Here is a 57,671-nt window from a genome sequence, read left to right as displayed (position 1 = left end):
TCACAATGGTGAAATCAATACCATTCGTGGCAACCGCGACTGGGCACAAGCCAGAACCTATAAATTCCGTACACCACTGATCCCGGATTTAAAGGAAGCCGCACCTTTTGTAAATATGGAAGGTTCCGACTCATCTTCGCTGGATAACATGCTGGAGTTGTTTTTGGCCGGTGGTATGGATTTATTCCGCGCGATGCGATTACTGGTGCCGCCAGCTTACCAAAATGACAAAACCATGGACGAGGACTTACGCGCCTTCTATGAGTTTAACTCTATGCACATGGAGCCCTGGGATGGTCCGGCAGGTATCGTATTAACCAATGGTCGTCACGTGGCCTGTAACCTGGATCGCAATGGTTTGCGTCCGGCCCGATACGTGATCACTAAAGATGGTTTAATTACCCTGGCTTCCGAAGTAGGTATCTGGGATTACGAGCCTTCAGATGTGGTTGAAAAAGGCCGTGTTGGACCGGGTGAAATGCTGGCGGTAGATACCCGCACCGGCAAAATCTGGCGCAGCACCGAAATTGACGAAGATCTGAAAGGTCGTCACCCTTATAAAGAATGGATTGAGAGTCATATTCGTCGATTAAAGCCCATCGAAGAGTACGAACAAACCTTAGTGGGGCAACGCACCTACAATGACGACGAGCTGAATATCTATCACAAGCTGTTTAACTATTCATATGAGGAGTTACACCAGGTTGTCAAAGTACTGGCCAGTGATGGTCAGGAAGCCGTTGGCTCTATGGGTGATGATACGCCAATGGCGGTAATGTCATCTAAGCCACGAATTATGTATGACTACTTCCGTCAGCAATTTGCCCAGGTGACCAACCCGCCTATCGATCCGTTGCGGGAAAATCACGTTATGTCTTTGGCCACCTGTATTGGTCGCGAAAAAGACGTATTCAGTGAAACCTCAGGCTATGCTGACCGGGTACTGTTCTCTTCACCAATTTTGACCTATACCGATTTGGTGCAGTTAAGAGAATACGACCCAGAGCATTATTATTCTGAAGTTATCGACCTGAACTACAAGCCAGAAGAAGGTTTAAAACGCGCTATAGAGCGTATTTGTGATGAAACCGAATACCTGGTTAAAACCAAAAAAGCGGTATTTGTGGTTCTGTCTGATCGCAACATCAAAAAAGATCGTTTGCCAATTCCCGCCGCGATGGCCGTTGGTGCGGTACAGCGTCGCCTGGTGGATAAATCGCTGCGTTGTGACGCCAATATCGTAGTAGAAACTGGCTCAGCCCGCGATCCACATCACTTTGCGGTGTTGTTGGGATTAGGTGCCACGGCTATCTATCCATTCCTTGCCTATGAAACCATTGAGCAAATGGTGGAAAAAGGTGAAATTGAGCTGTCTCACATGCAGGCCTTCATGAACTTCCGCAAGGGGATCAACAAAGGTCTGTTCAAGATTATGTCCAAAATGGGTATCTCCACGGTAGCCAGTTATCGCAGCTCAAAACTGTTTGAATTAGTGGGCGTTGCCGACGAAGTCATGGAAATCTGCTTCCGCGGTGTGCCTTCGCGCATTCAGGGTGCGGGGTTCAGCGACTTTGAGCAAGACCTGATGAATCTGGGTCGTATCGCCTGGCTGAAACGCAAACAATTGAGTCACGGTGGCTTGCTGAAATACGTGCATGGCGGTGAATACCACGCTTACAACCCGGACGTAGTGACCAGCTTACAAAAAGCGGTGAAATCCGGCGATTATGCCGATTATCAGGTATTTGCGGATCTGGTGAATCAACGCTCTCCGGCCCACTTCAGAGACTTATTGAAACTGAATACCGGCAAAGAGCCTATTTCCATTGATGAAGTAGAACCAGCAGAAAGTCTCTATCCTCGCTTTGACAGTGCAGCAATGTCTATAGGGGCACTCAGCCCGGAAGCTCACGAAGCGCTGGCGATAGCTATGAACACCCTTGGCGGCCAATCCAACTCAGGTGAAGGCGGTGAAGATCCAAAACGCTTTGGCAACTCGCGCAACTCCAAGATTAAGCAGGTGGCTTCAGGTCGATTTGGGGTGACCCCTCATTACCTGGTGAATGCTGATGTTATTCAGATCAAGGTGGCTCAGGGCGCAAAACCCGGTGAAGGCGGTCAGTTGCCCGGCGACAAGGTGAACAAGTACATTGCGCAACTGCGTTTCTCAGTGCCAGGTGTAACATTGATATCGCCTCCGCCGCATCATGACATCTATTCTATTGAAGATTTAGCACAGCTGATCTTTGACTTAAAACAGGTCAATCCCAAAGCACTGATCTCAGTAAAACTGGTATCAGAGCCAGGTGTTGGCACCATCGCAACCGGCGTTGCTAAAGCCTACGCTGACCTGATCACAGTATCCGGATATGACGGTGGCACCGGTGCCAGCCCGATAACCTCAGTAAAATATGCAGGTTGTCCATGGGAGTTAGGCCTGGCTGAAACTCAGCAGGCGCTGGTAGAAAACGGCTTGCGCCACAAAGTTCGGGTACAAACCGACGGCGGTTTGAAAACCGGTCTGGACGTTGTAAAAGCCGCAATTCTGGGCGCAGAAAGCTTCGGTTTTGGTACCGGACCTATGGTGGCGCTGGGTTGTAAATACCTGCGTATTTGTCACTTAAACAACTGTGCCACAGGTGTTGCTACTCAGGACGAAAAACTGCGCAGCGAATACTTCATTGGTTTGCCAGAAATGGTGATGAACTACTTTAAGTTTATCGCACAGGAAGTCAGAGAAATTCTGGCCAGTTTAGGTGTTCAGAAACTGGACGACCTGATTGGTCGCACAGAATACTTGCAGGTTCTGGATGGTATCAATGCCAAACAGCGCAAACTGGATCTGAATCCCATGTTAGCCAAGGCTGAGGCAGGTTCGCACACCCGCCTGTTCTGCTCTGAAGTAACAAACAAGCCACTGGATAACGGTGATATGAACCTGGCGATTCTGGCCCGTGCCGAATCTGCGGTGCAAAACAAGTCAGGTATTCAGTTGAACTTTAACATTCGCAATACCGATCGCTCTGTGGGTGCTTCATTGTCTGGCTTTATTGCCCGTCACTATGGCAACCAGGGCATGGCCGATTACCCGGTCAATATCAGCTTTAAAGGCACAGCCGGTCAAAGCTTTGGGGTTTGGAATGCCGGCGGTCTGGAAATGCGCCTGGAAGGCGATGCCAACGACTATGTAGGCAAAGGGATGACTGGCGGTAAGCTGGTGATTTACCCGCCTGCAGGCGTGGAATACGACACCCACAACAGTGCCATTATCGGTAATACCTGTCTGTATGGGGCTACCGGCGGCAAATTATTCGCGGCTGGACGTGCCGGTGAGCGTTTTGGAGTGCGTAACTCCGGTGCGATTGCAGTGGTAGAAGGCACAGGAGATAACGCTTGTGAATATATGACCGGTGGTATCGTCGCCATTTTAGGCAAGATTGGGGTGAACTTCGGCGCGGGTATGACAGGTGGCTTTGCTTATATTCTGGATGAGCAAGGGGACCTGGAAAACCGGGTTAACCAGGAACTGGTAGAGATTCTGGATATCGGAGACAAAATTATTCTGTCAGAGCATCTTCGTGGCCTGGTGGACCAACACTATGAGGAAACCGGCAGCGAACACGCACTGAAAATCCTCACCAACTTCGCGGACTATTTAGATCAGTTCAAGCTGATCAAGCCCAAGACCAGTGATGTTAAAAACCTGCTTGGCCATATCAGTCGCTCTACTAATGAGCTAAGAGTGCAGGCGCAGTAACGGAGTAAATTATGGCTAAGAATGTTTATCAATTTGTTGATGTAGAACGTATCGACCCGCCGAAAAAGCCGGTGCATGTGCGCCGCGCTGACTTTGGCGAGATTTATCATCCACTGTCAGCTTCCCAAACCGAGGGGCAAGCTGATCGTTGTCTGGACTGTGGTAACCCATACTGTGAGTGGAAATGCCCGGTACACAACTTTATCCCACAATGGCTAAAACTGGCCAACGAGGGTCGAATTCTGGAAGCCGCTGAGCTGTCCCATAAGACCAACAGCTTACCGGAAGTGTGTGGCCGCGTGTGCCCGCAAGACCGATTGTGTGAAGGGGCCTGTACCCTGAACGATGACTTTGGTGCGGTTACCATAGGCAGTATCGAAAAATACATCACCGACACCGCCTTTAAAATGGGCTGGCGTCCGGATATGTCGGATGTGGTGCAAACCGGTAAAAAGGTGGCCATCGTAGGTGCTGGTCCTGCTGGCCTTGCCTGTGCCGACATCCTGGTGCGCAACGGCGTTAAACCCGTGGTTTTCGATAAATACCCGGAAATTGGCGGCTTGCTGACCTTCGGTATTCCTTCTTTCAAACTGGAAAAAGAAGTGGTGCAATTGCGCCGCGAAATCTTTACCGAAATGGGAGTAGAGTTTGTGCTTAACACCGAAGTGGGTAAAGACGTGCAATTCCAGGACCTGATCGATAAGTACGACGCGGTATTTCTGGGCATGGGTACATACAAGTATATGAAAGGCGGTTTCGACAACGAAGCGGCGCCTGGCGTATACGACGCACTGCCCTTTCTGATCGCCAATACCAATCGCCTGATGAAGCTGGAAAAAGATCCCGCTGATTACATCAGTATGCAAGGTAAAAAAGTCGTCGTACTGGGCGGTGGTGATACCGCGATGGACTGCGTGCGAACTTCGGTACGTCAGGGCGCTGAAAGCGTTATTTGTGCTTACCGTCGTGATGAGGCCAACATGCCAGGTTCACGCCGAGAGGTTACCAATGCCCGTGAAGAGGGTGTTGATTTTCGCTTTAATCTGCAGCCATTAGATATCGCAGTGGACGAAACTGGCAAAGCCGTCGGTGTAAAACTGGTGAAAACTCAATTAGGTGCGCCAGATGCAGCCGGACGTCGTCGCCCGGAACCTGTGGAAGGCTCAGAACATATTCTGGAAGCCGACGCCGTTATCGTCGCTTTCGGCTTTCAGCCCAGCCCCGCCAGTTGGTTTGCCGATTACGGTATCATTCTGGACGAGAAAGGTCGGGTACGCGCCCCATCACAAGGCAAGTACGCCTATCAAACCAGCAACCCAAAAATCTTTGCTGGCGGCGATATGGTACGCGGCTCAGATTTGGTGGTTACCGCCATTGATGAAGGCCGCAAAGCCGCAGAGGGAATTCTGGATTACCTGAATATCTAATCCTCTCGCAGTCACAAATTAAAAAGGCCAGCATCGCTGCAAGCTGATAGGGATACGTGGTGCAGAGTTAAAACACCACGTATCCAAAACTTCAAAGCCTACATGAAAATGTAGGCTTTTTACGTAATAAAGTTTCTCTTTCAACAACAGGTATCGGGAACATAACCAATATCTTTTTTTAACTTATCCAAGACATTTGGGAAGAATAAAGCTTCCATCCCCCAAACCACCTGTAGAGTTTGTATGAGGTACCGCCTGAAGCAAGGCTTGCTATATATATACTTCCTTCAATTTCAGAGAACAGCATGTATTTGTTGAGCTTGCCAAAGCTTACTTGAACACCACCACTTTTGATTTCACCTAAATCGTTATATTCAAGTGGACTATTGCTGTCGAAAAACCTTAAATCTAAGCCTTTTTCATCAGCGTAATTTGAAAGTTCACTTATGACATCGAGTGGTAAAGTACCATCAATTTCACCTGAAAATGGCTCAGAGTATATATCTTTAGAAACATAGATAATCTTCGGATTTAATTCACCGCCATATGTGTCATCTTTCCCAATTAGATCGCTAAATGCTACAACATAGATTTCAGAATCTTTGCCTTGGGACATTAAAACAGCAGAGCTTAAAGTTAATGTAATAGTTGACACTAAGGCACAATGACGGAAAAACTTCGACTTTATTATTCGATTAACTTTATCTATATCTAGAAAGTGTAGAGCGTATAAATTTACGACAGGAGTAGTTAATACCATTGCCGGAAGAAGTAATTTAAAGATCCCTTTTACATTACCGTCAAAAAACATCAGATATACAAAAGTAAATAGAAAAAATACGTTTAGAATCGCAGCTAGTTTTCTTATCAATTTAAATCCTTTTGGTTCAACAACCAACTAGTTATATTTATCGAAGTAATCATATCAGGACAGCCATTACAACGATAACAATTATCCGTGACCTAATTGCCAGTCAGCTCCAGGCCCACTTCCTTGCCCGCATCGGCACCATGGATCTAATTACCCATTCTCAATCAGGCTGATATTCGCTAAAGTGGTGTGTTAAAGCGACAAAAATAACAACCCTATGCTGAAAGCCCCATGCTGACCCCCTCACTGTTATTAATTGCCTCACTGCTGTATCTGCTGGTGTTGTTTGGCATTGCCTTTTGGGGTGATAAAGCCAGTCGCTGGCAAAAGATAAAGCCGACGATCTACAGCCTGGGCCTCGGTGTTTATTGCACATCTTGGTCTTTTTACGGGGTGCCCGGCCAGACGGCTGAAACCGGATGGTGGATCACTCCCACCTACACCGGTGCGATTCTGGTGTACTTGCTGGCCTGGCCATTGGTACTTAAAGTCGCCCGCATTTGCCGGGATAATAATCTCACTTCTATGGCGGATTTTATCGCCACCCGATATGGCCGTTCGATGCGCATATCGGCTCTGATCAGTTTGGTGTGCGTAATTGCCATAGTGCCCTACATCAGCCTGCAAATCCGAGCCGTGGCCAACAGTGTTAACATCGTCACCGGCAATAGCGGTGCGGGTGGCAACAGTGCTTTGTTTTTTACGCTGTTGCTGGCGGCCTTTGCCATTTTGTTTGGTACCCGCAGAGTGCGAACCTCAGAACACAATCCCGGGCTGATGCTGGCCATCGCGTTTGAATCCATTATTAAATTACTGACCTTTTTGGCGGTTGGCATTTTTGTGGTTTGGTTTATGTTCGATGGCGTAGCCGATCTCACCGCACAAAGTCAGCACCTGAGTTACACCAGTGACGAACCAGCTAGTTGGTACACCTATGTCAGCCAGACCTTTATTGGGGTACTGATGATGTTCTGCCTGCCTCGCCAGTTTCACGTTTGTTTTATCGAACAAACCAGCGAAAAAGAAATGTTGCCGTCTCGCTGGCTGTTTCCTTTGTACATGTTGGCACTGAATGTATTTGCCCTGCCTATCGCTTCAGCGGGTTTACTTTGGTTTCAGGACGGTCAGGTGGCTCCCGACAACATAATGTTGCTATTGCCCATGGCCGCCGACAGTCAATTAATGACTCTGATTTCCTTTTTAGGCGGATTTGCCGCAGCCACCAGCATGGTGATCGTCAGCGCAATCGTACTGAGCATCATGGTGTCCAACGATTTGATCACCCCCTGGCTGGTAAGCCGAACCCAACAATCCCAGGTGGCTGAGCGCCTGAGTCCAAAGAAGTTAATCCTGTTTCGGCGTCTTACCATCATCATCGTTTTGCTATCCGCCTGGCTTTACTATCAGATCACCAGAGACTACGGGCTACTGGCCAATACCGGCTTGATGGCGATGACCTTAGTGGCCCAATGTGCTCCAGCCTTGTTATTAGGCCTATTCTGGCGCAACGCCAATGAAAAGGCAGCCCTGTGCAGCATCCTGGTGGGTGCCGCCCTGTGGAGCTATACCTTGTTGCTACCCACACTTCTGTATTCCAGTGCCTCCGACAGTGCGATTTTACAGCACGGATTTATGGGCATCAGCGCGCTGGTGCCAACCGCCATGTTTGGCCTGCAACTAGACTTTATCAGTCACGGCTTGTTGATCAGTTTGGGCGGCAACTTACTCACCTTTTTTTGGTTATGCTGGCGTCGAAGACCTCTGGTGGCAGAGCAATTACAGGCCTCTTTATTTATCAATAACCAGGTACGTAGCGATAACCAAAAGCGGGGCTACGACAATTTAACTCTGGCCAGCGTACAGAGCTTGTTGTCGCGCTTTTTAGAAGCTGACCGGGTAGCCGAGTTTTTTCACAGCCATTACGGCGGTACAGCGCCTGACTGGAACAGCATGGCCCCGAAAGCGTTGCTGGATAAGTTAGAACAGGAGCTGTCGGCCATTATTGGCGGCGCATCTGCCCGTTTGGTTTTGGAATCCGCCAGTGGCAGCAACAATGTCGCGCTAAGTGAAGTGGTAGAACTGGTGGATGAAGCCAGTGAAGTGTACAAGTTTAATCGCGCTTTGTTGCAATCCACCATTCAGAATATCGACCAGGGCATATCTGTGGTGGATAAAGAGCTGCGCATCGTGGCCTGGAACAGGGCCTACATCGATATGTTTAACTATCCCGATGGCGAAATTTACGTGGGCCGTCCTGTGGAAGAGGTTATCCGACTGAATGCCCAACGAGGCTTATTCGGCCATATCGATAAAATCCAGATAGACGAAGAAGTGGCAAAACGGGTTGATTATCTGCGCTCCGGAAAACCCTATAGTTTTCGCCGGGTGCATCCCAGCAACAAAGTGCTGGAAATGAAGGGCAATCCGCTACCGGGCGGCGGCTTTGTCACCACCTACACCGACATCACTGAATTTGTGGAAAACCAAAAGGCGCTGGAAGAGCTGAATGTCCACCTGGAAAACCGGGTACAACAGCGTACCCAGGATCTGGAAGCCATGAACCAGCGGCTGGAGGATGCAAGACAACTGGCAGTTCAAGCCAATGAAGACAAAACCCGATATTTTGCCGCCATCAGTCACGACCTGCTGCAACCCTTTAATGCTGCAACCCTGTTCAACTCCATACTTAAAGAAAAGCTGCAAACACCAGATCTGGTTGAACTGAGTAGCAACATTCAAAACTCGCTGGAAAATGCCGAACAGCTGGTGAATTCGGTATTGGAACTCACCAAGCTGGATGCCGGGGTTATTTCTCCGCAAGTGGAAGATGCTGATATCCACCAGCTCATTACACCACTGTTGGATGAATATCGCTTGATGTGTGAGCAAAAAGGGCTGCAATTTCACGCAGACATTCCCCATCAACTTACCCGCACTGATGCCAAACTACTCAAACGGGTATTGCAAAATCTGCTCACCAACGCCATTCGTTACACCGAATCAGGCTTCGTAAACATTGAATGCCAAATCGACAAGCAACTAACAATTACCGTAAAGGATTCCGGCGAAGGCATTAAAGAAGAAGACAAAGCGCGTATTTTCAAAGATTTTGAGCAAGCCAGTCATCAACACACAGGGCAAGGGCTGGGCTTAGGTCTCGCCATTGCCTCACGCATTTGCCGTATTCTGGGCCATGAGCTGAGTTTTGATTCCACCTGGAAACAAGGCAGCGAGTTTCGCATTACCCTGCCCTGCATCAAAGGCAATATTAATCAGGGCGAGCTACTACAAACAAAAGCCGTGTGTAAAACCGATATGCAGGATGTCAAAGTGCTGGTGATTGATAATGAACCAGCACTCTTAGAGGCCATGACTCTGCGCCTGGAAACCTGGGGCTGCGAAGTGGTAAATGCCAGTAACCTTGAAGAAGCGTTAAACGCATGTGACCACTTTACTCCGGATATTATTGTGGCGGATTATCATCTGGACAACGGTAAAAATGGCATAGATGCGGTACAACAAATTCGGGTTCATCTGAGCCGTGAAATTCCGGTGATTATCAATAGCGCTGACCATGCCGAAACCATTCGGGAAATGGCTATGGAGCAGGGGTTTGGCTTTATCGCCAAACCAGTGAAACCCGCTACCTTAAAGCGCTTGTTGAAGAAGGGGTTGGGATAAGCAGCGCGTTTTTTTATCTCTGTTACTTTTCAGACCAGATAATTTCTGCCAGTTGATTCGTGGCTGTCTGATGAATTATCAATCCCTGATTGCCCATGCGCATATGCCGAATCAAACCGCTGTAAACACCTTCTTTACTGGGGATTTGCCAGCTTTGCATGGTTTCTGTAGTTAAATCAAATCGCACCAAAGTTTCCGGTCTTTTGCTGGACTCATTAAACCAAATAGCACCATCGGCATATTCAATGGCGTAAGGGTGGCTGTTTGGACCGCTGGGATTGTCCCACTCGGTAATCTCGCTGGTTTTCGGATCATAACGGCCCAGTTTCCCCATGCCTGAATTAACGTAAAACACCCTATCATCTGGCGTAATTGCAAGTCGTCGTGCATGAGTTTTATCGCCAGGCAACTTGATTTCTTCCAGGCTCATAGACTCTGTGTTGACTTTAATCAGACAGTTGCTGCCATTACAGGACACCCAGGGGGTTCCCGTTGAGTCCAGCTTAATACCGTAAGGTCGGGAGCCTTTGGTGGGAAGTGTCACTAATTTAATATCGCCGGTTGCTGGATCCAAGCGTCCAATCATATTGCTGTGCTGCAAGGTAAACCAAAAAATGCCATTCTGATCGAACTCACCTGTATGGGGATCCCTGGCATTATCATCTGGCATTCTAAAAACGGTAAAGTCTTCCGTATCGAGGTTTAAGTAACCAACAGTGCCATTTTTATTGCCTAAAAACCACGGGTTAAGATGCTTGTCCAGAGTGACACTGTGAGGATATGTACCTTCAGGCAGCAGATATTCTTTCATTTCCCCTGTAGCAGGATCGAGGCGTCCCAAAATATTACCCCATTGCCCAACCCACCAAATAACACCATCTTTGCCCTGCACTGGATCACGAGCCCGTTGCCCGAGTGTAGGCACCTGCCAATAGCGATAATTCAATTGCATATCGCCGGGCACAGGAATCGATGCTCGACGATCATTCTCTGGATAGTGTTTTGCCAGATACTGACTTAATTCATCTGCCTGCTCGGTATTCAATTCCACCATATATCCCAGAAGCGTTTTCCACTGAGCCTGGTTATAGCCTGCACTGCGCTCTAAGTTAGCAAGGCTGTGGCAGGATGAGCATAGCTGATTCGCCATCTGTTCCTGTGCATGAACCACTGCCATCGGGAATACAAACAACAAGACCACCAGATTAGCGCTTATTTTGAGTTTCGCCATTGTGCACAAGAAGATTTTCATTAGGACCTCATACATAATAAATAGTAGATTATTAATCCTGCAAACATTGCAACCCGGTAAATAATAGTAAACATTACGGCCTCGTAAAAAATTACACAAAGCGTCAAAATCAAAAATGTTTCAAAGCCTGATCCGCTTTCTCGGCATTCAAAGCAACGTAGTCACATCTGAAAAACTGGTAGCCACACTGGGTGGTGCGATCGCCATTTTTTGTTGCCTTAATATCACCCATTATTTTACCGGTGCGATTGGCACCGCAGCAATACTGCCCTCAATGGGCGCATCTGCAGTATTACTTTTTGCCGTTCCTCACGGCCAGCTGTCCACACCATGGGCATTGTTTACAGGTAACCTGCTATCAGCGATTATCGGAGTCACTTGCGCTCAGCTTATTGCTCCAATTGGGTTGGCGGCAGCAGTTGCGGTTGCAATCTCGATTCTGGTAATGCACCTGACCCACAGTTTACATCCTCCCGGTGGCGCAACCGCATTGGCCGCAGTCATTGGAGGCGCAGACATTACCGCTTTGGGGTACTGGTATGCGATTACCCCAACATTACTGAACTGCTGTGTAATGTTTAGCGTGGCCCTGATTTTCAACAACTTTTTCAGTTGGCGCAGATATCCGCAATCTCTGATGCGTTACCAAAGTGTGGGTTATCACCCAGATACACGCAAGATCAAAAAACAGCATATTCATGAAGCCATCAATCGTTCCGAGTTGGTCATTGATGCCAGCGATGAACAAATCAAACATATCATTGATTTGGCTGATGCCATTTTTCACGAGGAATTAGTAAAAGGCTTTAACCTGGAAGCTGGCGCCTTTTATACCAACGCTCAACCCGGCAGAAAATGGTCGGTTCGCCAGATAGTAGACCAACATGAGCACCCAGATCCTGTCCGTCATCAGATTATTTATCGCATTGTTGACGGCGAAGGAAAAGGTCAATCCGGCACCTGTTCGCTAATGGAATTCGCCTCTTGGGCAAAAGAGAAATTGCGCCCCAAATATTAGCTATTACATTATTCGGTCTAAACTGTTTCCGAAGACGATTTTTTGATATATGCACCATCACAGTGCTGGTAATCTCCGTCAGGCTCAGTTTTTTGGTCAGCTATTTTTCTCATGCTCTTTTCAGCAATGACTTTAGCCTCAAAATGGTGCTATTAGACTAAAGTATAACGAGTCTTATACTTTAGTCTAACTCGCTAATTTAGAGGTATTTTTTGCTCTTCAACTCTCTAGAATTCGCTGTATTACGACAAGGCAGTCAGCGCCTTTTTGAAAATTGTTACAGAGAGTTTAATAATGAAAAACAACCTTCAGTTATCCGTTGCTATCATCGCGCTTCTTTCAACAGGCGCGGCCTCCGCCACTTCGGTAAAAACCTGTACCCTTGACTACTCTGGCGTAATGAATGCCATTGATGTTGATAATGGTGTGGTAACCGGCGTAGCTAAACTCTTTGCCAAACAATCCGCAAATGAAACCTTCACTCTGGTAGCTAAAGACGGTCAGGAATACGAGCGTTCAGGCACCATCACTACCACAGTCGATTTATCACAGTTCGCCGCTGACGGGGAAAGCTGCTCTTTCGACAATCGCTTTACGCCAATTCACTCCATCAGTGACAACCGCCCCTGGCGTCAATTTCAAATGCGCTTTGACAGCTATTACGACAGTAACATCATGGCCAGATACCAGCACAATGGTATTGACAGCAAACTGATGGTAGCCAACGGCTGGACCTGGGGTGCCGATATGGCCGGTATCCACGTATTTGAAATGATCGATGGTGAGTTCTTCCCGGTTAAATATGACATTGACCAGGGCAATGGTGAGTTACCAGCCTATAGAGCCGGTCAGACTCTGATGAGTTTAGATGGTGACGGTGGTCAATGGCAGTACAGAGCTTCTGCAGTTAGCGATGACGGCAGATTAGTAGCCGGTTACGCCAAACTGGAAGAAGACGTGGATTTTGAAAATGGCTCTGAGATCAAGGACTCTGACAAATTCGGCATGATTTGGGAACTTGCCGAAAGTTGTAGTATCGATAGCAGAAAGTGTAATGCTGAAGACGCCAGCCGTTTGACCAGTGGCTCCGACAGTACATCAGCCATTCAGGTGCGTTCCCTCAGTGCCAGACAAATCAATCGCGATGCCTCTGAAAAAGCAGTTTACAGTAACGGCGAAAACGTCACCATAGAAACCAGCCGTCTGTCTGAAGGACAAGTTATCAGTTACGACTCTATTCCTGCAGATTTTACCATCGGTTATCGCTTTTTAACGGGTGCTGAAAATGTAGCCTGTACCCTGATTGATTCCGAAGGAGCATTTGCCCACAATAAACTAGAGCGCCACGATCCCTATGTCATTTTTGGTGATTCCAACAACGGCGAAGACTATAATACGCGTGAAAAGTCAGTTTTAGGTGCCGGTGAGCTGACCTTAAAAATAGCGGTTTACGACAACAGAAATTGTGAAGGCGAACCCTATTTTAATGATTCTGTGACCGTTTCTATCAACAAAACCGACGGTACTTCTTCAACGGGTGCTCCCGCTGATGAAGCAACCGAAGAAACATCTGGAGAGTTCTATCTGGTGGACAGACAGGAACAGCCGTCTAATTTTGAAATGCTGACCTTTGATGCCGACAGTACCATGGCCAGTATCTTTGGTATCAACACCATCAGCGAAGGTAAATACCTGCTGCATGGCCGCTCCGCCTCGGGTAAAGCCATGGTGGCGCTGGTAACGCTGTAAACAAATCCTTCAAATTCAAAAACAAAAAAGTTGCCCCCGGCAACTTTTTTTGTTTTTAGTCAGGAGCCATTAAATGTTTTTATCCTGACAGCCATAGCAAGCGGCCAAATCAACTATAATTTCAATTTAACCCAATAAATTGTTAACCAGGGCCGAATGAGTCGCAAACTTCGCAAGCAACAGAAAAAGTTAAAGGCCGTTGCCCACACGGAAGCAAAAGCTGAGGAACAATATTTTCAGGAGCTGCCGGCACATTTCAAACCTTTATCACAGAAAAGTGGCGTGACGCTGCTCAACTCGATATATAACAATCAAAATCCCGGTTATTACTACGACAGCCGATCTGGCAAAAACTATAAAGTCATTTATCGCTCATACGATGGCGCTTACACCGCTGTTAGGTTAAGCCAGTCAGAGCTTAAACTAGTAACCCGTCATTCTGATGCCGCCTCTGTGGTTCAGAAGCTGGGGAAAATGGATGAAAGCGCCACATTGGCGAAGCAGTGGTTGCTGCATCAACCGCTGCCTTTTATTAATAAATGCCATCAAATCCTGACCTTTATTAACCAGTACACAGCAAACTGCCAGGAGCACCTCACGGTCGTTTCAGAGCTGGCTGACATAGCTCAAAAAATATTTTTCTCGCCTTCTCCGGTTTCGGCTGAGGTAGATTCAGCTTTTGCCAAACAACCCGAAAAGAAAAGGCCAGAACAGCTTGCCGAACAAATCGAGCAATTAGTCACCGTGGTCTCGACACAGAACCTGGCAACACTGCCCAAAAACCTGTGCGTATTTATACAAACTCTGGCAGCGGATTTTTTGAGTAATAAGCAAACACTGCTGGCACTGAATGACAATCAATCCGATGCATTAATCCATATTGCCATTAAGCTGGACGCCGAGAGATTTTCTGACACTTTATATGCTGGACATTCACCGACAATTAAACAGTCCCTGGCATTACTGTTTCGATTTATCAGTGGCGAAAAAACTGACAAACCCGATGAAGACCAGGTTAACCTGCTACGCCATTTATATGGGAACCGGGAAAAGGTAGGTGATCTGGCACTTCAGTGCTGGCTGCAAAGTGCGCTACATACTCTACAAGACAGTATTCCGGATTGCCCGACACTAACTTCTGAATATAAGTATTATGCCCACTGGCATGAAAAGGGCCATAATCCTTTCACGCGAGTAGGAAATGCCGCGATTATCTTGTCGGTAGCCACCTTATTAGTATGGTTTTGCGGACAGTTTTACGGTGAAGAGAATATCAAAACCGGTACCTGGGCCGCTGCCAGTGTCACCAATATCGTACTGCCTTTTGTCATGTACCTGTTGTTTCGGCTCTACAAATGGACTCACTGGGGCTCAGCATCTTATCTTTGTATCCTCATGATCCTGTGCACCGCGATAATCGGACATAGCAACTACTTTGAAGATTCTAAAAAGCATTTTGCCGGCATTTATCAGGAGCAGTAGTTGCAAGAGGGAAGCACTGTCCCAACGGATGCCACCAGCAACACGCTGTTTCGGGCATTTCTCAACAACAGGCTACCAGATAGCTGGGGAATTCTATTTCTGGATCACTTGCGTTTTCGGGCCATGGTGGGCACCTGGTCTGAAGAAAGAGCTTATATCTACGGCCCTTATATTCAGGTGCATCGACAGGGATTTAACGTTTGGTTTAACGGGGTGTTGCAACTGGTGGTTATATGGATCACTTGTGGCTTTGCCTTTATCTTTGCCAAATACCCCTCAAAGAAAAAACAAGAAAACACCGCCTCTAATCAAAATTAAAGCAAATATCACAGAGCCTAAATCACACCTTAAACTTGCTCACCAGTTGCTGCAATTGCTCCGCCAGGCCAAGCAGCTTATGGCTGTCATTGGTACTGAGATTTGATAAGTGTTCCGTTTCGCCACTGGTTTCAGCGATTTTACTGATGCGTCGGTTAACGTCTTCACTCACCTGATGTTGTTGTTCAGAGGCTGTGGCAATTTGAGCAATCATGGCAGTCATGTTACTGATATCTTTGGTGATCACCGCAATACCGGCTCCGGCGGTTTCTACCTTATTCACGGTAAGTTGAGATTTGCTTTGTCCGCCCTGCATCACTCGAACTGCTGCATCCGCGGTGTGCTGCAAGCGTTGAATCGTCTGCTGGATTTCTTCCGTGCTTACCTGAGTGCGACTGGCCAGGGTTCTTACTTCATCCGCCACCACCGCAAATCCACGGCCTTGCTCACCCGCTCGGGCCGCCTCAATAGCGGCATTCAGAGCCAACAAATTGGTTTGCTCTGCGATACCCCGTATCACTTCCAGTACCGACACTATATCACTGACATTTTCTTCCAGCGTAGCGATAGCGCTGGCGCCACTGCTAACATCTTCCGCCAATTCGCGTACGTGTTGCACTGAGCCTTGCAGCTCTGCAATTGCATGCTGGCTTTTTACTTCAGCATCAGACGCTGAACTAGCCGCCTGTTCGGCACTACCTGCGATTTCTATTGCAGATGCCGCCATTTCAGTCATGGCGGTGGCCACCATATCAGTTTCCTGATTTTGTTGTTTTACCCAGTTGTGAATTTGTTCGTTGCGCTCATCAATGAGTTTCGAGGCCGCCTTTACCTGACCCGAACAATCCAGTACCTGTTCAACAATGCCGCGTATCTTATCCACAAACTGATTAAAACTGGCTGCCAATTGCCCCACTTCATCCTGGCTTTTAATTTGTAATCGGCGGGTTAAATCCCCCTGCCCGGTGGAAATCTCTAACAGGTTGTCATTCATTGCTTCCAGCGGACGCATGATGCGTTTGGCCACCACCCGCACCATAAATACCATTAAACTGCTTAACCCAACCGATACCAGCAATGCAAAACTCAAAGAGCGGGCCAGAGTATTTTCAGCCTGTTCTGCTATTTGTGCGACTTCATGATCAATATCATCAATATAAAACCCGGTGCCCACCATCCAGTTGTATTCAGATAACCAAAGGGTGTAACTCAGTTTAGGCAGAGGTTCCTGCCCCTGGCTTCTGGGCCAATGATACAAATAAAAGCCATCCTTATTTTTAGCGGCATTGATCAGCCCCTGCACTACGTATTTGCCATTGGGATCCTGAACGTTCCAGTAGTTCTCGCCAACACCGGAAAGATTGCTGCCCAGTGCCACCCGGTCACCGTTTTCAGCATAGGCAAACAAATAATTATTACCATCATAGGAAAGGGATTGAATATAGCGCTGCACTTTCTCTCGTACTTGCTCAGGGCTTAAGGTTTTATCCGACAACACATAATCAATGCCGCTCAGGCTTAATTCCAGATAGTTTTTCAGCTCTGCTTTTTTCAGGGACATTAAATTATTGCGGGTGGTAGAAATTTGCTCTTCAGAGGAGGACACCAATGTCATCCAGAAGGTTAACATCAATATGGCACATAAGAGGATTACAGGTACCAGGGTTAATACCGTCAGTTTGTTTTTCAGGCTCATACTTATTACACGAAACTCTGTTTACTTTGCCACCCCGTCACTTTAAACATTTTTTTAACATTTGAATGCTGTACTTAAGTACCATGCCAATAGTAAAAACAGGCCGGAGAAATCCGGCCTGTGACTTTATATTCTGCTAAACAAGTTTATGGACAAGTACCCAGATACCAGGTGGTATCGTCGTCTGAGTGCAGTGTGTTGTTGCCCCAGGTAGACCCGGGCATGGCATCATCACTGCCATTGGCAAAATAGTCCGGAACGTAGATATTGCCTGTGCTGTATGCCCGGCCAGCCACTTTGTGATAATAATTAGCCGTGGTCACTTCGCTGCACTGACGACCAGAGCCGCCACCGGAACCGCCGCCGTTGCCACCACCTGAACCACCGCCAGAACCGCTACAAGTTTGCAAAGGTCCGGTGCATGAGGCGTCATCATCTTGCCATTGACACTGCTGCCCAACCGAAACTTCATTGAGTTTGAATGGGGCAGAGCTGTACTCCAGGTAACAGTTGGCGTAGTTGGTGTAATCCAGTCGGCCTGCGGAGATATGTTCATCCAATGTGGCTGTCTGCCCGGCATCAATATCAAAGCTTACATTTTGAGATGAGGACAGATTGGTGAGGTCTGTAGCCGTTACCTGTGCAGTATTGCTACCGCCGGGCAAATTACAGGCCTCAGCACTGAAATCAGGCACATTAACCTCTGCTACAACGTTCCCGGTTGCAAAGCTCACTTCCACGGTATCCAGATTCAGGTTTTCATCGGTGACTTTACCAGTCACGGTGGCACATTGTCCTTGTACTGCCACGGCAATGTCAGCCAACTCTGGCGCGGTAGCTGGCGGCTCTGGTCCCACCCGAACCTGACCGGTCACCGGAAGTCCTGGTTTACTCTCATTATCCGTAGCCACAACAATAACTGTATACAGACCATCCGGCAGAGAAGCACTGACCAGGGTAAACTGATCGCTAGCATCGACATTGCCACTAACAGTGTCGCTTACCGGCCCACTAATATTGGCACTGACATCCAACACACTGCCCTCAGCATCTGTGGCACTACCGCTGATGACTATCTGGCTGCCATTGACTGAAAACTGCACGTTTTCCAGCACTGGGCCGGCGTTTCTGTCTACCCTTTGGTTGTTTTCCAGAAAGTACTGACCAAGATATGAGGCATAATTAATGCTGTTGCCATTCACGTAAGAACCGCTAGCTCCCTGGCCACCAGACCAGGAGTGATCCAGATTATCAAACCACAACATGGTTACCCGGCCATCCTGCCACTGAGTTTCACGGGCAGTATTTGAGGGGCCTTCAGAAAGCGTATTAGTACCCGGCAGTTGACTGACACCATACAATGCTGCCATACCATCGGCATTTTGCTGGTTGTAGCACAGGTTCACCGTAGTATCGTTTTCTCCCTGTGCGATGGAAGCAATTTGGGTATCAAAGTGGCTGCCATAGCTGCCGCCGTATTGAGAACAACGCGCTGCGACATCGGCACTTTCACAGGGACCAATAGCCCCGCTGGAACTGGTTCCGATACTTGGTCCGGCACTAATCCCCATACCGGCGAATACATCTGGCGCCAGACATGCAGTGGTATTGGCAAAGGCGGCTCCTGAAGATAAGCCGGCAATATACACCTGGTCTGGGTCGATATTTCGAGAACTGTCACCCGATAGTGTATTGGCCAGGGTGATCAGGTTTTTATAGTCACCGGCACTGCGGGATTTAGTGCCCTGCCAGTAAGACCAGCAGCTAAATCCCGCCTTATTCATGGCATCGGGCACTGCGATCACCAGACCATATTGCTCAGCGGCATCTTCCAGATTAGCGGTAAGATAAGCATCAATGGATTGCGTACAGCCGTGCAACACTAATAGCAAGCCCTTGCCGTTGCCAATTGTCGAGGTGCTGTCTGGCGTATAGATATGCACCTTGCTAAAACCGCCAATGCTGACATTGTTCTGCCAGCTCCCGGCCAGCAGAGAAGTTGAAAAGAGAACAGAGGTTAAAAATATGAGTGTGCCTGAAATTGCGCTTCGGGCTAAACGTAGGGATTGCATCATTGTTATTCCTATTGTCACAGGTTGATTGTTAACGCCAGGAATGCAGGTTACACATCTAAGAAATTACTTACCCATCCCAACGCTTTCCCTAATCTAGTGCATTTTTCGCACAATTCCGCTGGTACTTTAGTACAGTATGCTGTCGAGTTTGCTTGAGTTATTAGTTGAGCAGTCTGCCAGATGAATTAGCTTTGTAGGTTTCTCCTGACTTCAGGCCACATTGATGAGGACGGGTGTTTTTAAAGGTAATGGGCTTAGTCTGACCACAGGGAAGTTGATTATAATGGGGCGGCAAATTGGGTCCGCATTGCTGCACGTCAAAATGCAAATGAGGCCCGCCACTTTGACCTGTATTTCCGCTCAATGCGATAACATCCCCGGCATTTACCCTATCCCCTTCTTCCACCAGCGCACCTTTGTGGGTTAAATGAAAGTATCGAGCAACACTACCGTCCTGATGCTGAATAAATACATAATTTTCTTGTAAATCAATGTTGTTACCGTCTACAAAAGACTCTCTGACACTGACTACTACACCGTCTCTGGCAGCAACGATTTTAGTGCCAATCGGCATAACAAAATCAATTGCATAAAGACCCACACCGTTATTTGAAGCCCGGTAGTGCTCTGTTGTAGCGTAAACCCGATGACTGGTACCAATTTCATAGGGCAGCACATAAAGCGAATTTTGCTGCTCGGGGAAAACAGTACAATCAACCTCAGGTTTTGCACATGCCATCAAAGATACAGATGATAAAAAGGCCAGAACAAAAAGATTCTTCATTGAATTTCCTCATTTAAAGAACCTTAGTCGTGACAGTTTTTATAATGGTTTAAAAGTTCGAATTGTTAACCTGACACCCATAATATTTTTTGCGCTTTTAATGTGGCTGTCCTGGTAATTTTGGAGCAACAATTCCGCTGGTACTTTAGTACGGTGTAGTGCTAAATTTGGGTGAGATATTAGGGCTGTTTGCATTCTAAGGTTGGATTTAACTTTTGAATGGTAATTGGTAACGCCGCTGTTTTGTGCAAAAGTTGGTAGGTCAACAATAGCGATTAACAGCCGTTGGCTTTACACCTTTCACAATGACGGCTTGTTTAAGTTTGCCGTCATTCGAAAAGTCCATTTTTACAGGTTCTGGATGACCGCTATTCTTCCAAAGCGGACGTTTAAGACCACATATTCGAAAGTCCAATCTGAATGTATTTCGGACATTGGTCTTTTCTCATTTTAATAACAGCTATGAGTGAACTGCAGAAATTGATTATTTGTAGAAAATGCACCCAAAAGCGGACAATCAATAATTCACCCAGATTAATGTAAATCGGAAAATACCTCTGGATGCTGCTCGGCTATTCGAAGTAATGCTATAGCGGGTCCGTTCGGCTCTCGACGACCTTGCTCCCAATCTTGCAACGTGCGCTTACTGACTCCCAACATCGCAGCGAACGCCACTTGAGACATTTTTAGTTTAGCTCTTATCACGTTAGGGGCAGATGGCTCCGATAACTCAGTCGTTCTAAGCTGTACTTTTCCCTGCTTAAAATTCTGAATTTCTTCAATTCCAGCGAGAATTTCTGCACCTAAGTCACGGTTTGTCATTGTCTATTGCCTCCGCAATTTTCTTGAGTTGATGTCCTGGTATAGTGGCCTTTTCAGATTTACTATAGATCGTTAGCATCCACATTTCACTTTCCGACTTCTTCCAGTAGTAGATGATTCTAACCCCACCACTTTTTTCCTGTTGTTCGCCTGCCCAGCGAACTTTTCTGACGCCACCTGAGCCTTTCACAATATTGCCAGACTCAGGATGTTGCAGAAGATAGTTTTGAAGTCCACGATAATATTCTTCCCCGAGGTAACTTGGAAGTAGTTTTGTGAACAGCCTAGTTTCAATAAAAATCATACATTGTATATACGGCAAAGCCGTATATAAGTAAAGTGAATGAGTGCGAAAGGTTTTACTTCGTTGAATCATTAAACGTTAAAAAGGATAGACGATAAAGATGCTCAGAGCGTTCCAATGCATCTTCGACGGTTATGTCCGAATAGTGGACAGTATTTTCTACATTTTTATGGTCAAGTGAAAATTGCTTCTCTTTTAAGTTGTGCCGCATTTCATAGGAGTAATGAAGCCTTAGTTAGGAGCAGCGAATGTAATTAAAGGGGTCAGAGAAAATTGTTTTCGCGTCAATGTTGGCAGGTCTTCAAAAAGTTGCTTGTCCCTCTTAGTCTGTAGTGATTCGTGTTAATTCGTGCCACTACATGCATAGCTTGGATGCCGGGTAGTGAAGGTTAATTTTACCCCGACCCCCTTTATTTCCCTTCGGTGCCAAACCCGTCCCCAGAAGCGATGCCGATGCTACTGGGGAAGACTGATGTGCTTCCAGCCACTTTAGAATGACCCTCAACGCCCTGGTTTCGGTTTTATATTGTTTGGTACGAACTTTATCCGACCTAAAGGTTACGCTAAACATGCAAGTCTCACAGTTAGATATTCAATATACGGTATCAAAAAATAGCTTAGTCTGAACTCAGAGGTAACCGATCACTGCGATATTTTGTCTTATCCGACCATAAAATGTAAAGTTCAGGTAACCAACGCATTAGATTGGCTGGATCTTATAATTGACTCCATTTACCGTGTTCCAATCATTCATTGATGCCGATTTGAAGATAAATGCTGACCTTTAAATTTAGTTCTTCGATGTTATTTATTCGAAGGGGAGCCCCCCTTTTGGCCCGGACGCGAGACAACATAAGCTTCACGGTCAGTACCTGAATACTGTTGCTCAATAGCTGCTCTCACCGTATTGCTCCCGGTCAGGATTATCTTCAGTACTGACTGAACCACTTGGGTAAGCAGCCTCAAAGATAAAGCAAGAAGCTAACTTTTAGCAGCCCGTTCATTTCCAATGTACTATCATTCATCCTCGTTATTAAACCACGACATTCTGGTCTGAATGGGTGCAGCAAAAGGAATATCATTCTCATCTCTACCAAAGATATGCCGTTGAATACCATCTCCGGCATCTGAACCGATATTTTCTTTAGACGAGTTCAATATGTACCAGGTAAAGGTATTTGCGCGCCTAACGGCTAAGTCGGCTTTTCCATCACCGTCATAATCTGCCACAACTGGTATATCGCTTTCTTGTGAGCCAAAACGTCTTCTGGTGATACCATCATCATTCCCCGTGAGTTCGTCGGTTCCACTGGAGTTTAGTACATACCAAAATTGAGAGCCAGGACGACGCACCGCAAGGTCTGCCTTACCATCACCATCAAAGTCAGCCACCACCGGAATATCGTCTTCCTGCGAACCAAATCGCTTGCGGCTAATGCCATCGCTATGGCCGCTTATGTGGTCAACCCCCGATGAATTGAGGACATACCAAAACTGTGTACCCGGACGGCGTACCGCTAAATCCGCTTTACCATCGCCATCAAAGTCAGCGGAGACAGGAATATCTTGCTCTTGAGTACCAAATTGGCGCCGTGTAATGCCATCGCTATTGCCGCTTATGTGGTCAACCCCCGATGAATTGAGAATATACCAAAATTGGTTACCTGGGCGTCGCACGGCAATATCGGTGATACCATCGCCATCATAATCCGCCGGCACCGGAATATCATTCTCGCTTCTACCGAAAACTCGACGTGTAATTCCGTCTGCATTACCGGTGATTTTATCCTCACCAGAGGAATTCAATATGTACCAGGTATAATTGGAGGCTCTGCGCACACCAATATCTGTCTTGCCGTCGCCATCGAAATCACCGTAGAAAGGAATATCTGTGGCATTGCGACCAAAGGGTTGTCGGGTAATGCTGCCGTCTTCCGAATTACGTATGTATTGAAAAAAGTTAGACGCTCTTCTCATTGCAATATCTGAAACACCATCACCATCAAAATCCAGAGCAGTGAGACGTTTAACCGGAACGGAACCTGCGTCATTAGGATTAGTGCCCGCTTGATACTCCTCAAAATTGGTCGCTCCATCACCGTCATTATCTAGCGCAGCATCTTCTGCGTTTAATGGGTCTAATCCATTATCAAGTTCATACTCATCTGGCATACCGTCATTGTCATCATCCGTGTCTGTATTGTTCCCAATACCATCACCGTCAGTATCGAGTTGTTCATTCGGATCATCTGGAAACGCGTCGGTTTGGTCTGGAGTACCATCACCGTCTGCATCAGGTAGGATGATAACATCCAACATTGCCGCACTCGACTCGCCCGTAACATCTGTTGAAACATGGGCAAGTTGCATCAAATTAGTTAAATTAGCGATGGGAATATCCAACTCTACGCTTTGCCAGGTCGTTCCGGTTTCCACATTAAAGTTCACTGAACCCAAAACCTCATTTCCAGCCTCAGTCTGCCAACTTGCGATTTGATTTATTTTTTCACCATCCGTGCGCTGCGGCAAAATGCGAAAAGGCAAAGTAATTTCCACACTAGAGGAATTGATATCATCCGTGAAACTAACTGCAACCCTGGCAACACCTGATTCTGTTCCAGTTAACATTAACTGTTCCACTATTTGGGATGAGCCTGGCCCAGAGTGTTGAGATGTTGTCAAGCTTTCATTTAACTCAAACCCTTCAGCATCCGTTATTTGAGAACTTACTGATACGATACTATTAAAGCTCGCCCCGCTTTTGATATTGCGGTTGAGAAATGGCATTGTTATCCAGTTACTGTACTCATCAGTAGTTTCACTGTAATAACGATAGGATATGTTATGAATTCCGTCTGAAAGTGACGCCGAGGAAAACGACTCACTAACCGTATTCATAAGTGATAACTCTGGGTTTACCAAATTAATATCAATGCTTTGGATTTCCCCTGAGTTTAGTCGATACTCAAAACTGTCTGCTAACGCATTGCCCGAGTACGCTGCTAAGCTAACTACGGCAAAAACAATGATTTTCGATTTAAGCTGTTTCATCCCCAGTCCCCTAACGAGAACGGGCAAAAGTCAAAAACTTAACTCGTAAAGTGTTATCTCCTGCCACGCCTTGGCTTGCTCGTATCAGTGGGATGACATAGGGCCTGGAATCTATAGTTTCGCTTCTAAATTCAATAATGCTTCTGGAGTATTGGTCAAAGGGTGTTGCACCTCCATTATAGCCAATGTCAACTCTGGAGCCATCGACGTCAAAGTACGCGGTTCCCTCTAACCCTGCGTTAATACCTGGAGAGCCCTCAAGAAGACTATAATCATAGTCGCGTTCATGTCTAACCTTATCGAGATCAACATTCGTAAACAGAGGATCGGCGCTAATGTTCGTAGCCCCTGATGGACAGTAGTCACCCACCTCAAAACAAAGGTTATTCGCAACGATAGAATCCTCTGATGGCGTAGACTGCAAAACAACCACATCGTTTCCTATATCCCCTCTAAAGATATTATTTTTTATGGTTGTTGGTGCCTGAGTCACAACCATCGCCCTGCTTGATACACCTTCAACGTCAAGAGAATAATCAAATACATTGTTTTGAATTTTTACATTTCCTGTGCTGGGAGAAACAAAAATAGACCGTAATCTGAGTCCAATTTCCGCCGCCGACACTGCTAAATAACCGCCGCTCGCAACTGGTTCAATTGTGAATAAATTGTTTGAAATCAGAGAGCTAGATGAATCTATGTATAACATTTGAGCGTATTTTTCATTCGTGTTGTTACGAAATTGCACAAATCTAAAATGATTTCCAAATATGTAAGATTGCAGGACTTCAGGTCGTATCCTAACAAGATAGCTTGTTGCATTCGATGAAGATCCAAATGAACCGTCAATAGTGTTGCCGACCATTATAAGTTCCGAAACATTACCACGCACATCGACAGGCAATGTAGTCGAAGTAGAGTCAATATCTGCGCCAGTTATGTCAGAGTATGCAAGGAGGACTCTCGTTCCCGAACCATTGGGGTCCATATAAACAGTAGAAGCATAGACCCCTAAAACATTAATTTTTTTAGCGTTATTCCTCACTGTTATATCAGCGTAGGTGTTTCCTACAGTATTAACGTCAACGATGGATATTGAGCCTATTACGGAGCTTTCATAACTATTTAACTGAAGACCTTCGCGAGTACCTGTTCCTGGAAGATGCAGGTTTTGAATAACCAGGTGCATGTCATCCGTACCGTCGGGAATGCTGAATCTGAAAGCTACATGCATTGTTGGTCTGTCTAGTAAAGATTCCCCAATAATGGTAACGGCTTTGGTTATATCGACAAAGTCATACTCGGTTAAATCATAAGTGCCAGATGCAACAGAAATCACATCACCGTGCTCTGCGGAATTTAGAGCTTCTATAAATTCTCCAGCTGAACTCACGTTGATGGTTGCGCCGTGTGAATAAAGTGAAATTGAGAGTAATAAACTAAACACTAACGCGGTAGAACGAAAGCCGTTTAAAATTTTCATGTTCCAGTTCCTTTCGGAAATTGTTAATTGTGCATAAATAAGGTTAGTCCACATATCCTCATATGCAAAAAAAGAGCAATTTTTTGTAGGGGAATTCACCTTCACTTTTTAAGATCTAATTTTTCGAAATAAAAGGTCACACAGAAGAGTGCTTTTGTATATTTTAGAGCAGTAGTACCTAGACTGGCAGCAGTTTTAAAACTTCAGCACTTCGTGGATAGCAACGGTCAAATCTAAGTGTTCAGGTAAAATCCAGCAGGCATTGCCGAATAGCCTCTCTTTAAATAAGGCTGCCCAGCCAAATTCGAATACAAATGTTCGTATAATAGCTAATTAGGAACTTAGTTAATGATCCCAGCCTTTTGTAATTCAGCTCTGGTTATGGGAATGCGTTTTGGCAGAATCTCAGCGAAGCTACTTCCATCGAGATTTAAAGCGAAATAATAACGCTTGTCAGCTTTGACAACCGCTCCCACATACCAGCCAATAGCAATATCAGCGGAGCGTGAACCTGCGCCGGTTTTAGCATACAAATGATAATCTGCCTTATGAAAAATGTTTGCTGAACGACTGCTTTGGTGTGAATGCTGCCCATGGCATTTCTGAGCCGACTGTCCGCTTTCATGGAGAAGCAGTCAGTCATTCCACATGTTTCTGACTGGCAGTAAGATGAGTCAGTTGACCAGTATATTAGTGGTTTAATTGTGGCACTTGGAAAGTACCTAAAACTCATTTTCCAACCAACTGACGTTTCAGCACGTTAGGGCCGGAAGCAAGTACTCCAACCTCAGAATGCAAATAGCCGATATTAGTTGGACTTGATTTTAAGAAGTTGCTATGACTGCTTTTTAACTATTTATCACGCTCAAGCCAATATCCTAGCTTACTGTGGTTATGCATAACTGCAACTATGCTAATTTCTTTATTATCAATTATTCTATAAAGGATGGAGAAGGGAAAGCGGCTAAGTACAAATCGTCGATGGCAGGTTCCCATTTTTGGCCAAGCGGAAGGAAGTGAACTGAGTGTTACCCTGACACCCTCAATATTTTTTGCGCTTTTAATGTGGCTGTCCTGGTAATTTTTGCGAATGAAAGGAAACCGGCAACATTGGCTTTAGCTTAAATCCTGCTCAATATCTTCCCAAGAAACACTCTTTACCTTTCCAGACTCTAGGTCAGTACTTCTTTTTTCGGCCAGTTTGAGCCACTCTGCGTTTACATCACTCTCGACATCAGAATCCATCGCCGTCAGAAGGCAATGAGCTGCCAAAGCTTTCTCTTTAGTGCTTAGCTGCCTAATGTTTTCCAACATAAGTTTTAAGGCTTCAGACATTGTTTGCCTCCATGTTACCCTGACACCCACTATATTTTTTGCGCTTTTAATGTGGCTGTCTTGGTAATTTTGTCCTGGTAATTTTGGTTCAGTTTTTATCAGAGTCGCCTTCTGAGGGCGTATTGTTTTCCTTGACCTCTTCGTGCCATTCGTAAATTCGACTAATACTACAAGAGGATCTTCTCTCTGGTTGTGCATCGGTAACTATTCGATCTCCCGCGCTCATGCAACCGGAGCCTGTACGGGTTATGACCGCAATCTCAAACATAGCCCAGTCCGGGTCACAGGCTCCAATTAAACTGACTTTATAAGTTCGATTGTTGTTTAAATGCACCAGCAATGCATCCCGATCATTGTCCACATTGCTCCAGCTTCTTATTGAGCGGGTATGGCAAACCTGTCGGACTTCCTCTCCAATCCGCGGATCATTGTCTATCGCATATTGGCTTTTCGCCTGCTCTGAAGAACCGGCGCACCCCGATAGCAATCCAATAATGGATAAATTTACAAGTAAGCCTGCCGGTTTCATAACCTTTTCTCCGATACAAAGTTAAAAGCTTAAATAAGAATAGCTCAAATAACGTCCCTTTTTCTGAACTTTACACAAAGCAGAATTATCGTTACCCCCGATGTCAAATCTATACTGGCATCAATAGTTTTTTGGCATTTTTTAATGTGGGTGCCGTTAGAAATTAATCAGAAGAGGATTGAAATATTAAAAATTTTAATGGGTGTCTTGTTTAGATTATCTGCGAAACTCTTGAAAAGTGGCTTCAATAACTCTTCCTTCACTGTTAACGTCTAGTGCTATATTGATATCATAAACACTCCGTGTATTCTCACGATACAAAGAGACATACCTTCCTTTAAAAGAGTCCCAATTTCTGCGTACATTATCTTCAACTATCTGCTTGGGCACTCTTTCTTTAGGAACAAAATGAAATTGTAAATTTAACGCCTCAAACCCCTGTTCAGCTTGTTCAACACTCATACCTACGCTGAAAGTAGAAACTAAAATTTCTGACATGTTTTTTTGTTCTTCGATCACATTGTTGAAACATGAAAACAAAGTGAACAATAACCCAAATAAAATACTATTTTTCATAACGAATCATTCAAGCTCAAAAATAGTTGCTTACCCTGTTGCAATCCTTGGGCTATGGGCGGCTTCTGTATCCCAGAAATTATCCTGACAGCCATGATACTTTTAGTTTTTTTTGTATGGCTGTCCCGATAACTTTTGCCAACAACTTTCAGCAATCTATAACCCGGCTTTCAGCGTGCTGAAATAGTTGTTTTGCTCGTGTAAATATGGGTTTGGCCAAGGCATCCCTGGGTGTCCAGATATCAATGGCATTGCCGCTTTGGGTAAACAGCGAAACTGTGCCTCCTGCCAATTGCACAGTAACAATGGCGTCTTTGGCGATGGTTTTACCAAAGCGTTTACTGAGCCGGGCTTTCGGTAAATGTGCCACGAAGACCTGTTCGTGTTCATCCACCAGCACCTGTTCTGGTTTGTAGTGTTTCGATGAAAAGGACAAGTACAACCCCAGTCCTGCCAAAACTAAACCCAACAAGCTTATAACTGTAATCAACTCCATTTTCCCTCCAACACTTAAACGCGAATGATTAAAGCCTGATTAAAGCCGACAGCCACAACACTTTCTCCCCAAAAACTTTGCGAATTTATTATGGCTGTCCCGATAATTTTTAACGGTTTATGTAGCTGGCAGCAAAAGCAAACTATTGCAAAGTTTCGTTTCTGAACACTAACTCAAGACGAATTCCTGCCGGGCTGAACAGAAAAATCTGGGTGATGGATATCTGAGGTTGGGTTTTGGTTTGAAACTCAACATTCATTGCTTGCAACTTCTCTACAAACTCATTAAGTCCCTCAAGTTTAAAGGCCACATGATCCAGATAGCCGGGTGTTGTATGGTTTACATGTGAGTCACTGATCACCAGGTGAAAAAAGGCATTGTCCTGGTGATAAAGCCAATAGCCGTCGCTGGAAAGTGTCGGGCGAAATCCAACCTTTAGAGAAAAGAGCTCGCACAGAAATTGTTTTTCCAGCTCAATCAGGTCAGCGGGTGCGCTTATGTTGATATGGTCAAGTTGCATAGCATTCCTTACGGAAGAAGTGGCATTACAGCTTACGCCAATTCTGACCAGCGGTTAAGTGTACCCAGCAAATAAAATGCGCCGAAACTGGTACAAATCACCGAACTTACCATCCAGAATGTCATTGAGTTTTGAGCAATAGCAGGATGACTGGTTACAAAGGGTAATATCAACCCAGCCAGGCCTCTCACCAAATAGATAAGGGTAATCAGCACCAGCGCGGTTTTTAACAAAGGTAAACGCACTATCACGCCAGCTGCCGATAGAGCGTAGAGCCCCCAAATAGCAAGAATTGTGGCGATGACCAAAGTGGTGATCATCGGCTGTTTGCTACCCATTTCAGCCATTTTCGCCATTTGTTCTCCGGCACCAAAAAAGCGATACCAATCAGGCCCACCGAACACGATGGCAAGGTGCAGAAATGAGGCGGTAAAACTGCAAATGGCAGCAATGATAAGTTGCGATTGTCCGTTCATGGTGCTGTTCCTTTTAATTTAAACTGTGTATTACACCTGCCGTAATTGCTGCAATATCAATCCGGCCTGGGTTCGGTTATTCACTTCCAGCTTTTCTAAAATCGCTGAGACGTGATGCTTGACCGTACGCTCCTGAATTTGCAGCTCCCACGCAATTTGTTTGTTCAGCAGGCCGTCGGTCAGCAGTTGCAGCACTTTAAATTGTGCCGGTGTGAGTTTTTCCACTTTAGCCGCCAGCTTTTTTTCTTCTGATTCGGTTTCGGTGACCTGAGATAAATCGATATCTTGCGGTATCCAGATCTCTCCGTTAGCCACCATGTCCACCGCTTCAGAGATATGGCTTAGTGAGGCAGATTTGGGAATGTAACCACTGGCGCCTAGATGAATGGCTCGGGTAATGATGGCGGGATCTTCGTTGCCGGAAACCATGATCACCAGAATATCCGGCCAGGTGTGACGCAACTCCGTTAAGCCGCTGAACCCATCACAGCCAGGCATATTGAGATCAAGAAAGATAAATTCGACTTCGGGTTGCGCCGATAAGGCCTCCCGCACTTCGGGGAAACTTTGCGCTTCGACAATCTGGCATTGCCCCAGCGATTGCAGTATCGCCTGAGTTAATGCAGCCCGAAACAAGGGATGGTCGTCAGCAACAATGGCTTTCACGGCATCAGGGGTAAACATAAATTTTTCATCCCTGTAATGTACTTGAAGGAGTCACCAGAAACAATTCATCCGAGAAAAAAGGCAGGTGCATTACGCACCTGCTCAGCTATGCCAAAATCAACAGAAAGCACCACCTCTTTTAACGGCAAAGTGCTACGACATTCCGCGCCATTCACTGCTGAACAGTGGTGCAATGAGGCCGATTCAAGCACCAGTGAAGTCATAACCAGCACAGTGTTTTTGATGTGTGAACAACGTAAGAGCACCTATATTACGCCATTCACACACCGCCAACTCCGTGTTTAAGTCTTTGCCAGGTGTGGGATTTCTGTGTTCATTCGACACCACACACACTCTTAAAAGCGATAACCTACGGTTAAGGTAACAGTACGAGGATCGCCGTAGTAAGCAATCAGGGTATTGTCGCCACCCAGGCCTGGAGTATATTTACTGATGTCCGTCGGATCAGTTGGGTCTGGGGTTACAAACTGATAACCGCCCACCATGTACTCTTCATCCGTCAGGTTCTTCACGTGCAATCCAGCTGTCCAGTCACCGCTGGGGCTGTACCAGTTAAGACTCATGCCCAGCAAGCCATAACCGTCCTGAGATAGCAGGCTGTCTTCTTCAAACAACACGTAGTCATCGCGATAATAGTAGTTAGCATTAAACACAAAATCGCCATACTGATTGTCGAAAGCGTAGTTTAAGCCGAGGTTGTAGGTCAGCTCCGGGGTATTAGAAATGGTGAAGCGATCAGACTTATCAAACAGCGCTCCGGTTACCGGGTCGGTATCCAGTACTTCAGTGAACTCAGCATCTATCCAACCCAGATTTAAATTCAGGGTCAGGTCGTCTGTGGCCAGATAGGTAAATTCCGCTTCGATACCATCGGCTTTAGATTTACCGGCATTGGCCAGTCGCTGATTCAAATCGGCGAAACCGTCACCAGGCAGAATTGAAATGTACTGACGATCTTTGTGATCCAGAGTGAACCAGGTCAGGTTAGCTCTGAGGTTATCGCCCCAGTCGCTTTTCATACCCATTTCAAAGCTATCTACAATCTCAGGATCTGCGGCAGGCTCAGCACCGGTTGCACGCGGGTTGTAAGTACCGGATTTAAAGCCCTGCGCATATGACGCATAAAACATAATGTCGTCAGAGTGCTGATATTCCACACCAACACGCGGGGTAAAACGGGACCAGTCATCTTCATCATCCAATACGTTTGGCACCAATTCACCATCAGGACGCACGTAGCCATCAATCCAGCCGCTTTCCGGATAAACCGTATCAAACACTAAACCATTGTTTACCGTGGCTTCCCGCTCATCTTTGGTGTAACGGGCACCTAATGTCATGGACCATTTTTCACCAATATCAAAACTACCCTGCGCATATACGGCGGTACTATTGGAATTACTGCAACCAGACACTTCACGAGTCAATCCCGGTGTGCCAAAGGCTGTCTGTCCCAACACTTCCAGAATAGCTTCAAACTGACCACAAGACTCACCGTCGTAGTAATACACACCAGATACCAGGCTAAAACCGTCAGAACTATAGTTTAATTGAAGCTCATGAGTGGTTTGCTCATCATCATAGATGGCAGGCACATCGAAGATGCGCAGCGGTGTGTTATCAAAATCGATATTAGTGGGCGAATAGCTCTCTCTGTCCGCAAAGATATACTTTACTGTCGTATTATCATTGACATCCCAGGCTGCGGTCAGGCTGATCCCTTCCAGTTCAACTTTGTTTTCTGTGGGAAGACTGGTGTAAGAATCATAAACACTGTCTGGTACCGGGGCGTCGGTGAGTAAGCTGGGTAATAGTCGATAACCACCTTTAGCATTGGAATCATCGTCGGTTTTATCCCAGGCCAGACGGAAGAACAGATCTTCAGAAGGCTGATATTCCAAGGTTAAACGCGCAGCGGTCACGTCTTTGTTGTAGTTTTCACGATCCTGATCCGGTAAGTCCGATTGCAGATACTCACCAAATCCGTCGCGATTTAAACTGGCAAAACCAAAGCCTACATATAATTGCTCGCTTAGAGGATACTGGCCTGTTACTTTCAGATCCCGTTGCCCGTAACTGCCCACCGAAGCTTTTACGGAAAATTCCGGGTCGCCAGACATGGGCTTGGTAACATACTTAACGGCACCGCCAATGGTGTTTTTACCGTATAAAGTCCCCTGAGGACCACGCAATACCTCGATGCGCTCAACATCAATGATATCCAGCACTGCCCCCTGAGGACGCGCCAGATAAACATCATCAATATAAATACCGACGCCAGGCTCATAACCCCAAAGCGGATCCTGCTGTCCCACGCCTCGAATAAAAGCAGTCAACGTGCTGTTCGTACCACGGCTACGTTGCAATGTTGTATTGGGAGATAAGGTCTGAATTTCGGTAATTTCTGAAAGACCTTTTTCGGCAATCTCAACGGCAGAAACGGAGGTAATAGCCACCGGCACTTCCTGGATGCTCTCCACCGTTTTACGGGCAGTCACCTGGATTTTCTCCAGACCTTTGGTTTCTGATTCTTCAGAGGTTTGTGCCAACGCTGAAGTTGACATCACACTGCCAGACAGTGCCAATAAAATTGCCAGCGACAATTTACTGCGTACGCCTTTAGTTGTTTGCCCGTTATCGGACTGTCCTTTATTCATATTCATCGCAATCTTCGTAGTTGTGTTGTTCATGGTACATACCCTTTACTGTGCCATATCTGTCTCAGGAAGTTATTTATTTTTATTTATTTCAACAAGTTACCTGTTCAGACACGAGCGGTTTAAAGCCCGCCTACTCTCAATGTCAACAATACATTAACCAATTTTTTACAATCGCGATGCTGTACTTAAGTACCATATGAAAATTTACCCAGCTGTTTCAGAATCAATTCGAAACTCCTTCATCTCAATGTCAGTTTTGTAGGGTTTTACAGTCGCATCCCCGGCTCAGGCTGGGGAAGTGGCTGTCTTAAAGACGTTGCTTGTGCAGTAAGAGCAACGGCAACAGGAGTACGACATCTTGACAGAAATGATTGGAATGATTGGGCTAATTGGTGGCTTAGCGCTGCTGATAGTACTGACAATGCGCGGCATGAACTTGTTTATCAGTGCCCCGCTGTGCGCCATCCTCGTGGCGTTGTGCAACGGATTACCACTTCTGGCTGACAATGAAGATCTGGTGAGCTTTTATATGTCTGGTTTCACCAGCTTTATTGCTTCCTGGTTTTTTATGTTCTTGCTGGGCTCGCTGTTTGGCAAGTTTATGGAAGATACCGGACTGGCAGACAGTGTTGCTCACTGGATTGTGGGCAAACTGGGCATGCAACACGCGGTGTTCGCCATCATCGCCGCCTGCGCCATTTTAACCTATGGCGGGGTCAACCTGTTCGTGGTGGCATTTTCCGTATACCCCATGGCGCTGAGCTTATTTAAAGATGCTAATTTGCCACGGCGCTTTATTCCGGCGGTGCTGGCCTTTGGCTCTGTGACCTTTACCATGACTTCAGCTGGCTCACCAGAAATTCAAAACTGGATCCCCATTAAATACCTGGGCACTACGCCCTATGCAGGCTGGGAAGTGAGTCTCATCGTGGCGGTGTTTATGGCGACATTCGGTTACTGGTGGTTAAAACGCATGATTGGCAAGGCCGTAGCCAACGGCGAATGCTTTGTACACAGAGAAGACGATCCAAGTTGCACCAGCCCGGAACAAAAAGACCAACTTCCTCATCCGGCCATGGGCTTTATTCCCTTGTTGGTGGTGTTGCTTTTATCATTTTTCTTGCACGATGCCTTTGGTCACAAGGCGCTAATATTGGCGCTGGGTGGAGGTGTATTGACTATCCTGGTGCTGTGTTTTAACTATTTCAGAAATCTGAGTAACGCCATAAACGAAGGCACTACTGGCTGTCTGATTGCCATTGGTAACACCGCTGCGGTGGTGGGTTTTGGTGCCGTGGTTAAAAACACCGAAGCCTTTCAGGTGGCGGTCGATGTCATGACCCACATTCCGGGCAACGAGTTAATTGGAGCTGCAGTGGCAGTATCGGTGATTGCTGGCCTGACAGGTTCCGCATCCGGTGGCCAGGCCATCGCACTGCCATTGCTGGCTCCCCATTATATGGATCAGGGAGTGAATCCCGAAGAACTGCATCGCGTGGTTGCCATCAGTTCCGGGGCACTGGATACCCTGCCCCACAACGGGTATGTTGTAACAACGATCCGGGCCATCTGTAAGGAAACCCACGCCAGCGCCTACTGGTCCATGTTTGCCATGACAGGCATCGTACCTCTGATAGGTCTGGCACTGGCTGTAACCCTGTTTATTTTGTTTTAAGTTGATTGAGACAACATCGATATGAAGAAAACCTTTCGCTTTGTAATGACTTTCAGGCCTTGTGTCGCCCTGCTCAGTTTGCTGCTGTTTTGCCAGTTTAGCTGGGCCAGCTTTCTGGTGGAAAAACAACAGTTCAGCATAGACAACTTTCAGACCCACAACGGCAAAACTATCCCTAAAGTCACTTTGGGCTGGGAGGCATACGGTCAACTCAATGCGGATAAATCAAACGCTATTCTGATCACCCATTATTTTACCGGCAGTTCCCATGCAGCCGGCAAATATCACGAATCAGACGCCAAACCCGGTTACTGGGATGCCATCATTGGTCCGGGAAAAGCCATTGATACGAATCGCTATTATGTCATCAGTATGGATACTCTGGTGAATGCCAACGCTAATGATGAGCAAGTAATTACTACCGGTCCGGCCTCTATAAATCCCGAAACGGGAAAACCCTGGGGCTTATCATTTCCAGTGGTCACCATTCGCGATTTCGTGGAAGCACAAAAAGCCCTTATCGACAGCCTGGACATTAAAAAGCTACACGCCGTTGTTGGTCCGTCAATGGGATCGATGCAGGCGATAGATTGGGCTGTGGCTTATCCGAAACAGGTGGGCAAAATGATATCGGTTATCGGGGTTGCTGAAGCTGATGCCTGGCTGGTTGCGGGTCTGCAAAAGTGGTCAGCGCCAATTTTAAACGACCCCAACTGGCAGCAAGGCAACTATTACGACAAAACACCACCACTGGCGGGCCTGACCCAATCTCTAGCCATTGTTACCCAGGAAGCCATGCATCCGCGTATTTTTAATCAACTCAATCCTCAGCACTCCGCCATGGAAGCGGCACCGGCAGCAAGTATCACTAACAATTTTAAGGTGGTGGACTGGCTATATGGCGCCGCCCAGAGTCGTGCCAGCAGTATGGATGCTAATCATATTTTATATCTGGTTCGCGCCTGCCAGTTATTTATCGCCGGACACGAAGGCAGCTTGCAAAACGCGCTAAACAAAGTGCAGGCCGAAACCTTGTTTCTGCCCGCCACCGGAGATTTGCTGCTGTTTCCTGAAATGGCTAAACAAGCCCACCAACAGTTACAGCAAGCAGGCAAAACGTCCCATTACGCTGAAATTCAGGGGGACTGGGGGCATCTGGATGGTATTTACAACATTCAGCAGCAGGCAGATACCATCAAACAGTTTTTGGAGCAATAATCATGGTAAAACCTTATCGCAATCTCATCGCCTGTGGACTGATTACAGCCGCAGTCTCAGTGCCTGCTCATCAGGCAATGGCGGATACTGACCAGGTCAGGCTCAACCTGAATGGCGCGATCACGGTTTCTGGCGTTTCATCCGGAGGCTTTATGGCCAATCAGTTCCATATTGCCCATGCTGACAAGGTCTCCGGGGCAGGTATTGTGGCCGCTGGACCGTATCTTTGCTCAGAAGGAAACCTGATGACGGCCATGCAGCAATGCCTTGCCGATGGCACGCCCCTGCAACAAAAAGACTTAACCCAACCGGTTAAAAACGCCGCTGACAAAGCGCTGATTGCCAATCCGGAAAATCTTAAAAACGACAGAATCTGGTTGTTACACGGCACCCTGGATAATCGGGTTGCAGCGGGTGTCTCGGATGCCCTGCACGCCCAATATCAAGCCTTGCTACCCAAAGCTCAGATCCAATACGTACAGGACAAACCCTTTAACCACGGTTTACCCACCACAGATTTTGGCGTTGCCTGCAGTGAAACCAGCACCCCGTTTATCAATGACTGCGACTATAACGCAGCCAAAGCAATGCTGGATTGGCTTTACCCTGAACAAGCTGCTGCCCACTCAAGCCCTTCAACCGGCCAGCTTTACACTATCCCACAACCAACAGAAGTAAATGGCAGCGCCACCGGACTGGACGAAAACGCCTGGTTGTATGTACCGGCACAATGCGCTGCTGGCGAACCCTGTGAGCTGCACGTCAGTTTTCATGGCTGTCAGCAAAATTACACCACTATTGGAACGGATTACATAACAAATGGCGGCTTCAACAATCAGGCAGAGCAGAAAAGTCTGGTGCTGTTATATCCTCAGGTGGCCGCTGGTAATCCGTTAAATCCACTGGCCTGCTGGGATTGGTGGGGTTACACGGGAGCTAACTTTGCCGAGCGCTCTGGGGCGCAAATAACGGCTATAACGCAGCTGATTGAAGGCTTGCAATCGCAACCCTTTGAAGGAGAGGCACAATGAAACACAGAGTTTTAATCACGGGTGCAGCCAGTGGTATCGGCCTGGGAGTCGCCAGATTATTAGGCGAAGAGCATCAACTTATTCTGACTGACCTGAATGCCGATGCTTTGCAACAGGCACAGAGTGTGTTGCGGGAAGAAGGCATTGAAGCGCAGACTTTCGTATTAAACGTTACTTCACAACAGGATATTGATGCCCTGGTAGAACAGCTGGATGCACCGGTGGATGTGCTGATCAACAATGCCGGTATCCAGCATGTGAGTCCGCTGGAGAGTTTCCCCATGGATCGCTGGCAGTTAATTGTAGATATACTGCTGACCGGACCGGCCCGACTCACCCGGGCGCTGTTACCCGGTATGCGTAACCAGGCATTTGGCCGCATTATCAATATTGGCTCTATTCACGGCCTGGTGGCATCCCCCTATAAATCCGCTTACGTAGCGGCAAAACACGGTCTGGCAGGTTTTTCCAAAGTGCTGGCGCTGGAAACTGCTGATACCGATATCACCATCAATACCATCTGCCCGGCCTATGTAAAAACCCCTCTGGTGGAAAAGCAAATTGCCGATCAGGCGCAGGCCCATGGCATTAGTGAAGAAGAAGTGATCAACAACATTATGCTGGAACCCATGCCGAAAAAGGCCTTTATCGATATCGCAGAAATCGCTCACACAGTTAAGTTTTTAATGGCCAAAGAAGCCTGCAATATGACCGGCCAGTCACTGGTATTAGATGGCGGCTGGACAGTGCGATAATTTTTGTCATTGGCGTTTCCCCCGATGCTCATCGGGGAACTCCCGCCCTTTCGATTTTCACCGCAAAAATCACTATTTTTTCTTCTATAAATCTAAACTTTTTGCCAGATCCCACGCTATAATTGCCACCTTTATCCTTAACGAAAATGATTATGGGATCCGTACCTCGATTATTACCTGAATGGGTATCTCAGGAAGCTGTTTTACTCAGTTGGCCAGATGCTCAGACAGACTGGGCCGACTGGCTGGAAGATGTGCAAAACACTTACATCTCGCTGATCAACAAGCTGAATACCTACTCCTGCCCGGTTATTCTATTGGCGCGCCCGGAGCAAATTCCTCTGTTGCAGGAAAGACTGCATCCCAGCTCCAGCGTGATGCTGCTACCCGCCGATTACAACGACACCTGGATTCGGGATTACGGTTTTTTAACCTGCGAGTTGAGCGGTCATCGCTATCCGGTGAGTTTTACCTTTAACGGTTGGGGCAACAAGTTTGATGCCAGCAAAGACAACCGGGTCAATTGTGCTTATCTGGCAGATATGTGTCGCAAACAAATAACCGAATTTGATTTGGTACTGGAAGGCGGGGCACTGGAAATCAATGGCGACGGCCTGTTGTTGTCCACTGAGCTCTGTCTCACCAATCCCGAACGCAACGGAAAAATGTCGCTGACCAGTTACGAAAAGCACTTTGCTGAACAGCTTGGTGCTAAGCGCACAATTATTTTAAAGCACGGACACCTGGAAGGCGATGATACCGACGGTCATATAGATACCCTTGTAAGGTTTACCCCGAAAAATCACTTAGTGATCCAGACAGCCTTTAATCGCCCGGAAGACAGCCATTTTCAGGGACTCAATGAGCTGAAAGAAGAGTGTCGCCAACAATTACCCGACAGCGAAATTTTCGAGTTACCGCTGCCCCATATTATCAATGCCGAAGGCGACAGGCTGCCCGCCTCTTATGCCAACTACCTGATTAGCAATAAACACGTTTTTGCACCAGTGTACGACGAAGCAGAAGACAATCTGGCGATTCAGACCCTTGAAAAAGCCTACCTGGACTACAAGGTTATACCGGTAAATTGTCGGGCATTAGTAGAGCAGTACGGCAGCTTGCACTGCATCAGTATGCAAGTACCCACAAACACTTTAAAGCCTGAAATTATTGAACAGTTAAACCGTGGAGTGACAGTTTATGAGTGACCGCAAGCTCACCGTTGGTCTGGTGCAACAGGCCATTGCCGACAACGATAAACACAAAAACTGGGAAGCCAGTAAGGTCCAAATAGAACGTCTGGCAAAGCAAGGCTGTCAACTGGTGATGCTACAGGAGCTGCACAGCACTCTGTACTTTTGTCAGGAAGAAAACACCGATTATTTTAATCTGGCAGAGCCAATCCCTGGTCCCGCCACCGACTATTTTGCGCAAATTGCTGCCGATCTGGATATCGTTCTGGTGACCTCTCTGTTTGAAAAACGCGCTGCGGGCCTGTATCACAACACCGCAGTGGTTTTTGACGGCAAACAGGGCATGGTGGGTAAATACCGTAAAATGCATATCCCGGATGATCCGGGTTTTTATGAAAAATTCTATTTTACTCCCGGCGACCTGGGCTTTACTCCGATTGACACCTCAGTGGGCCGTTTAGGCGTATTGGTTTGTTGGGACCAGTGGTATCCGGAAGCCGCCCGCCTAATGGCTATGGCGGGAGCAGAAATTCTGCTTTATCCCACAGCAATCGGTTGGGATAAAACCGACAGCGAAGAAGAGCAGCAGCGACAATTTGGCGCCTGGCAAACCATTCAGCGCGGTCATGCGGTTGCCAACTCTTTGCCGGTAATGGTGGCAAACCGCACCGGCTTTGAAGCTTCGCCAATGGCGGGCGATCCTGGTATTCAGTTTTGGGGACAGAGCTTTATCGCCGGTCCTCAAGGTGAAATTCTCGCCAGTGCATCCGCTGATAAAGAGGAAAATTTGATGGTGACCTTTGATATGCAGCGCTGTGAATCGGTGCGTCGTATCTGGCCTTATTTCAGAGATCGCCGCATTGACGATTATCAGGATCTCACCAAGCGCTGGCGCAGTTAATCATACTCTCAGGCTGAGTGCCCACTCAGCCTGGTTATTTCCCTTGCCTTGTCTTGCGGCACATAGCGCTGTAATACCTCGATGACTTCCTCCTGATGCCAGAGCGCAAAACCTCGCCGTGTAAGCTCCGTAAAGTGCCCGGTTTCAGGTAAACCAAAATATCGCTGCCGGGTTACATCCTGCTCGTAACAATCCAGTTGCCCAGACAGTTGCAACTGTTCAACGGCTTTGAGTATCATTTGCACGCCGAGCGGGTATAACCTAAGAACGTGGCCAAACAAAGATACAGAGCTATCAACAGCTACAATTGAGGTATCGATAATGCTCCCGGTATCTATGTCACCGGTATCAATATAATGCAGTGTGCAACCTACCTGTGACTCTCCGGCGAGCAGAGAATGTAAGGTGGTCAGTATGCCCTGGTATTGCGGCAGCACCCCGGAATGCAGATTTAACACGCCCAATCTGGGCACCTGGATAACCGGAGATTTGATAATTTTGCCAAAGCGGATGGAAATTACCAGGTCAGGTTCAGATGCTTTAAATGTTGCCAGCCCTTCAGGCTGATTAATATTTTCCAATACACGGCAACCATTTCCGCCCAGCTCCCCCAGCTCATCAAAAGTCAGATATCGCGCTTTGTTTTTTTGCTGCTCTGCCAACGGGCAAATCACCTGATTAAACAACACCTGCTCTAAAAACTTCAATTGCTTTAACGCCTCAGGTATTACCCAGTCCTTTTTTGGCAAGCCTACAGACTCGGACAAAAACACGGTCACATTATGTTGTTCAAATAAGGGCCGTAGCAGATTAAGCGCAATGTTTGCGTGCAGGTCCCTGTTAGCAAGAATGGTAATCTTCATCAGTTTCTCGCGAGGAAAACGTCTTATCACCTTAGCGCAAAACCGACACAAAGATCAGCCCTCAATCTGACAAACTTTTAAAGGCTGTTTGCATTCACAAGTTGAATTTAACTATTGAATACTACTCTGTAGCATCGCTGTTCTGTGCAAAGTTTGGCAGGTCGACTATGAGCGAGCCACAGCCCTTAAAAATCAGTTATTTTAAGATAGCTGTCACTCACCTTGTACTTTTCCACTGACTGCTAACATACCTGCCGCTTAGTAAACATTATTCATCAGGCGGCTTCAGACAAAAGGACTAAACCGCTCCGCGGCAGGCTGCCCGAATCCACCATCTTATTCTCATTCTTATTTCGTTCTCCGCTCCTAAGCTGGAAAAAGGGCAATTTCGCCCTGAAATCACTTAGGAATGAACCAATGAATTACTTTGATGAACACAGCAGTCCAATACTTCAACGCATGATTGAAGATATGAATCTGCGAAGGCTGAATGCTAGAACGCAAACAGGATATATAAGAGGCGCCAGAAAGTTAGCTGATTATCTCCTTAGATCACCAGAAGATGCAACGGCTGAAGAATTACGTCAGTTTCAGTTGGCACGGCTAGCGCGTTTTAATCATTGATTCTAACAGCACTGAGCGGAATTCGTCGTCCAGTGCTGCCATTTTCATCTTGCGTACTATACTGGCTTTCACTGAGTCATCCTGTTTAAACAGCTTGAGTGCTATTTTCCTCAGTACTTTGAAGGCTGCGTATTAGCCATTACCCGATCACTTATTCTGGCCACCCGATCACCTGAATTCAAATTAAAACGATTCCTGATTACCCACTTAGCTCAGCCAGCTTTAATAGCTTATACGGCATGGGTGGTGTTTTAATAGCTGCCTTTGCTAACGTGGGCAACAGTCTTCGTAAATTAAACCGGTTGTTAAATCTGAAACAATACTCAGCCAGATGACGCGGAAGGTGCTTTGACGCTATCGCGTGGCAGCTCCCTCTCAGCGAGTTCTTAACATTCCCGATCATGGTGTTGACCCAATTAAAGGCTGGGTGTTCAAGCTTTTCCAGATCGCCGCCCGTTTTCGCATAAAAGTGATGTCTGTCTTCGCTTGCTACAGCGCGGAAGCAGGGTAATCCGTCAGAAATCACAATGGCTTCTGGCAGAACATGTTTATCCGCCCATTGCTGGATAGCATGACTCCTGAACCCTTCAACAACTGTCATTTTCATTCTGGTGGGGTGACCTTCTTCATTCAGTGCAACCGCAGCAACAAACGGGGTTTTACCCGATGCGCCGCGTCCGCGCTTTCCCCCACGACGCTCACCTCCCCAATAGACATCATCCAGTTGAATAATGCCGCCAATCTGGTGCTCGTCTTCACTTTCTTTCATGGCCTGCAACAGTTTATGTTTCATTTTCCAGGCAGTGTCATAATTTACTTTTAGCTGACGCATCAACTCCATAGCCGAAATGCCTGTTTTAGACTGCGTTAGCAGGTGCATCGCCATAAACCACTTCATCAATGGCAATCGGGTCTTATCGAATACCGTGCCGCTGGTCAGTGATTGTTGATGTTTGCAACGATTACACTGTAACGCATTACGGCACTTCAACTGACAATGCGACTTGTGACCGCATTCCCGACAAACAAACCCTGATGGGTAGCGCCACCGGAACAAGGCTTCTCTGCACTTTTCTTCGGTCCCGTAGTCTTCCATCACTTCAAAAACACTATATCCCTTTTGAAACTGCACTTTGTTCTTCGCCATTTTTGCACCATCAAACACTGTTATTATATACAGTGTAGCGCAGGATGCTCAAAATGGGTAATCAGGAAACGATTTTGACGAATGTCTTATGGTTAGTATTTTTACTTGATTATTGTAAAAATCAGACTAATCTTGAAAATGGAATCAGTTTAACATCTGAACTCTTGATATTTAACACGATTCTCTCAAGTTTTAACCCTCTTGAATTAAAAGACACTTCTTCCAAAGATCTAAAAATTAGTCTGTTGCATGGAGACAGAGTGTTTTTATACAGTTTTAATAACAAGGATTTGATATGGCCATACATCAATTATTTGCTCATCTTAATACAAAAAAGGTCTCAGCCATTGCAAGTGTCATACTTTTGGTCACTGCATGTGGTGGATCAGACAGTAGTACCTCACCTCCTGCACCGACACCCAATGTAGCCCCAACCGTGAGCGCAGGCTCAGACCTATCGGCTTTGGAAAATACCGAAGTGACGCTAACGGGATCAGCCTCAGACGCAGACGGCTCAATCAGTGAATATCAATGGACTCAGGTAAGTGGTCCCAGTATTGCGTTTGCCGATACCGCCAGTGCCTCATTAACTTTCATTACACCTGAGGTTTCTGAAGATAGTGCAGCCGAATTGATGTTAACCGTCACAGATAATGACGGAGCCCAAAGTTCTGACACGATGAACCTGACCATTGAAAACAAGAATCTGTCTCCTCAGGTGGATGCAGGTAACGATCAAGTTGTCGCGGAAAACACCAATTTTACTGTCACAGGTACAGCGTCAGACCCCGATGGCGATATCGCAAGTTATTCATGGAGCCAACTTAGCGGGCCTACTATTAATTTGGGTGATGCAAATACTGCAACGTTAGCCCTTATGGCTCCCGAAGTCACAGTTGATACTGTTGCAGAATTACAATTGACCGCCACCGATAACGACGGCGATTCAAGCACAGATTCTTTATTGGTCACGATAGAAAATGTTAACAAGCAGCCAACAGTAACCGCACCATCAACCTTAACGGTCGACGAAAATACCCCTGTTGAATTAACGGCAAGTGCAACCGATATTGACGGCAGTATCTCGCAAGTTGCGTGGACACAAGTCTCTGGCCAGCCTGTTACCATCAGCAATTCAGACAGCCTATCCGCCTCTTTCACCGCGCCCAATGTCGCCGCCACAACAGAGCTAACCTTTCAGGTGACAGTTACTGATAACGAAAATGCCACAGCTGAAACATCTGTCGCCGTTCAAGTGGTGAATGTCCCTTTATTAATCAACCAAATCTCATCCTCTTTCGGCGTAGAAGGGGATGAAATCACACTGACTTCAGATGCGGTCTTAGACAGTGAAGGGACAGTGGTATTAGCTAATACGGTGATTAGCGGAACGGTATCAGAAAGACAAATCACCGTGACACTTCCTGTTGGTGTTAAATCAGGCCCTATTCGAATTCAATCTGGAGATGAAGAGTCTAACGCCCTATGGTTTACAGTGTCAGAAAATGGACTGATTACCCACTCTGAAGACAACATCATAGTAGGTGATGACGGTGTCGAAAATATCACCGACTACCTGATCGTCGCAGTATCAGACGAAAATGATAATCTCGAAAATGCACAAAGATTAGCCTCGCTAGTCGCGGGTGAGGTGGTTGGACGCGTTGACGACATGAATTGGTGGCAAATCAGCGTAGACGTTAACAACCTTGACGAACTTGAGCAATTCGAAAACACACTGCTTGCAGACGCTACAACCACATCGGTCTTCGTCGATACAATTTCAGAAGAAGATACCATTGACTGGAGTCAGGACCCAGATTTGGGAGAACAACGCTCTCGAAATAACGTCGAGGAAGGTGCTCAACTTTATGAAGAATCGGTCAGTCTGACTGAAGACGGGAAAAAGTTGCCATTTTTTATGGCAATAGGGGTATCTGAGCGTGGCATTGACTTTGGATTGTCCGATTTCTCAGAATACGCCGAAAATGCTTCATCAGCAAATAATGGCATTACCATTTTTAGCGAAAATCACTCATCAAGTGAAGGTGACAGACCACCGGGATCTCATGGCAGTAACGTCGTAGGGATAATTGCCGGTGAGATCGGGGACGCCGGTAATGCCGGGCTACTAAGTGCATTATCAAGTTCTCACAGCGGTGCAGCAATCGTTGTTAATTCGTCAAATGGCCGAGCCACTATAGGCAGTAGATTCGCAACAACATTAGCAATGTTGGAAAACGGCGCGAAAGTCATCAATTGGAGCTGGGGGATTCATCGAGGCATTGGTACAGACACGAATAGTGACGGTGACATTTCTCGGACTGAAATAACCGCTGGCGCGATGCAGTGCAATGGACAATTTACTGACAATAATATTCGCAACCAAAGATTGTTTAATGGCTACAATGCACAATTGACAAGGTTTTTTGAAACGTTAGGAAGTAAATATCCTTCGGCGGTTATTGTGACATCGGCGGGTAATGGTTCTACAGATGCAGGAGATACTGATAATCGCATCCCCAGTGCCTTCGAGAGTGACCAATTAATTGTGGTTGGTGCTCACAGCTCTGGCGGAAACATTTCATCAACGGTTACAGAAGACGCCTTTCATGCTGACTCAAGTAGAACCTTAGGAGACGGCACTAACCTACCGGGATGTTTTGGTGGTGCAGATACAGTTACCGTTAAACGCGCATACTATTCAAACTATGGGGAACGTGTAGATATCACGGCGAGCGGCACTATTGTTGGTTTTCAAAACAGTACGGAAGCTGGCACTTGGGGTACATCCTATGCCACGCCTATCGTGACCGCCACGGTTGCATTGATGCAGTCTATCAACCCTGCTCTAACGCCAAAACAAATCAAAGAACACATACGAGCTTCTGCACTCCCTATTTTCAATGAAGTGGATTTGGCGTCGGGATCGTCTGTTGTAACTCGCGCGTTAACTGCTGATGAATCGGCGAGTAACGCCGGTTCTGGCGCTAGACTAAATGTTCAAGGGGCGATTCAGTCCGCACTCGATTCGGTAGATAGTTCAACACTGTCTACAGGGCCAAGAGAAACGGTCACCATCGGAACAAGTGATGCTGAAGTCGTTAGACGGGTGGAAGTGACGATTCCTGCTGCGGGTGAAGTTTTTGATAAAGTTGATGTAGTATTTTTGGTGGATGTTTCCTCCAGCTACGATGACGATATCTCCACCTTCCGATCACAGGCTTCAGAACTATTTGCCGCATTTAGAAGCTCTGGTAATGATGTACACATCGGTATCACCAGTTTCAGTGACTTTCCCGTAAGTCCCTATGGTAGTTCTTCTGACTATGCCTATCGCCTTGACCAGCCACTAACGGACGATTTGACGTTACTAAATACAACCATAAACTCACTGGAAATTCTCAACGGAAGTGATATACCCGAGAGCCAACTAGAAGCATTATTTCAATCATCGCGAGCCAATGTGGGCTGGCGCGATGGTGCACTACCTGTGATGTTCCTCGCGACGGATGCCAGATTCCATAATTCGGATACTGACTCAAACTACCCCGGTACGGGTTATACAGCGACGTTAGCCGCACTTGAGGCTAGAAAAGTATCAGTTTTCGGTCTTCAATCGGGCGGATCGATATCTGATGTGATTGAAATCACAGATGCGACTGGTGGCGCGGCGTTTAACCTGTCTAGAAACAGTTCCGAAATTGTTGCTGCTGTATTGTCAGCGTTGGATCAAACGGAACAAGACCTCTCTATCAAGTTAGAAGCGGTAGGTGATTTTGGGGATACAGTACAGTCAATCATTCCGGTGGGAGTTTCCGACGCGCAAAGCGGAGACCCGATTACCGGCGTAAATGCCGGTGATACGGTGAGTTTTGATGTGACTTTCTCAAAAGGAAACTTCAGCGCATCTGGCACAGTTACTGTGGCATTTAGGCTGCTTGTAAATGCCGATGATGTTGCCACAATTCAAGAAATTCCCGTCGTTCTAACGATTTCTAACTAGGAGTAAGAAATGAAAGCTTTATTAATAACACTCGCATTGACTGTTGGTGCAACAACACATGCTTTGGCGGACGAATGCAAAGTCACCAACACCAACGAAAAAAATGAATATATTGTGGCTAACAACAGTGAAGAACCCATTGGCTATATCAGTCCCAACGAAAACGGTACGTGGTTTGTTTGGATAGATAACCTTGGCGCAGTGAATCAGTCTTTTTTAAACAAAGAAGAAGCGCTGCAATACCTCTGTCTCAAAGCAAAAGATAAAGGTCAAGAACACTATTGATGCAATTGGAATAGAAAGCGCATTGTTGGAATGTGCTTAAACTATTTCAAAACGAAACTGTAGACAGGCTCGCTCGTGCGGGCCTGTCTTGTTTGTGCGCCGGGCATGGCGCGTAGTGCCTAGACTGGCGCTGTTCGATTCACTGTGGTGGTGAATTGATGACTTGGAGGTGAAAGTCCTCTGCACACCCGGCAAGGGGAAGAGCTAGCTGAACGGCAAGGGTGTTCATCGTGAGGTGAAATCTGAAGGAAGCCGAAGGCAAAATGCTGGCCTGACGAACAGAAATCGGCTCAGGCGTTATTGCAGGGTGAGGTAGCGCGAATTCCCCCGGGAGGTCTGGCAATTTGCCAAGCGCTACCGTCATCGTGAGATAACGAGATGAGTTGTCAGAATTCAGCAGAGGCCATAGTAGTTTGGTTTAACCGATTGAACGAAGGGCTGAATCTGCCATGAGTAGGTAAGTCAGATATATACTCTGAGCGGGTCGGATGCACAAGTTTCGTGAAGAGCGAAAGCCAGATCAGAAGTTGTGAGCCGGAAGTTCATGATGATGCTTTGGTGCTTAGATTACGTAGGCGTTATATCATACGAAACAACACTCGATGACAAGGTAGTTGTCATTAGGCAGAAACCGCCGTGGTACGGAACCGTATGCCCGGTGGTGTGAGAGGACGGTGAGAGTGTTCTCACCTCCTACTCGATTTAGAACTTGAGCAATAAAAACTCTTTTTAGAAACAATCGTGATTCAGCAACGGTTTAAACTCATCCATTACACCACGGCGCGAACATAATTCAACCAGTTCTGGTAAATAAAGTCCTTGTTCCTATACAAAGTGTTTTTTCTTTTCGGGGACTCCACATAAAACGCTTATGGTCCAGTTACACATGCACAACGACAAAGAGTACGGCTTTACCATTCAGGAGAAATTAATTCTCACTTCAAATAACATTATTGCGCACGAAGTGTTATTTCCGTGTTCTAACGGGATACCTCTGGCCGTAGTTTTTGGAGGACACGAGCTCTTTGTGAATTACAGTGTTGTTCTGTGTCAATGCGTGACAGAAATGCAGAGCCAATTATTGATCGATAATGACGTCCAGATGTTGTTTTTTAAACTTCAAACCAGAACAAAAGAGCTTTAAGTGGAGTTGATACAGAGTTAATATTCATTCGCGCTGAAGTTGTCGTTAAACGCTTTTTGGCAAAATCATTTGATCACATTGGAAGTGCACTTTCCACTTGTTTTATTTTTTTCAGTAACAAGCCGCTTAGGATGCGGCAAATAAAGAAATAATAAATTAATTCAGATTCTATTTTCTTTAGTGTAGATTGTAATTAACACATTGAAGCAGGGAAATGACTCATGAAAACGTATCACACGAAGTTCTTTTTACACGGACTCGGATTTTTATTCACTATGATACTGCCATCTTTGGTACAAGCAAATACCAAGCACGATTTTGACGGAGATGGTTTTGCCGATTTTGCAACACGCAGAATAGAAAACTCGACTTGGTACATTCTGAACTCTTCAGGCTCAGATATTTACACCGAAAACCAAGACGGAATTACCCGAAAAGCATTTGGACTTCAATCAGGTGATATTCCCGTTTCTGCCGATTATGATGGGGATGGTGTAACTGATATCGCTGTAAGGCGAGCCTCTAATTCAACATGGTACATATTTAATTCCTCTGGTGTTGACCCTGTAACTGGATATTCTGACGGCATTACGCGAAAGGTCTTTGGGATGCAACCAGAAGACATCCCAGTTCCAGCAGATTATGATGGAGATGGAAAAGCTGATATCGCAGTGCGAAGAGCTTCAAATTATACCTGGTACATTTTGAATTCATCGGGTATTGATGCCATCACCAATTCATCAGATGGTATAACTCGAAAGGTCTTCGGTCGAAATGAGACGGATTTACCTGTACCTGCAGATTACGATGGAGACGGAAAAGCTGATATTGCGTTTAGAAGAGGCAGTAACTTTACATGGTATATACTCAATTCCTCAGGAGAAGACGGCATTACAAATAATGCAGACGGAATTACGCGAAAAGTGTTTGGTCGACATGAAAGTGATATCGCCGTTCCTGCAGATTATGATGGCGATGGTATTGCTGACATTGCGGTTAGAAGAGCACTTAACTACACTTGGTATATTTTGAACTCATCAGGCGTCGATCAATATACTGGTAAGAATGACGGAATCACTCGAAAAGTATTTGGCAAGAATGAAAATGATATTCCAGTGCCTGCCGATTATGACGCTGATGGCAAGGCCGACATTGCCGTCAGAAGAGGAGCAAATACGACCTTTTATGTATTAAATTCGGGAGGAACAAATTTCAATTCGGACAAATCTGATGGCATTCAGCGTATTCGCTTTTCACTCGAGGCTACTGATATACCCTCGGCAGCGACAATAAATACAAAACTCGCCATGCTTTCGTCCTTCTCAAACGATGGCGACAATGATGAAGTGCCGCAGGAAGGTACAGTTATTGATTTTTCCGCGTTTGAAGACACTGCGCTAGGCAATTGTGTAAAAGCATCTGACATCACGATCGTGGAGTTACTCGAGAGTCTTTCATGCACGAACATGGGCATTGTCGATCTCAGTGGGATTGAACAACTTCAAGCTTTAAATTCACTTAACCTCCACCAAAACTACATTGCAAATATCGATGCTTTGGCTTCGCTTAATGCGTTGGAAAGTTTAACTCTGAGTTCAAATGCTATTACTGTTGTTCATCCAATCGCGTATTTAGCAAATTTGAAAACACTTAACCTCGATGACAACCAAATGGAGGACCTGTCGCCGCTACATTCGCTATATGAACTCAACGAATTGCGTTTAAACAATAATAACATTTCGAGTCTGAATGGGTTCGAAGTCTTATCTCAGTTGACCACCCTGCATTTAGCTAACAATCTTGTCAATGACATATCTCCCATTGCTAGTTCCTATCAATTAACAACACTTAATCTAGATAGCAACCAAATTGAAGAGTTGGAACCGCTTGAAAATTTAACAAACCTTAGAGATTTGGATCTCAGCAACAATCTTATTAGTGATATATCTGTGCTGATTAACCTTGTTAATCTAAATGCCATTGACTTGCGTGGCAACAATTCAATCGCGTGTGAAGCTTTGAGTAATTTGGAAACTTATTTGCAAAATACCGACATTCAAAACCCAACTGATTGCTCAGATGACGAAAATGAACCTCCTGTATCCGATGGCAATTTGGTTACTTCAATATCAGATATTGAAGGAATTTGGTTAAATGCTGACTTGGAAGAAACTGGCACTGTTTCCTATTCAGTAATTGACTCGCAAGGAAATTCCAGAAATTATGAATACTACCAGTCTTTGGGCTGCTATACGCTAGATGAAAGCATTGAAAGTACCGTTGTTAAAAATGATGACGGCTCATTTACTATGACTTCATATTCAATCCTGTTTGACAATTTTGAGCAAAAACTAACCTCTGACTCAGCCATTAAAGCGACTTATTATGTTTCAGACACCACACTTACGGGATACATCGACTATCTTGATGTCACATTTAATCACTTTTTTGGGGAGGAGCTATACTCTTCCGAAAGAACATTTTTGCAATATTCAGATCCTTTCAACTACACAATAGAGATATACTTGAATGATGAACTGTTCGCCAGTGCCCAGATGTCATATGAATCTGATGTTTGGCAAGTTTCTAACTTTTATGCAGTCGATGGCTACGATTATATAGAGCAAGATTGGCTTGATTCAGGGGGGGTTGAAGGAATATTGCGTTCTACCCGATATTCTGGGTCTGAAGAGGACTTTACTCCATTGTGTGATTTGTAACTTTACTCTCACTTAGCACCCGCTCTCTCGTTTGTTAACTTTGCTTGTATTGAGAAGAGAGCGGGTTGAAAAAGAAAAAAGGAACACAATCGTTTTTAGTTAAATCACTTAGGGTTTTATTCCCCGCCACTTGCGAATAACATGGACATATATGGACGCTTCCCGGTTGTCAAACCGTTTTTAACCCTTCGCGCTGCTAAGCAGTGCGAATATTCTGTCACTCTTTGTCTCCTGTCTGCCACTTAAAGGTGTACGCGCATCAATTGGTTTAGTTCTGACATATATTCAGGCTCTCAAATAGAAATGGTAAAGTCATTTCTGGCCTCTGATGAACTCCGTACCTTATCACCTTTAAATACAACCACGCGGATTTGAAATCCGTGTTCCAGTCTGGCTTCGATGAGGCAGGGCTGACCGTTTATTTCATCTTTCGTTGACTAAACAGGACGGGTAATTCAGGTGTTATCCCGTATCAGACCTTCCACTACAGCCACACAGGTTTGACACCTTTGTCCAGGACGGAATTGAGTCTGAACGGGATAACGTAACTACTCTCATATCAGGCCGCCTTTTGCGCTTTAATTTCACAATAACGTTCCTGCCTGGTGAGTAATATCCAGATCAGTCGCGCCAGACGATGCGCCATCGCCACAGCGACCTGATTGAACGGCTTTCTTTTGCGTAAGTGATTGGCCCATTGCGACAACACGTCTTCTTTTCCGGCCGCGCGGCTAACCAGCGCTCTGGCACCATGCACCAGTTGTTTACGCAGATAACGGTCACCTCGTTTGGTGATGCCGCCCATTTTGTTGATATTGCCGGAAGCATGCTGTTTGGGAGTTAATCCCAACCAGACAGCAAACTCTTTAGGGTTGTTAAAGGCCTGACCTTTATCAATCGACGCAAGGATGGCTGAAGCATTAATGAAACCAATGCCCGGAATGCTCATCAAAATCCGGCCTGATTCACAACTCTCTACAAAGCGCTTCAACTGCCGTTCAATTTGTTTAATACGCGACACTATGAGTTCATACTCACTCAGGAAATCCGTTGCCATGCTTTGCAGGTTGCAGCTGTATTTGGGGTCATTCATCACCTGAGCCAGTGATTCAGAAAACGCCTTATGTCCGCTACTAAACACAATGCCAAACTCACTGAACAATCCTCTGGCCTGATTACTCAACGCAGTTTTGTTTTTAACCAGCCGCTCCCGAATACGATGCAAACAGCATATCTCCTGCTGATATTCCGTTTTAATCGGGACGAACCGGATATGCGCTCTTTGACTCGCTTCCACAATGGCAAACGCATCGTTGTGATCGTTCTTGTTTCCCCTGACAAACGGGCTAACATGTTGGGCCGGAATAAGTTTGACATCATGGCCCAGCTTCGAGATTTCCCGCCCCCAATAATGTGCTGAATAGCAGGCCTCCATGACGACGGTTGTAGGCGATTGTTGCCTCATGAAGTCCAGCAACTCTGCTCGTTTAAGCTTTGTATTAAACTGAGGTTTTATATACTCATTAACTCCACAGGCCTGAAAAACATTCTTTGCCAGATCAACACCAATTGTTCTAAGCTTCATAGTCGGACGCTCCTAATGTAAATAGTTTGCTTGAAAACACTATTTTGGCGCATTGACGCCGTATTTGGGAGCGTCCATCTCATCAGCCATCATAAAGGACGAAGAGCCACTTCAGTACAGTTTCCATACACTCCAGATTGTGCAAAATAGATGCTTCATTTAGCAAACTCAGGAAGAGTGAACATGCCAAAAGCTAGGAAGGCACAAATCAGCCTTGAAGATACGTCCTTCAACAAAAATTTAAAACATGGAGGCTTAGGGGCGTTAGCTGTCCATTGAGCTGTTCAGCAAATTGACAAAGTTCACTTACATGTTAACCTCATCCAATTGATCTTCTAATGAGAAATATTAACTTCTACCGTACCGATAATGGAAAATGTCCTGTTGAGGAGTTCCTGGACTCTTTAAACGGTAAACAAGCTCAGAAAGTCGTAAGAGAGATTATTTGCGGAGGAAATCAAAATGAGTGATCTTCAACAATATGTAGTTGAGCGAAAAAGCAACGATTCCGAATTTGCTGAAAACTATAATGAAGGATACCAAGCGTTTAAATTTGGCGTATTGCTTAAAGAAGCGCGCAAAAGTGCAGGTCTAACACAGTTGGATCTTGCAGAAAAACTACACACTCAAAAAAGTGCAATTTCGCGAATTGAAAATCATTCTGAAGACGTGAAGCTATCAACGTTAGAGAAATTTGCGACAGCTTTAGGAAAAAAGTTAGAAATAAGGCTGGTATAGTGAGTAGTTTCAATGCGTCATTGGTGAACTTACTCTGCAAATCTAGGGCGAGAGCATAAATGCTCATTTTGTGACCACAATATTCGAAAGCTAACTATTTCTACTTTTAGATGGAGCTAAACTGATTTGTTTTTGGTTTCAGTAAGGTCAAAACTTGCCCGAAGTGCTAAACCCTATGTCGCTTTACGCGCAATAAATTGCGACATCAGTTCAAACAACGATGAGAGGTATCAGGGATAGAGTAAATGCCGATTTTGCAGGAGCAAAAATCGTCATTTGCAAACGATAGTGTCATAATTTTACAGCAGTATCACATGGACAGTGCATTACTCTGCTAAGATTTTTCTTAGGGGCGCTCCCCTAAAACCCCCTTTTGCCCATGGCGCGAGAAAACATAAGCCTCAAGTGCAGAACCAGAAAACCGTCAAAGAAAGCACATCCCTGTACTTGCATCGACTCTGGCAACATCCTTGTTGCCAATCTTCAGGTTTTATCTGCACTTTAGCCTTATCTCGCGAATGGGCCTGATTTGACCGGACTTCGAACAATACAACGACTGGTTTTTCAACAAAGTTTGAATGAGGGGTCATGTTTAAATTTGATGCAGAGCTAAATCGTAACTCGGACTTACTCCCTTTTACGCGCAATAAACATCGACATCAGTTTAAACAACGATGAGAGATATCAGGGATGATATCTCAATCAATGCCCAGCACATGGATGTGCTGTCATTGATGGTCGTCGTTGTACTGATGGCGAAGTTTATGCTTTTGCGCGTCAGGGGCTGCGGGGGATTCTTAAGGGGGGCGCAGCCCGGTCCCCTTAAGGCGCTGTCGGCGCCCCGACAATGACTTCAATCAAAGGATAGTGGTTGAATTAGACAGCGGCGCCGAAAAAATCTACCTGACAGCAAACTCAGCTAAGGGATCTGAAGGTTGGTCGATAGTCCCTATTCAATACTCCAGGGTAAATCTAAATTAATTAGCTTTTTGCTTCGGTGGGTACAGGCTATTTTCGAATACTGCTCAAAAAACTTTCGCGAACTCGCTCTATCCGCAAATTTAGACTTCACATATCAAAAGCGTGCAAAAGGGTAATAGGAGTCAATCAACCCGAATTATCGACAGTCTTGTCGTGACACTCAGCGATCGAATAAACATATTTTCCAACCTCAGAATGCAATTAACACTTTTAAACACAATTTACAAAGTCTAACAATTCCCATCTGGCGCAATCCAGGCTAAGGTTTTGCTTTCTGACAACAATAAGGCAAAGGTAAGCCATGCTTAGACGATTTTGTACCCGAATCGGGCTTATGCTGTTAATGGGTCTCACACTTCCATTACAGGCAGAAATGTCGCCCGACGATATCACTAAATTCACCCTCAAGAACGGTATGACCATCATGGTGATGGAAGACCATTCAATTCCCAACGCCAACATGTATATCTTCTGGAAAGTGGGCTCCCGTAACGAATACCCCGGAACCACAGGTTTGGCACATTTTTTTGAACACATGATGTTTAATGGTGCGAAGAAATACGGCCCCAAAATGTTTGACCAAACCATGGAAGCTAACGGCGGGGCCAACAACGCTTATACCAGTGAGAATTTGACGGTATACACTGATTGGTTCCCGGCTGATGCCATTGAAGTTATGTTCGACCTTGAAGCCGACCGTATTCAGCATTTGGCCTTAGATCCCGAAATCGTAGAAAGTGAACGCGGTGTTGTCACCTCAGAGCGCTCTACGGGTCTGGAAAACAGTAACTTTCGCACCATCTGGGAAGAAGTTAAAAATGCGGCCTTTCGCGCCCACCCCTACAGCTGGCCTGTCATTGGTCACGCTTCGGACATAGAGAACTGGACCATGGACGACCTCAAGTCCTTCCACAAAACCTTTTATGCCCCCAACAATGCCGTTACTGTGATTGTGGGCGCGGTGGATACCGAAGAAGTTAAGCGATTGGCTGAAAAGTATTTTGAGCCGATCCCGGCACAGGAGCCACCCAGAAAAATCCACACGGTTGAGCCGGAACAAAAAGGTGAACGCCGCGTTTATACACAAAAACCATCGGTCACCAGTGCCAATATCATGATGGGCTTTCACATGCCGCCCAACTCCCATGAAGATTACTACCCACTGCAATTGCTGAGCGACATCTTATCCTCTGGCAACAGTTCTCGTTTGGTGCGGGCTTTGGTTTTTGAGCAACAGGTGGCCGACAGCATTTCCACCTTTGCATTCGACAGCTTTGATCCCAACCTGTTTTATGTTTACGGCGTAGCCAGCCAGTCAGCGGATGCTGAAACCCTGGAAAAAGCCATCATTGCCGAACTGAACGCAGTGGCCAAAGACGGCATCACGGAAAAAGAACTGCAGAAAGTGAAAAACCAACGTCTGGTGAATTTCTATCGCGATATCGGCACCATTAATAATCGCGCCGATATGTTGGGCCGTTACGAACTATTCCACGGCGATTACAAGAAGATGTTTAGTGCGCCACAAGACTTCGAAAAAGTGACTGCAGAGGATATTCAGCGGGTGGCAAAAACCTATCTGATAAAGCGCAACCGCACCGTTGGCATTTTAGATTCTAAGGAGGACAGCCATGAAAACGATCTATAAAACCATATTGGTTGTTGCGCTGTTTCTCAGTCAACAGGCGCTCGCCGCATACAGCTTGCCCGAATACCAAAAAACTACGCTGGAAAACGGTTTAACCATCTATCTGATGGAACAAAAGGAAGTACCGCTAATTGATGCCACAGTGGTATTTAATGTCGGTGCCACCCGCGATGGTGATCTGCCGGGTCTGGCCACCATGACCACCGAAAATATGTTGTTTGGTGCCGGCGAGTTGGACAAAAACAGCTTCGAGGAAACGCTTGAGTTTGTGGGTGCAGAAATGACCACGGGTGTGTCATTGGACGACAGCCGTATTTCAGCCTCATTTGCCAAAAAGGATCAGGATAAAATTCTGAAGCTACTAGCCGATGTAGTTCAGGCTCCGGCCTTTGACGCTGAAGAGTTCGACAAATATAAAACCCGTTATCTGGGTAACCTGAAACGCCAAAAAGAAAGTCCGCGCAATGTCATTGGTGCCTATTTTAACCAGCAAATTTTTGCAGGACATCCATATAGCAGTCCGGTGGGTGGTGATGAGACTTCGGTAGAACAAGCCGGGCTTGAGCATCTGAAATCTTTCTATACAGGTTGGTTCCGTCCAGAAAATGCTGCACTGGTGTTAGTGGGCGATTTTGACGCAAAAGCCATGTTAACCCAGGTTAAATCTTTATTTGGGAACTGGCAAGGCACGGGCAAAGCCGCCCAAGCAACGGCTTTTCCAACCGTCTCCGGCTTTGAGAAGAACCGGGTTGTTCTGGTTAATAAAGACGATGCCAGAGAAACCACCTTCTTCATTGGTGGTCAGGGCATCGCCAGAAGCAATGAGGATTTTGTGGCATTAAGCGTAATCAACACCGTTCTGGGTGGCCGCTTTACGTCCTGGCTAAACGACGAACTGCGGGTTAACTCAGGGTTAACCTATGGTGCCAGAAGCCGTTTCGATGCCATGAAACACGCCGGCAGCTTTTACATTTCCACCTTTACCGCTACAGAAAATACTGAGGCGGCCATAGATTTGGCTCTGAGTACTTACCAGCGGCTGTGGGAACAGGGTTTGGATGATGCCACGCTAAAATCCGCCAAAGCATATGTAAAAGGGCTGTTTCCTCCCCGTTATGAAACTACCGGACAACTGTCTGGATTATTGGGGGATATGTTTGTCTACGGCTTTAACGAAAGTTTTATCAATAACTTTCAAAGTAATGTCGACAAACTGGATGCCAAAGCCAGCAAAGCTCTGATTAGCAAATACTTCCCACGTGAAAATCTGCAATTTACCATTATCGGTAAAAGTGCAGACATCAAAGAGATAGTGAAAAAGTACGGCGAAATCACCGAAGTTAATATCACTGCGCCGGGTTTTTCATTGTAAAAACCCACAGTCGTTTTACCCTTTCTTGAGCCCGGTTCGCCGGGCTTTTTATTTTAAATTTGTACCTGCCAGCAATAATCGGGATAATTCCCGGCAATTGCTCCTAGTGATTTTCTCAATTTCAACTAAACAGGTGTCTTGTGCATAGCAAATTTGAACAACTTCCTTTAACCCCGGCGTTACACGAAGCGTTGCAAAGTCAGCAATTTACCGAGATGACCGAAATTCAGCAAAAAGCCTTACCCGAAATTCTGGCGGGTAAAGATGTGCTGGGACAGGCCAAAACCGGTAGCGGAAAAACCCTGACCTTTGCCTTGGGTTTGCTGCAAAAAACCGATACCAGCAGCTTTGGCGTGCAAAGCCTGGTGCTTTGCCCCACCAGAGAGTTGGCCGAACAGGTGGCCGAAGAGGTGCGCAAGCTAGGCAAGCGCATGGCCAACCTCAAGGTGTTAACGCTTTACGGCGGCACTGCAATAGGTCCGCAAATCCAATCATTACAGCACAGCGCCCATGTCGTTGTGGGTACGCCAGGCCGCATCATGGATTTGATTTTGAAAGGGCATCTTAACCTGTGGCATGTCAAAACCCTGGTGCTGGACGAAGCCGACCGGATGCTGGATATGGGCTTTGAAGAAGAGATGACCACTGTGATTCAGGAAGTGCCCCAGGATCGCCAAACCCTGTTGTTTTCAGCCACCTTTCCTGAGAGCATCAAACGCATCAGCCAGGCCATCCA

At 46.2% G+C, this 57,671-nt stretch carries 43 protein-coding genes and 1 pseudogene (2 of these 44 cut by a window edge); 21 read left to right on the top strand and 23 right to left on the bottom strand.

The genetic code is table 11. The features are described 5' to 3' along the window. Together gltB and ACXAD8_RS19325 are read left to right on the top strand one after the other, a co-directional pair. Positions 1–3,757 carry the 3' portion of a glutamate synthase large subunit gene (gene gltB, locus ACXAD8_RS19330; protein ID WP_475231588.1) on the top strand. The gene continues 710 nt to the left of window position 1, outside the view, so the window shows 3,757 of its 4,467 coding nt (coding positions 711–4,467); its start codon lies beyond the left edge, outside the window; it ends in the stop codon at positions 3,755–3,757. 11 nt (positions 3,758–3,768) lie between these two features. Next, positions 3,769–5,184, top strand: coding sequence for an FAD-dependent oxidoreductase (locus tag ACXAD8_RS19325; protein ID WP_475231587.1), 1,416 nt, complete (start codon positions 3,769–3,771; stop codon positions 5,182–5,184). Positions 5,185–5,362: 178 nt separating this feature from the next. Here ACXAD8_RS19325 and ACXAD8_RS19320 read toward each other — a convergent pair whose 3' ends face one another. Next, positions 5,363–6,055: a hypothetical protein gene (locus ACXAD8_RS19320; protein WP_475231586.1), complete on the bottom strand. Its 693-nt coding sequence runs from the start codon at positions 6,053–6,055 to the stop codon at positions 5,363–5,365. Between the two features lie 231 nt (positions 6,056–6,286). Here ACXAD8_RS19320 and ACXAD8_RS19315 point away from each other — a divergent pair, with 231 nt between their 5' ends. Beyond that, positions 6,287–9,736, top strand: coding sequence for a PAS domain-containing hybrid sensor histidine kinase/response regulator (locus ACXAD8_RS19315; RefSeq protein ID WP_475231585.1), 3,450 nt, complete (start codon positions 6,287–6,289; stop codon positions 9,734–9,736). Positions 9,737–9,758: 22 nt separating this feature from the next. Here the strand turns inward: ACXAD8_RS19315 and ACXAD8_RS19310 are convergent, their stop codons facing one another. After that, positions 9,759–10,988: a Vgb family protein gene (locus ACXAD8_RS19310; RefSeq protein WP_475231584.1), complete on the bottom strand. Its 1,230-nt coding sequence runs from the start codon at positions 10,986–10,988 to the stop codon at positions 9,759–9,761. Between the two features lie 115 nt (positions 10,989–11,103). On the opposite strand from ACXAD8_RS19310, the gene ACXAD8_RS19305 reads away from it, so the two are divergent. The 4 genes from ACXAD8_RS19305 to ACXAD8_RS19290 all read left to right on the top strand — a co-directional run bounded on the left by ACXAD8_RS19305 (position 11,104) and on the right by ACXAD8_RS19290 (position 15,555). Further along, positions 11,104–12,006, top strand: coding sequence for an HPP family protein (locus ACXAD8_RS19305; protein WP_475231583.1), 903 nt, complete (start codon positions 11,104–11,106; stop codon positions 12,004–12,006). Positions 12,007–12,300: 294 nt separating this feature from the next. Next, the gene (locus ACXAD8_RS19300; RefSeq protein ID WP_475231582.1) at positions 12,301–13,755 is read left to right on the top strand and encodes a hypothetical protein; all 1,455 of its coding nucleotides are present in this window, start codon (positions 12,301–12,303) and stop codon (positions 13,753–13,755) included. A 156-nt stretch (positions 13,756–13,911) separates the two neighbouring features. Beyond that, positions 13,912–15,237, top strand: coding sequence for a hypothetical protein (locus tag ACXAD8_RS19295; RefSeq protein WP_475231581.1), 1,326 nt, complete (start codon positions 13,912–13,914; stop codon positions 15,235–15,237). Further along, positions 15,238–15,555: a hypothetical protein gene (locus ACXAD8_RS19290; RefSeq protein ID WP_475231580.1), complete on the top strand. Its 318-nt coding sequence runs from the start codon at positions 15,238–15,240 to the stop codon at positions 15,553–15,555. Between the two features lie 22 nt (positions 15,556–15,577). Here ACXAD8_RS19290 and ACXAD8_RS19285 read toward each other — a convergent pair whose 3' ends face one another. From ACXAD8_RS19285 to ACXAD8_RS19205, 17 genes are all read right to left on the bottom strand, one after another. Beyond that, complete coding sequence (locus ACXAD8_RS19285; RefSeq protein ID WP_475231579.1) at positions 15,578–17,251, bottom strand: methyl-accepting chemotaxis protein; 1,674 nt, start codon at positions 17,249–17,251, stop codon at positions 15,578–15,580. Positions 17,252–17,397: 146 nt separating this feature from the next. Further along, positions 17,398–19,326 carry an extracellular catalytic domain type 1 short-chain-length polyhydroxyalkanoate depolymerase gene (locus ACXAD8_RS19280; RefSeq protein WP_475231578.1) on the bottom strand — a complete coding sequence of 643 codons (1,929 nt, stop codon included), beginning with the start codon at positions 19,324–19,326 and terminating at the stop codon, positions 17,398–17,400. Positions 19,327–19,486: 160 nt separating this feature from the next. Beyond that, entirely contained in the window at positions 19,487–20,110 is a 624-nt protein-coding gene (locus ACXAD8_RS19275; protein ID WP_475231577.1) for a M23 family metallopeptidase, read from the bottom strand. Between the two features lie 534 nt (positions 20,111–20,644). After that, complete coding sequence (locus tag ACXAD8_RS19270; protein WP_475231576.1) at positions 20,645–20,932, bottom strand: helix-turn-helix domain-containing protein; 288 nt, start codon at positions 20,930–20,932, stop codon at positions 20,645–20,647. Further along, entirely contained in the window at positions 20,919–21,236 is a 318-nt protein-coding gene (locus ACXAD8_RS19265) for a transcriptional regulator (RefSeq protein WP_475231575.1), read from the bottom strand. The genes ACXAD8_RS19270 and ACXAD8_RS19265 overlap by 14 nt, the downstream gene beginning before the upstream one ends. 1,017 nt (positions 21,237–22,253) lie before the next feature. Beyond that, complete coding sequence (locus ACXAD8_RS19260; RefSeq protein WP_475231574.1) at positions 22,254–24,287, bottom strand: FG-GAP-like repeat-containing protein; 2,034 nt, start codon at positions 24,285–24,287, stop codon at positions 22,254–22,256. 10 nt (positions 24,288–24,297) lie between these two features. After that, on the bottom strand, positions 24,298–25,770 hold the full coding sequence (locus tag ACXAD8_RS19255) for a hypothetical protein (protein WP_475231573.1): 1,473 nt from the start codon (positions 25,768–25,770) through the stop codon (positions 24,298–24,300). 341 nt (positions 25,771–26,111) lie between these two features. Then, positions 26,112–26,303, bottom strand: a complete 192-nt coding sequence (locus ACXAD8_RS19250) for a hypothetical protein (RefSeq protein ID WP_475231572.1) — start codon at positions 26,301–26,303, stop codon at positions 26,112–26,114. Between the two features lie 583 nt (positions 26,304–26,886). Beyond that, complete coding sequence (locus tag ACXAD8_RS19245) at positions 26,887–27,105, bottom strand: addiction module protein (protein WP_475231571.1); 219 nt, start codon at positions 27,103–27,105, stop codon at positions 26,887–26,889. A gap of 88 nt (positions 27,106–27,193) precedes the next feature. Continuing rightward, a complete protein-coding gene (locus ACXAD8_RS19240; protein ID WP_475231570.1) occupies positions 27,194–27,634 on the bottom strand; it encodes a DUF6491 family protein in 441 nt (146 codons plus the stop codon). Positions 27,635–27,850: 216 nt separating this feature from the next. Further along, positions 27,851–28,210, bottom strand: a complete 360-nt coding sequence (locus ACXAD8_RS19235; protein WP_475231569.1) for a hypothetical protein — start codon at positions 28,208–28,210, stop codon at positions 27,851–27,853. A gap of 148 nt (positions 28,211–28,358) precedes the next feature. After that, entirely contained in the window at positions 28,359–28,706 is a 348-nt protein-coding gene (locus tag ACXAD8_RS19230) for a hypothetical protein (protein WP_475231568.1), read from the bottom strand. A 142-nt stretch (positions 28,707–28,848) separates the two neighbouring features. Next, entirely contained in the window at positions 28,849–29,226 is a 378-nt protein-coding gene (locus ACXAD8_RS19225; protein WP_475231567.1) for a VOC family protein, read from the bottom strand. A 32-nt stretch (positions 29,227–29,258) separates the two neighbouring features. After that, the gene (locus tag ACXAD8_RS19220) at positions 29,259–29,702 is read right to left on the bottom strand and encodes a hypothetical protein (RefSeq protein ID WP_475231566.1); all 444 of its coding nucleotides are present in this window, start codon (positions 29,700–29,702) and stop codon (positions 29,259–29,261) included. A 30-nt stretch (positions 29,703–29,732) separates the two neighbouring features. Then, on the bottom strand, positions 29,733–30,386 hold the full coding sequence (locus tag ACXAD8_RS19215) for a response regulator (RefSeq protein ID WP_475231565.1): 654 nt from the start codon (positions 30,384–30,386) through the stop codon (positions 29,733–29,735). A 47-nt stretch (positions 30,387–30,433) separates the two neighbouring features. Next, on the bottom strand, positions 30,434–30,592 hold the full coding sequence (locus tag ACXAD8_RS19210) for a hypothetical protein (RefSeq protein ID WP_475231564.1): 159 nt from the start codon (positions 30,590–30,592) through the stop codon (positions 30,434–30,436). Between the two features lie 132 nt (positions 30,593–30,724). After that, positions 30,725–32,953: a TonB-dependent receptor gene (locus ACXAD8_RS19205; protein ID WP_475233027.1), complete on the bottom strand. Its 2,229-nt coding sequence runs from the start codon at positions 32,951–32,953 to the stop codon at positions 30,725–30,727. 463 nt (positions 32,954–33,416) lie between these two features. Here ACXAD8_RS19205 and ACXAD8_RS19200 point away from each other — a divergent pair, with 463 nt between their 5' ends. From ACXAD8_RS19200 to ACXAD8_RS19175, 6 genes are all read left to right on the top strand, one after another. Next, positions 33,417–34,724 (top strand): GntP family permease, encoded by a 1,308-nt coding sequence (locus ACXAD8_RS19200; RefSeq protein WP_475233025.1) that lies wholly within the window; start codon positions 33,417–33,419, stop codon positions 34,722–34,724. Positions 34,725–34,745: 21 nt separating this feature from the next. Then, complete coding sequence (locus tag ACXAD8_RS19195) at positions 34,746–35,942, top strand: E22 family MetX-like putative esterase (RefSeq protein WP_475231563.1); 1,197 nt, start codon at positions 34,746–34,748, stop codon at positions 35,940–35,942. A 2-nt stretch (positions 35,943–35,944) separates the two neighbouring features. Further along, the gene (locus ACXAD8_RS19190; RefSeq protein ID WP_475231562.1) at positions 35,945–36,973 is read left to right on the top strand and encodes an extracellular catalytic domain type 2 short-chain-length polyhydroxyalkanoate depolymerase; all 1,029 of its coding nucleotides are present in this window, start codon (positions 35,945–35,947) and stop codon (positions 36,971–36,973) included. Continuing rightward, positions 36,970–37,728, top strand: a complete 759-nt coding sequence (locus ACXAD8_RS19185; RefSeq protein WP_475231561.1) for a 3-hydroxybutyrate dehydrogenase — start codon at positions 36,970–36,972, stop codon at positions 37,726–37,728. The genes ACXAD8_RS19190 and ACXAD8_RS19185 overlap by 4 nt, the downstream gene beginning before the upstream one ends. A gap of 152 nt (positions 37,729–37,880) precedes the next feature. Beyond that, positions 37,881–38,936 (top strand): agmatine deiminase family protein, encoded by a 1,056-nt coding sequence (locus ACXAD8_RS19180; protein WP_475231560.1) that lies wholly within the window; start codon positions 37,881–37,883, stop codon positions 38,934–38,936. Next, positions 38,929–39,822, top strand: coding sequence for a carbon-nitrogen hydrolase (locus ACXAD8_RS19175; protein WP_475231559.1), 894 nt, complete (start codon positions 38,929–38,931; stop codon positions 39,820–39,822). Before ACXAD8_RS19180 ends, ACXAD8_RS19175 begins: the two co-directional genes overlap by 8 nt. Positions 39,823–39,830: 8 nt before the next feature. Here ACXAD8_RS19175 and ACXAD8_RS19170 read toward each other — a convergent pair whose 3' ends face one another. Next, positions 39,831–40,685 (bottom strand): formyl transferase, encoded by an 855-nt coding sequence (locus ACXAD8_RS19170; RefSeq protein ID WP_475231558.1) that lies wholly within the window; start codon positions 40,683–40,685, stop codon positions 39,831–39,833. A gap of 417 nt (positions 40,686–41,102) precedes the next feature. Here ACXAD8_RS19170 and ACXAD8_RS19165 point away from each other — a divergent pair, with 417 nt between their 5' ends. Further along, the gene (locus ACXAD8_RS19165; RefSeq protein WP_475231557.1) at positions 41,103–41,309 is read left to right on the top strand and encodes a phage integrase N-terminal SAM-like domain-containing protein; all 207 of its coding nucleotides are present in this window, start codon (positions 41,103–41,105) and stop codon (positions 41,307–41,309) included. On the opposite strand, the pseudogene ACXAD8_RS19160 reads toward ACXAD8_RS19165, so the two are convergent. Both ACXAD8_RS19160 and ACXAD8_RS19155 read right to left on the bottom strand, forming a co-directional pair. Next, positions 41,289–41,435 (bottom strand): annotated as a pseudogene (locus ACXAD8_RS19160) (ISAs1 family transposase); the annotation flags it as partial. The gene ACXAD8_RS19165 and the pseudogene ACXAD8_RS19160 sit on opposite strands and share 21 nt — an antisense overlap. 73 nt (positions 41,436–41,508) lie before the next feature. Continuing rightward, positions 41,509–42,456: an IS1595 family transposase gene (locus ACXAD8_RS19155; protein WP_475224840.1), complete on the bottom strand. Its 948-nt coding sequence runs from the start codon at positions 42,454–42,456 to the stop codon at positions 41,509–41,511. A 295-nt stretch (positions 42,457–42,751) separates the two neighbouring features. Between ACXAD8_RS19155 and ACXAD8_RS19150 the strand changes: the two genes are divergently transcribed. The 3 genes from ACXAD8_RS19150 (at position 42,752) to ACXAD8_RS19140 (ending at position 50,611) form a co-directional block, all read left to right on the top strand. Then, positions 42,752–46,462, top strand: a complete 3,711-nt coding sequence (locus ACXAD8_RS19150; protein ID WP_475231556.1) for a PKD domain-containing protein — start codon at positions 42,752–42,754, stop codon at positions 46,460–46,462. A gap of 9 nt (positions 46,463–46,471) precedes the next feature. Next, the gene (locus tag ACXAD8_RS19145; protein WP_475231555.1) at positions 46,472–46,747 is read left to right on the top strand and encodes a hypothetical protein; all 276 of its coding nucleotides are present in this window, start codon (positions 46,472–46,474) and stop codon (positions 46,745–46,747) included. A 1,365-nt stretch (positions 46,748–48,112) separates the two neighbouring features. Then, positions 48,113–50,611, top strand: coding sequence for a leucine-rich repeat domain-containing protein (locus ACXAD8_RS19140; protein ID WP_475231554.1), 2,499 nt, complete (start codon positions 48,113–48,115; stop codon positions 50,609–50,611). A gap of 559 nt (positions 50,612–51,170) precedes the next feature. On the opposite strand, the gene ACXAD8_RS19135 is transcribed toward ACXAD8_RS19140, so the two are convergent. Then, complete coding sequence (locus tag ACXAD8_RS19135) at positions 51,171–52,196, bottom strand: IS110 family RNA-guided transposase (RefSeq protein WP_475231553.1); 1,026 nt, start codon at positions 52,194–52,196, stop codon at positions 51,171–51,173. A 462-nt stretch (positions 52,197–52,658) separates the two neighbouring features. Here ACXAD8_RS19135 and ACXAD8_RS19130 point away from each other — a divergent pair, with 462 nt between their 5' ends. The 4 genes from ACXAD8_RS19130 to dbpA form a co-directional block, all read left to right on the top strand. Then, on the top strand, positions 52,659–52,934 hold the full coding sequence (locus tag ACXAD8_RS19130) for a helix-turn-helix domain-containing protein (protein ID WP_475231552.1): 276 nt from the start codon (positions 52,659–52,661) through the stop codon (positions 52,932–52,934). A gap of 1,282 nt (positions 52,935–54,216) precedes the next feature. Then, positions 54,217–55,563, top strand: coding sequence for a M16 family metallopeptidase (locus tag ACXAD8_RS19125; protein ID WP_475231551.1), 1,347 nt, complete (start codon positions 54,217–54,219; stop codon positions 55,561–55,563). Next, positions 55,547–56,935 carry a M16 family metallopeptidase gene (locus ACXAD8_RS19120; RefSeq protein ID WP_475231550.1) on the top strand — a complete coding sequence of 463 codons (1,389 nt, stop codon included), beginning with the start codon at positions 55,547–55,549 and terminating at the stop codon, positions 56,933–56,935. The genes ACXAD8_RS19125 and ACXAD8_RS19120 overlap by 17 nt, the downstream gene beginning before the upstream one ends. Before the next feature lie 140 nt (positions 56,936–57,075). Then, a protein-coding gene (gene dbpA, locus ACXAD8_RS19115) for an ATP-dependent RNA helicase DbpA (RefSeq protein ID WP_475231549.1) crosses the window boundary here: on the top strand, positions 57,076–57,671 show its start. 784 nt of this gene lie beyond the right edge of the window; only the first 596 of its 1,380 coding nucleotides appear in the window; the start codon lies at positions 57,076–57,078; the stop codon falls past the right edge of the window.

It is taken from the genome of Planctobacterium sp. AWH2_060 (assembly GCF_056158425.1).
The sequence above is the reverse complement of the archived record's forward strand: the minus strand, read 5'-3'. Positions and strand labels throughout refer to the sequence as shown.

Bases quoted from the DNA above. Each gene is read 5' to 3' on its own strand.
- ACXAD8_RS19130 (WP_475231552.1), top strand. From the start codon at position 52,659: ATGAGTGATCTTCAACAATATGTAGTTGAGCGAAAAAGCAACGATTCC.
- ACXAD8_RS19325 (WP_475231587.1), top strand. From the start codon at position 3,769: ATGGCTAAGAATGTTTATCAATTTGTTGATGTAGAACGTATCGACCCG.
- ACXAD8_RS19315 (WP_475231585.1), top strand. From the start codon at position 6,287: ATGCTGACCCCCTCACTGTTATTAATTGCCTCACTGCTGTATCTGCTG.
- ACXAD8_RS19265 (WP_475231575.1), bottom strand. From the start codon at position 21,236: ATGATTTTTATTGAAACTAGGCTGTTCACAAAACTACTTCCAAGTTAC.
- ACXAD8_RS19225 (WP_475231567.1), bottom strand. From the start codon at position 29,226: ATGCAACTTGACCATATCAACATAAGCGCACCCGCTGACCTGATTGAG.
- ACXAD8_RS19125 (WP_475231551.1), top strand. From the start codon at position 54,217: ATGCTTAGACGATTTTGTACCCGAATCGGGCTTATGCTGTTAATGGGT.
- ACXAD8_RS19245 (WP_475231571.1), bottom strand. From the start codon at position 27,105: ATGTCTGAAGCCTTAAAACTTATGTTGGAAAACATTAGGCAGCTAAGC.
- ACXAD8_RS19185 (WP_475231561.1), top strand. From the start codon at position 36,970: ATGAAACACAGAGTTTTAATCACGGGTGCAGCCAGTGGTATCGGCCTG.
- ACXAD8_RS19300 (WP_475231582.1), top strand. From the start codon at position 12,301: ATGAAAAACAACCTTCAGTTATCCGTTGCTATCATCGCGCTTCTTTCA.
- ACXAD8_RS19230 (WP_475231568.1), bottom strand. From the start codon at position 28,706: ATGGAGTTGATTACAGTTATAAGCTTGTTGGGTTTAGTTTTGGCAGGA.
- ACXAD8_RS19175 (WP_475231559.1), top strand. From the start codon at position 38,929: ATGAGTGACCGCAAGCTCACCGTTGGTCTGGTGCAACAGGCCATTGCC.
- ACXAD8_RS19180 (WP_475231560.1), top strand. From the start codon at position 37,881: ATGGGATCCGTACCTCGATTATTACCTGAATGGGTATCTCAGGAAGCT.
- ACXAD8_RS19275 (WP_475231577.1), bottom strand. From the start codon at position 20,110: ATGAAGAATCTTTTTGTTCTGGCCTTTTTATCATCTGTATCTTTGATG.
- ACXAD8_RS19210 (WP_475231564.1), bottom strand. From the start codon at position 30,592: ATGACTTCACTGGTGCTTGAATCGGCCTCATTGCACCACTGTTCAGCA.
- ACXAD8_RS19255 (WP_475231573.1), bottom strand. From the start codon at position 25,770: ATGAAAATTTTAAACGGCTTTCGTTCTACCGCGTTAGTGTTTAGTTTA.
- ACXAD8_RS19305 (WP_475231583.1), top strand. From the start codon at position 11,104: ATGTTTCAAAGCCTGATCCGCTTTCTCGGCATTCAAAGCAACGTAGTC.
- ACXAD8_RS19240 (WP_475231570.1), bottom strand. From the start codon at position 27,634: ATGAAACCGGCAGGCTTACTTGTAAATTTATCCATTATTGGATTGCTA.
- ACXAD8_RS19235 (WP_475231569.1), bottom strand. From the start codon at position 28,210: ATGAAAAATAGTATTTTATTTGGGTTATTGTTCACTTTGTTTTCATGT.
- ACXAD8_RS19150 (WP_475231556.1), top strand. From the start codon at position 42,752: ATGGCCATACATCAATTATTTGCTCATCTTAATACAAAAAAGGTCTCA.
- ACXAD8_RS19145 (WP_475231555.1), top strand. From the start codon at position 46,472: ATGAAAGCTTTATTAATAACACTCGCATTGACTGTTGGTGCAACAACA.
- ACXAD8_RS19170 (WP_475231558.1), bottom strand. From the start codon at position 40,685: ATGAAGATTACCATTCTTGCTAACAGGGACCTGCACGCAAACATTGCG.
- ACXAD8_RS19260 (WP_475231574.1), bottom strand. From the start codon at position 24,287: ATGAAACAGCTTAAATCGAAAATCATTGTTTTTGCCGTAGTTAGCTTA.
- ACXAD8_RS19280 (WP_475231578.1), bottom strand. From the start codon at position 19,326: ATGATGCAATCCCTACGTTTAGCCCGAAGCGCAATTTCAGGCACACTC.
- ACXAD8_RS19205 (WP_475233027.1), bottom strand. From the start codon at position 32,953: ATGTCAACTTCAGCGTTGGCACAAACCTCTGAAGAATCAGAAACCAAA.
- ACXAD8_RS19220 (WP_475231566.1), bottom strand. From the start codon at position 29,702: ATGAACGGACAATCGCAACTTATCATTGCTGCCATTTGCAGTTTTACC.
- ACXAD8_RS19140 (WP_475231554.1), top strand. From the start codon at position 48,113: ATGAAAACGTATCACACGAAGTTCTTTTTACACGGACTCGGATTTTTA.
- ACXAD8_RS19295 (WP_475231581.1), top strand. From the start codon at position 13,912: ATGAGTCGCAAACTTCGCAAGCAACAGAAAAAGTTAAAGGCCGTTGCC.
- ACXAD8_RS19270 (WP_475231576.1), bottom strand. From the start codon at position 20,932: ATGACAAACCGTGACTTAGGTGCAGAAATTCTCGCTGGAATTGAAGAA.
- ACXAD8_RS19285 (WP_475231579.1), bottom strand. From the start codon at position 17,251: ATGAGCCTGAAAAACAAACTGACGGTATTAACCCTGGTACCTGTAATC.
- ACXAD8_RS19120 (WP_475231550.1), top strand. From the start codon at position 55,547: ATGAAAACGATCTATAAAACCATATTGGTTGTTGCGCTGTTTCTCAGT.
- ACXAD8_RS19215 (WP_475231565.1), bottom strand. From the start codon at position 30,386: ATGTTTACCCCTGATGCCGTGAAAGCCATTGTTGCTGACGACCATCCC.
- ACXAD8_RS19135 (WP_475231553.1), bottom strand. From the start codon at position 52,196: ATGAAGCTTAGAACAATTGGTGTTGATCTGGCAAAGAATGTTTTTCAG.
- ACXAD8_RS19190 (WP_475231562.1), top strand. From the start codon at position 35,945: ATGGTAAAACCTTATCGCAATCTCATCGCCTGTGGACTGATTACAGCC.
- ACXAD8_RS19310 (WP_475231584.1), bottom strand. From the start codon at position 10,988: ATGAAAATCTTCTTGTGCACAATGGCGAAACTCAAAATAAGCGCTAAT.
- ACXAD8_RS19195 (WP_475231563.1), top strand. From the start codon at position 34,746: ATGAAGAAAACCTTTCGCTTTGTAATGACTTTCAGGCCTTGTGTCGCC.
- ACXAD8_RS19165 (WP_475231557.1), top strand. From the start codon at position 41,103: ATGAATTACTTTGATGAACACAGCAGTCCAATACTTCAACGCATGATT.
- ACXAD8_RS19200 (WP_475233025.1), top strand. From the start codon at position 33,417: ATGATTGGAATGATTGGGCTAATTGGTGGCTTAGCGCTGCTGATAGTA.
- ACXAD8_RS19155 (WP_475224840.1), bottom strand. From the start codon at position 42,456: ATGGCGAAGAACAAAGTGCAGTTTCAAAAGGGATATAGTGTTTTTGAA.